The sequence below is a fragment of the Streptomyces sp. NPDC054841 genome (assembly GCF_053611045.1).
Genome location: NZ_JBSGZO010000029.1, coordinates 1 through 41669, shown reverse-complemented (window position 1 = coordinate 41669; position 41669 = coordinate 1). Strand labels below are relative to the sequence as shown.

Here is a 41669-nt window from a genome sequence, read left to right as displayed (position 1 = left end):
GCTACCGCCGCTACGCCTGGACCGGCGCCGACGCCGACTGCCGGCTCTGGTTCCGGATGCAGGCCGAGGCCCGCCGGCTGAACTACGAGGTCGACCGCAACGGCAACCAGTGGGCCTGGCTCGGCGACCCGGAGGCCGGCGACGCGGTCGTCACCGGCTCGCACCTCGACTCAGTGCCCGACGGCGGGGCCTTCGACGGCCCTCTCGGGGTCGTGTCCGCGTTCGCCGCGCTCGACGAACTGCGCTCCCGCGGCGTGCAGTTCACGCGCCCCCTCGCGATCACCAACTTCGGTGACGAGGAGGGCGCCCGCTTCGGCCTCGCCTGCGTCGGCTCCCGGCTCACCGCCGGACAGCTGACCAAGGAGAAGGCGTACGAGCTCCGGGACGCCGAGGGCGTCAGCCTCCCGCAGGCCATGGAGGCCGCCGGGTACGACCCCGAGACCATCGGCCCGGACCCCGAGCGTCTGGCCCGTATCGGCGCGTTCGTCGAGCTGCACGTCGAGCAGGGCCGGGCCCTGGACCTGACAGGGGACGCCGTCGGCATCGCGAGTGCCATCTGGCCGCACGGCCGCTGGCGGTTCGACTTCCGCGGCGAGGCCAACCACGCAGGCACCACCCGCCTCGTCGACCGCCGCGACCCGATGCTGACGTACGCGGAGACCGTCCTCGCCGCCCGCCGCGAGGCGGAACTCGCCGGGGCCGTCGCCACGTTCGGGAAGATCTCCGTCGAGCCGAACGGCGTCAACGCCATCCCGTCCCTCGTCCGCGGCTGGCTCGACTCGCGCGCCGCCGACCAGGCCGCCCTCGACACGGTCGTCGCCGCGATCGAGCAGGCCGCGAAGGACCGCGCCCAGCGCGACGGCGTCGACCTGAAGGTCGTACGGGAGTCGTTCACGCCGGTCGTCGAGTTCGGCCACGCCCTGCGGGACGAGATCGGCGCCCTGCTCGGCGGGCGGGCCCCGCTGCTCGGCACGGGCGCGGGACACGACGCGGGAATCCTGTCCGGGTCCATCCCGACCGCCATGCTGTTCGTACGGAACCCGACAGGCGTCTCGCACTCCCCGGCCGAGTACGCGGGCGAGGACGACTGCGTCGCCGGGGTTCTCGCGCTCGCCGACGTACTGGAGGGTCTCGCGTGCAGGTGACGACGTACTGGCTGGAACACGCCTGGCTCGGCACGCATGTCGAGCCGGGCGTGGCGCTCGACGTGCGCGACGGCCGGATCGCGGCGGTCCGGACCGGGGTGGAGACCCCGGAGCCGGGTGCCGAAGTGCTGCGCGGCCTCACCCTCCCCGGCCTCGCGAACGCCCACTCGCACGCCTTCCACCGGGCCCTGCGCGGGCTCGTCCAGGTCGGCTCGGGGACCTTCTGGACCTGGCGCGAGTTCATGTACCAGGTCGCGTCGCGGCTGACGCCGGAGTCGTACCACGCGCTGGCGCGCGCCGTGTACGCGGAGATGGCGCTGGCCGGGATCACGGCGGTGGGCGAGTTCCACTACGTGCACCACGCGCCGGGCGGTGGCCGCTACGCCGACCCGAACGCGATGGGTGAGGCGCTGATCGCGGCGGCGGAGGATGCGGGGATCCGGATCACGCTGCTCGACACGGCGTACCTGTCGTCAGCCATCAAGAACAAGCACAGCGGGGAGCCCCCGAACCCGCACCAGCTCCGCTTCTCGGACGGCACGGCGGAAGCGTGGGCGGAGCGCGTGTCGCTGCTCAAGGTGCGGGACGGGGTGCGCATCGGCGCGGCGATCCACTCCGTACGGGCCGTCCCGGCGGCGCAGCTGGCGGCGGTGGCCTCGTGGGCGTCCTCCCGGAACGCCCCCCTCCATGTCCATCTCTCCGAGCAGACGGCGGAGAACGACGCCTGCCTCGCGGCGCACGGCTGCACCCCTACGCGGCTGCTGGCGGACCACGGCGTGCTCGGCCCGCGTACCACGGGCGTTCACAACACCCACCTGACGGACGAGGACATCGCCCTGATCGGCGGGAGCGGGACCGGTACGTGCATGTGCCCGACGACCGAGCGGGACCTGGCCGACGGCATCGGGCCCGCGGTCGCGCTCCAGGGCGCGGGCTCCCCGCTCTCCCTGGGCAGCGACAGCCACGCGGTGATCGACCTCCTGGAGGAGGCGCGCGCGATGGAGCTCAACGAACGCCTGCGCTCGCGGACCCGCGGCCACTGGACGGCGGCGGCCCTGCTGCGCGCCGCGTCGGCGGACGGCCACGCGGCGCTGGGCTGGGACGACGCGGGCCGCCTGGAGGCGGGCGCGCTCGCCGACTTCACCACCGTCGCGCTGGACTCGGTCCGGACGGCGGGGCCGGTACCGAGGCTGGGGGCGGAGACGGCGGTGTTCGCGGCGACAGCGGCGGACGTACGGCACACGGTGGTGGGCGGGCGTCATGTGGTGCGGGACGGCGCCCACGCCCTCGTGCCGGACGTGCCGTCGGCGCTGGCGGAGTCAATTGCGGTGCTGCGAGGCTGATGCCGGCGCAGGACCTGGCCCGAAGTCAGGAGCCGCCGGTGCCCTTCAGGGCCGTCCTGACGAAGTCCTTCGTCAGGACGGCCGCCGACTCGACCGGTACGTGCGCCTGGCCCCCGGCGGGGAAGAAGTCGAGCTCGCCGATCGCGCCGTAGTTGGCCCAGAAGCACGTGGTCATGGGGAAGGTGTCGGCGACGTTCTTCCGGCACTTGACCGCCACGGTACGGCTGGTGGAGGTGTAGGGCTCGCCGACGAGGTTGCGCCCGTAGCTCTCGCTGAGACGCAGGGAGTCGGTGAAGACCTTGTCCAGGGCCGCCGCGGGGTCGGAGATCTTCTCGTACAGCTTCGTCCTGGCGGTGAAGTCGGGAGCCGCCGCCGACCTCGTGCCCATACGGAGGACGATGCGCGGGCTGCCGAAGCACGAGATTTTGTCCGCGCTGTCGTCGGCCTCCTCGATCTCCTTCATGTCGTCGTCGGCGGACACGCGCATGTCCAGGTCGCTGCCGAAGCGGAAGCTTCCGTCGCCCTCGTCGCACACGAGACCCTCCATCGTCGGCAGGACGACCTTCGTGTAGCGGATGCCCGGGTCCGCGCCGAGCTTCTCCGCCTTCTCCGCCGACGGCTTGGCGGCCTCGCCGAGGGCACCGGGCCCACCGTCCGCCTTCTTGCCGCCCCCGCCGCTCTCCCCGCTGCCGGACCCGCATCCCGCGATGACCGCGCTCGCGGCCACCACGGCCGCGACGTTCTTCCACCTGAGCACGTCTGCTGATTCCCCCGAACAAATGACGGTGATGGTCAGGAACATGACGATCTTACGGGGGTCGACCGGCGGCGTAGGCGGTCTCGTACCTGGTCCGGCCCTGCGTGCCAAGTCGCCACTCTCAAGGGGCATTACCGTTTCTAAACAGTGTCCAAGCTTGTTCTTTATGGTCTGACCTCGAACAATGCCCCGAACGTGATCGCTCGTACGGGGATTCCGGGGACGTGAACACGGCCTCCGTCTGATCCTGTGCTCCGACAAAGAGGCACTTGACCAGCGCGAAGGCCGTGGGGGAATGAGTCTGCTGCATCACGATGTCCGGCGGGAAGCGTTCGCGGCGGCGTCACACTTCCGGGACGACTTCTTCGACTGCCTGCCCGTGCGCGGGGACACGCTGTTCGAGCTGACCGACGCGTTGCTGTGCGCGGATGGGCCGGTGACCACCCCGGTGGACCTCACGCTGACGGCCGAGCACCGGCGCGGGCACGGTGCGATGTACGACGCGCTGAACAGCGGGGACGTGGATGTGCCGCGGCTACGGCGGGTGCTGGCCGGGCTGCCGCAGCCCGAGGCCGCCGACGGCCGCCTGGTCCTGGCGGTGGACGTCACCCACTGGCTCCGGCCGGCCGCACCGACTAGCCGGGACCACTTGTTCTGCCACGTCTACGGCCGCAGCGGCCGGTCCTCGGACCAGTTCGTGCCCGGCTGGCCCTACTCGTTCGTCGCCGCGCTGGAGCCGGGCCGGACCTCGTGGTGCCAGATCCTGGACGCGCTGCGGCTGGGGCCGGCGGACGACGTCGCCGAGGTCACCGCTGCCCAGGTCCGCCGGGTGGTTGAGGACCTCATCGACATGCGCCGTTGGCAGGCGGGTGACCGCGACATCCTGGTCGTATTCGACGCCGGCTACGACGCTCCGCGCATGGCCTATCTGCTGGAAGAACTGCCAGTGGAGGTGTTGGGGCGGCTGCGCACGGACCGAGTGATGCGCAAGCCCGTCCCAGTCCCCTGGATCTCGCCGCCGAAGGGCGGGCGCCCGCCGAAGCACGGCAAGGAGTTCCGCTTTGCCAAGCCTGACACCTGGGGCGCGCCTGATGCCGAGACCGTGCAGGTCACCGACCGTTACGGCACCGCTCGCGCGATGGCCTGGGACCGCATCCATCCTCGGCTGACCACCCGCTCCGCGTGGATCGACCACACCGGCGAACTCCCCGTTATCGAAGGGACGTTGATCCGCCTGGAGGTCGACCGCCTGCCCGGCGGCCACGATCCCCTCCCCGTCTGGCTGTGGTCGTCGGCAACCGGCCTGGCGGACGAGGCCATCGACCTGCGCTGGCAGGCGTTCCTGCGCAGATTCGACCTGGAGCACACCTTCCGGATGATCAAACAGACGCTGGGCTGGACCCGCCCGAAGCTCCGCACCCCGGAGGCGCCGGACCGGTGGACCTGGCTAGTCATCGCGGCCCACACCCAGCTCCGCCTCGCCCGGCCGCTGGCCGCTGACCTCCGCCGCCCCTGGGAGAAGCCGGCCGAGCCCGGCCGACTCACACCTGCCCGCGTCCGCCGGGGGTTCAGGAACCTCCGCCCGATCCTGCACTGCCCGGCCCGTGCGCCGAAACCATCGCGACCAGGCCCCGGTCGCCCGCTCGGCTCGAAGAACAAGCAGCCCGCCACCCGCTACGACGTGGGCAAGACCGTCAGACGCCCGGGCACCCTGATCGAACGTGATCAAGCCCGGCTGTGAGGCCATGATCTGGGTCTGTCAGTGGCGCCGGGCAGAATGCACTCCCGTGAGCCTCCACTACGAAGTCGTCTTCACGTGCTTCCTCCGGGACGACACGCCCGACACGGTCCTGGCAGGCCTGCGATGGCACCTCGGCCTGGCCCCCGAGCGTCCAGCAGAGCTCGACGCGGAGGAGCACTCGTATCCACTGCTCTCCCCGGATCCGGACAGTCGCCTGCCAGGAGGCGATTTCGTGTCACTACGACGCCAGTCCCGAGGCTTCACGCCCGGTGGTGAGCTCCACGCATGGGGACTGTTCAGCCGCAACCTCTGGCTCGACGACATGATGGGTGACCTCTACACCGTCCTGGACCTGCTCGCACCCCACGTCGAAGAACCTGGCTACAGCGGGTACTTCCGGGAGGAGTTCGACACCGAGCCGACCGTCTTCACGTTCCGAGACGGCACCTTCGGGCCACTGAAACTCTGAATCCAGTTCAGTCCCTGAACGCCGAAAGGGTTAAAGAACAAGCCAAGAGTGAGTTTTGGACCACTTCCTGGAACTGCGCGTATCCCGAACGGTGCTGGATGCGCTGGTTCCCCGCGTTCTCAATTCCCCCGTCCGGCGACGTGCATCGTGTGCACGTTCCGTGACGGGGTGGCGGGGTTCCTCACGCCCTCGGACACCGCGGTCGGCCTGGACGGTCCGATGCCCAGCACCATCACTCTGGTAGTGCTGGGGCGGTGCCGTCCGTCGCCGGATCGGGTGCCCGAGGGCGCGCCTGCCGATCGCCACCGAAGCGGCGTCATGGCGAGTCATGTTGCGGTTTGTGCTGGTAAGGGGCTTTCGCCAGTGCTCAAGGCCAGCATCGTGTCCATGGCCGCCGAAGGCGCAACACCTTCTCGTCCTCGTCGGCGAGGTACTTGAGCCGGTCGCGTATCGCCATACCAGACGGGCCGATAGCAACGAACGGTGTGTCGATGGTGCGGAGCTGCTTCTTCGGCTCAGTCATCGGCAGCCGCCGCCTCAAGGGCCTTGCGTGCACGGTTCTTCGCCGACCTGCGGCCGTACAGGCGGGCGCAGCGTGTGTGCCTCGGTCACCTTGATCACCCCGCGGGACGATCGGCGATGAACCGGCTTCTGGGCGCGCGGGGGCGCGTAAAGCTGCGTGACAGCCATCGGGAAGGTCTCTCTTCCTTGGTGGTGAGGCCCTCGTTCGGGATGCCGGTCCCGGCCGGAGGCCGTTGCATGTGCCGTGGCATATGCGGGAGTTGTCGGTGCCGACCCTGTCCCGAAGATCTCACCGGAATCCAGCGCTCCGGGTCAGGATCACCCACGCGAGTGACGCGGTGGATTGAGGTCACCACGGTGAGGTGGGGTGGGGTCATTTCCCCCTGGTTATTTGGTCTTTGGGGCCTGCGTATCTGGCGTCCGGCTCTCCGGTGCACGGGTTTCCGCGCTTCGGTGCGGCGAAGCCCGATTGCGGGTTCACTCGGGCCCGACGACGTCGATCTCGGCCATACGGTCTTGCAGGGCACAGGCCTGGAGGGAACGCTGCAGCGGTCGCTCAGCGTCTCGGCGAGCAGCAACCGCATCCCGCTCTGTGGCCGACGCCGCCTGACCGAGCCACTTCCCCTCCCAGGAGCCCGACATGACCGCGCAGCCCACTGAGCCGACCGGCGAACCGCTCATCTGCATGCCCGCGAAGACCCCGGCAGCTCTGCGTGTTGCCGTCGCGCGGCTCGACCCTGATGCCCTCCCGCGCTTCGATGCCGACTGGGCCACCGCCATGGATCAGGCCCGTGATGAATACAGCCTTCTCCCCGGACGTCATTTCACAGAGCACTGGTGGGCCTGGGTCGTCGTTACGCGCTGGCCCGCCCGCGCCGGTCGACTTTGCGAGTGTGAGCACATCGTTGCCACCTCTGACGACCGCGTAGCCCGTCGCGCCGCCGTCGCCGAGATCGGCCGCATCCTTGCCGACGCGGAGGCCGCCGCCGCGTGAGCGACTGGACCTTGGCTGTCTCTGACTTGCGTCTATCGGCGCGGGGGCTGGCCCGGGGGTCGACGAGGAACAGCGGCCCGCTGGTGCGGTGTCACAACGACTCCGGCGCACTATTCGGCCTGCCGGTCAACGAAGTTGTCGCCAAGCGCCTGGTAGGCTTCCTGGCTTCGATCCGCAGCCATGGCCCTGCGGCGTGGGGCACGGCAGAAGCCGTCCGGTGCCCGGCCAGGTGCAAGATCTCCGCTCACGCGTTGAAAGGTCTTGCCGTGTACAGGTTCGAGCAGAATGAGAAGACGCCGGTAACCGAAGGCGTCTGCCTGCTGACCGTCGTCAGCCCGCGCAGGGATGAAGGCAACAGCCCGACCGGGATCGTCGGCCGGTGCCTGGCCCGACAACTGCTCGCCATGGGCCGGCATGTGCGGGTGCTGGCCGAGTCGGACCAGTGCGGTGGCTGGCCTGACACGGTCGACGTCGTAGAAGGGTCCATCACCCGGCCGCTGGAGTGTGCCCGAGCCTTCGACGGTGTCGAGGCCGTGTTCCTCGCCGGTGCCCATCCGTCGACGGTCCGGGACGCCCTCACTCTGGCGCGAAAGGCCTTCGTCAGCAAAGTCGTTCTGTTGTCGTCCCACGGGCCGGAGTACGAAGAGGCGAATCCGCCGGAGACCTGGTTCTGGCTGGCGATCGAGAAGGCGGTGGAGCACTCGGGCATCGCCTGGACGCACATCCGGCCGTCGGCTGTGATGGGTGCCGTCATCGAGGGCACCTACCCGGCGACAGGGTCGGACTGGCCTGACACCGTCCGCGCCGACGGGGTGGTCCGGGAGGCTTTCCTCAACCAGGGCCACTACCCCTTCATTCATGAGGAGGACCTCGCCGCCGTCGTGACCGCGGCTCTGATCAGCGATGATTACGCCGGGACGCTCATCGAGGCTGTGGGCCTGCCGCTGAGTACACGTTCACGGATACGGAGCATCGCCGCCGCTCTCGGCCGCGACATCGACACGGTCGACCTGTCGGCGGACGCGAGCCGGGCGATCTGGCGACGTCGTGGTTGGCCGGACGGTGCGATCGACGTGACGCTGTACGCACTTGAAGAGTACGGCGCCCACTTCGCCGAACTTGTTCAGTGGACGCTCGACCAGCGGCCGTCCGTGCAGGACATCATCGGCCGCCCGCTGCGCACTTACGACGACTGGGTGAGCGAGAACATCAACTCGTTTCGCTGACCTGGGTGTGCCGGCGTACGAGGTCGATCTCCGCCCACACCGTCTTGCACGGCACCGGGCCGGAGCGGATGCCCCAGCGGTCGGCGAGCGTCTCGACGAGAAGCAGTCCGCGGCCCGACTCGAGGTCGTGAGCGGGTGGTTGAAGGGCGGGGGCAGGCGGTCACCCCGCGTGTCGGTCACTTCGATACGGAGGGTGTTCGGCGTCGCCGCCAGCCTCAGGCGGAAATCGCGGCCGGAGACCCGGCCGTGCAGCGCGGCGTTGGCGGCCAGCTCGGCGATGACGTGGAGGGCGGCGTCCGAGGTCAGGCCCCAGGAGCGCAGCTGCTCGGCAGCGAGGAGGCGGGCGAGGCGAGCGCCGCGGCGGGTGGAGGAGAGCCGGACGCTGAACTGCGCCGAGGTGGCGAGAGGTTGCCGGATTTGCTGATTCATGTCACTCAGCGTGGCGATGCCTGCTTACGCTGAACAGTGATGCAGCCGATACGTACAGTGACTGTCTCGGCGTTGTCCGGTCTTGTCCCGGCTGTATCGCGTGACGGGTGGGTACGGGCGGGCGTTGGACACGGTCAGCGCGTCGAAGGCGGGTGGGGTGCGGGATGGACGGTGTGGCGACGGACGTGACCGGCGGGGTGGACGAGCCCGGCTGGGACGTCGATCCGGACGACGAGATCGCGCCGGTGGTGGAGATGGCGGGCGGCCAGCTCAGGCTCTGGCGGGAGGGCGCGGGGCTGCGGGTCGCGGAGTTCGGGCAGCGGATCGGGTACAGCGAGGACCTGATCCGCAAGGTGGAGCGCGGGGCGCGGATTCCCCGGCCGGAGTACCTGGAGAAGGTGGACCAGGTGCTGGGGGCGGGCGGGAAGGTCGCCGCGATGAAGAAGATGTTGGCGGAGGCGCGGTACCCGAAGAAGGTTCGGGAACTGGCGAAGCTGGAGGCGCAGGCGGTCGAGCTCTCGGCATACCGCACGCACAATCTCCATGGCCTGTTACAGACGGAGGAATACGCACGGGCGTTGATTGGGACACAGCGGCCCGCCTACTCAGCGGACGAGGTTGAGCGAATGGTCGCAGCGCGGATGGCACGGCACTCGATCTTCGAACGATCCCCCGCTCCGGAGCTGAGCTTTGTCCAGGAAGAGGTGACGCTGCGCCGCCCCATCGGAGGCAGAATGGTGTTGCGCCGACAGCTCGAACATCTGCTGGAGATCGGGCGGTTGCGCAACGTCGAGATCCAGGTGATGCCGACCGATCACGAAGGCCACGCCGGAATGGCTGGCGTCATCGAGGTGCTGAAGTTCAGGGACGGTACGGCGGTGGGCCGCGCGGAGAACGTGTTCGCCGGCCGCCCGGTGTCCGAGCTGAAGCAGCTCCGGATCATCGAACTGCGGTATGGCATCATCCGGGCCCAGGCTCTCTGCCCACGGGAGTCCCTGGCCTTCATCGAGCAACTGCTGGGAGAGACATGACCCTCAAGCCCTCCGCTGGGGACGGCCCTCGGCTGCAGTGGTTCAAGAGCAGCTTCAGCGACAGCAGCGACGGCAACGACTGCGTCGAGGTTGCCTGGTTCAAGAGCAGCTACAGCAGCAGCAGCGACATCAACGACTGCGTCGAGGTCGCCTCCAGCCCCTCCTGCCCCGCCATCCACGTCCGCGACTCCAAGAACCCCCAGGGCCCTCAGCTCACCTTCGGCTCCGCTGCCTGGACCGGCTTCCTGCCGTACGCCTCCGAGTCGCGCCGCCCCCGGTAGCGACTGCGCTTCGGTTGGCGCGAAAGGCCGACCGTAGCGCTCGCACACGCCTGCCCGGGGGCTTGCCGCTGTGTTCAGCCGTGCTCGGGCTCGACCGGGAGCCACAGTTCGGCGTCGGCCTCGGTCTTCTCCGGCGACAGGCGGGTGCGCAGGATCTCAGGGCCGGTGCGGGTGCGATACGGGTTCGACGGGAACCACTCGGTGAACACGTCCCGCCACAGCTCCTGGATGGCCTGCGGTGCCGGCCCGGAGGTGGTGAAGACCGCCCAGGTGCCGGCCGGGACGGCCAACGTGGTCGTGCCCTCAAGAGCGGCCGCGGAGGTGATCACGCCGTGGTGGTAGTCGAGTTCAGTGCCCTCGGCGCGGCTGGGGTCCATGCCGTCGCAGACCGCGACGATGCCGTGAGGCTCCTGGTCCGACAGCTTCTCCAGGCGCTCCAGGGTCCGCGGGTCGATCCCACGGACAAAGTCCATGATCGCCTGGTTCGGCCCCGCATGCACCAGCGGTACCCGGGTCTTGAGCCCGACGACGGTGAAGTCCGCCTTGTCCACGACGCGGTATCGCATACTGCTGCTCCCCTCGATGGTGAGGCGGAAGGCCATCCGGGACTGGGAGTTGAGCGCGGCGCCGGTACGCCGGGCCTCGCCCGGTCCGATGCCGTGCATGGCACGGAACGCCCGCGCGAACGCCTCGCCGGAGCTGTAGCCATAGCGCACCGCGATCTCCAACAGCGTCTCACGCCCCGCAAGTACTTCGGCGCCCGCGAGGGTGAGCCGACGGCGCCGGACGTACTCCGACAGCGGCATGCCCGCGAGCGCGGAGAACATCCGGCGCAGGTGGTGCTCCGAGGTGGCCGCGAGGCGTGCCAGCTCCTCCACGTCGACGGCCTGGTCGAGATGGCACTCGATGTGCTCCATGGCCTGGTTCAGCCGCTCCAGCATGCCCGGCCTCCTTCCTCTTCCCTCTTCACGACCACCTTGCCGGCGATGGTCGTGAAGCACGTCTACCCGGCGCTGCGGTCGCTGCCGTCCCCGTCCGGACCGGGGGTGTCCTGTCCCAGGCCCCGGCGGATCGCAATCTCCACGGGTGAGTACGCGCCGTCGGCCCGCTCCAGTTCGTACGGCGCGGCCGGCATCAGCGGCGGCTGGGCCATGAAGCGCGGCTGCACCCCATGGTGCGGTTGCGCCGCGTGCACCAGGAACGGATGGCACAGGAAGACGTCGCCCGGGGACCCGGTGGCGAGGGCGAGTGGCCGGTGGTCGGACGCCGCCACCAGATCGGGGGCGAGGGTCAGTCCGCTCGCCCCGTCCTCCCCGTACTTCTCCAGCACCTTCGGCACGTCGAGGTGCGAGCCGACCCGGATCCGGGTCGGGGCGTCCTCCTCACCGACCTCGCTGAACAGGAACAGCATCAGCAGCGCCCGGCCCTGGGAGCGCAGATTTGTGAAGTACCAGCTCTCGCCCTCCGGCAGATAGCTCCCCTCGATGTGCCAGCCCGCATCGTCCGGCTCCTCCTCGTGCGGGAAGCGCAGCGGGAACGTGCCCAGCGAGTAGCGCGGCTCCCAGCGTCCCGCGCCGACGAGCAGGTCGTACGCGCGCTGCAGGGACGGGGAGTTGGGTGCGGCGGCAAACGGCCCCTGCGCCATGCCGCCCACCCAGTGCACGGGCTGCGTCCACGTCGACGGGTCGTCCGGGTCGCAGCCCGTCTCTCGCCACAGCAGCCGCGCGCAGTCCGCGGCCACGCGCGGCGCGACGGCGCCCTCCAACTTCACGAAGCCGTCGCGGAGGAAGCGGGATACCAAGGTCGTGTCATCCATGCCCCCATCGTGCGGCGACACCGGCCCCGATCACCCGACATTCTCCGCACCGCCTTTGTCGGGTGATCACCGAGCCCCTTCCCGCCCCTCCGAGACCAGAAGCAACCGCCCCGCGGTCACAGGACCACATGGCCGACGACGGGCGAATACTCCCCACTCGTTCAAGAACTGGATCAAGTGGGGCGCAGGTGAGTACCTCCGACCACGCGCGCAGGGGCTGACGGCACAGGCGACGATCCGGCGCGACCATCGCAGCGCCTGACGCAGACGTACTGCCGATCGCGGTCCTGGCATGCGCACGACCCTATATTCGCGTGCTGCGGGGGCGGGAAGACGGCCGCGGGATACCCCTGCTCCAGCATGGGTCTTCGGCCCAGGCGGTCACCGGGGCTCACCCCGTCGACACCCCCGCGGCGTCCGTCCCCGGCTCGGGGCGGCCGAGCCAGGAGACGAAGAGCCCGTCGGGGTCCCAGGTGGCGCGGAGGCCGTCGAGGCGCCGGAGGTTCTCGTCGGCCATGAAGCGGTAGGGGCGGTTGAGCAGGTTCTCGTCGGCCAGCTGGATGCCGCTGGCGTACGGCTCCCAGGCTCGCATGTGGTCGGTCACCCAGTCCGTGTACTTCCGGTCGTCGGCCGGATCGGTCCACGCCGCATACAGCCCGTAGTACAGCTCGTCCTCCACCGAGTAGGCCATCGGCGGGCGTTCGGGCTGGCCCTCGTAACCTCCCCAGTTGTACAGCACCATGTGCGAGGGCGCCGGGAGCCAGGTCTTCAGCATGGCCTCGAAGTTGGGCCAGAGGTCGTCGAAGGAGGCGTGGGTCCACATGTTGTCGGCCAGATAGCGCTTGGTCTCGTCGTAGTGCGGATCGGTACCGAGCCGGCTCAGAGTGCCGGTGTCCGTCACCTCGTTGAGCCGTGTGGTGAGCACGTGCGCGCGTGCCGGGCAGGACTCGTAGACCGACAGCTGCTCTCTGGCCTCCTCTTCGGTGTCGGTAAAGGCGGTGGCGTTGAGGGAGATGAGTGGCTCGTCGTTCGTCATCGGGTCGCGGTTGCACATGAGGTTGATCTCTGTGGGCGTCTGACGGCCGATCTCGTGCACGAAGCCGTAGACGTCGCGCGCGGCCGAGGCGGGCCAGAAGTACCCGCTGTTCATCGTGACCTGCTTGCGCGGGTAGAGCTTCACGTAGAAGCGGGTGACGACGGCGAAGAAGCCGGGACCGGCGCCGCGGGCGGCCCAGAGCAGGTCGGCGTTACGGGTCTCGTCGGCGTGGATCCGCTCGCCGCTCGTGGTGACCGCGTCGATGCCGGTCACCGACATGCAGGCCGGACCGTAGTCCCGCCCGGCCCAGGCGAATCCGCCCTGCAGCAGATAACCACCGATGGAGACGCCCGTGCAGTGACCCGTGGGGAAGAACAGGTCCTTCTCCGCCAGCATCGAGTTGAGCTCCGACCCTTTGATGCCGGGCTGGGCGGTGCCGGTCATCGCCTCCCTGTCGACGGCCACATGGCGCAGGTTCGACAGGTCGATCAGTACCGTGCCGTCGCGCAGGTGCGACCCGGACCAGCTGTGGCCACCGGAACGCACCGCGATCTGCAGGCCTTCGTCCCTGGCCAGTTTCACCGCTCCGACGACGTCGTCCTCGTCGTTCGCCAGCACGATCACCTCGGGGTAGCGGTCCGGGACCCCCGAGTGCCAGCAGGCCTCACGGCGCAGGCTCTCGTAGTGGTAGTCACCGCGCCGCAGCACCCTGCCCTCGATGTGGTTCGCCATGTCCGCTCCCTTCACCGGGCGTTCGCGTCGCACAGCGCCCGTCGCCCGGGTCCCCGGGCAGGACGTCCGGCCTGTTCACGCCTGTTCGCGTTGCTCACTCTTGTTCACTGCGTTTGAACTCGTCGAAAATGTCCGGGAGAAACGCGGCGAGGTGGTTCATCTCCTGGGAGCAGTGCACGATCATGGCGCGGGCCTGCCCGTCTCCGAGATGTCTGACAGCTTCCGCGACCCTTTCGAGTTCACCGGTCAGGGAGGCTTCTCCGCGGGGGGCGACGTGTTTCCCGCCCATCCAGAAGCGCGAACGCATCTCGGCGCCGCCGTTCACCCGGCGCACGTAATGGATCAGATGACCCCAATCAAGCGGTACTTCGGAGAATCCCACTCTGCCGCAGATGACGGTCGCCTTGTCCGGATCGAGCATGTCGTCGCTGAATCCCAGACTGCTGGGACGGACGAAACGAATAGCGAGCCGGCCGAGCACATTGCCGACGTACTCATCCACGAACGAGGTGCCGCCGACATACCTCTCACGGTAGGGAGCGCTCTGGTCCCCCGCTCCATCGGACCATTCTGCGTACAGGTGGGCACGCGGGTACCACAGCTTGTACCGCTCGGTCTCGGTGGCGTGCCACCAGAACCACCAGTCCACCATGTCCGGTGATACGCCCGGCATATGAGTCAGTGTGGCGATGTGCATGGAGCCGTCGTCGAAGAGGCTGTATCCGTTCTCCAGCTCCTGGTATCCGGCCTCGCTCAGCGTCCCCGCGTCGTCGAAGTCCAGACACAAGGGGGGCGCCTGCGGACCGAGATCGATTGCCTCCTTGACGTACTCCGGCAGCGGTGCCATCACCGGGTTCCAGTACTTCGCGAACCATTTGCCGTCGAGTTCGCCGGGCCGCATTCCCAGATGGGTCCGGCGGTCGGGATCGGGACGTGGTTCCGTCATGGCCCGGCCTTCAGCGGGACAGGGTCACGACGTCGGAGGACCTGAGGACGTGCCCCTCTTCATCCAACGCCTCGACCTGGAAGTACGGTCCTGGATCGTCCGTCGGGACCGCCGTCTCGAACCCGGTCCGTTCGGCGTGCCGCACGACCACCGACAGGGAATCGGGGTCCGGTCCTGCGAGCACCCGCCACGCTCTGGTCTGCGTCGAACCGTTCCAGGAGGCGTAGACGACGTTGTGCCCGTCGTCGGTCCTCGCCGCTGCGCTCGGCGGGTAGTGGGGCTTGCCGACCCACTTGTTCCGGAAGGCCCGGTACGAGATGTTGGAGCCCGGCAGCTGGGCGTCGTAGAGCAGGTTCTGTGAGCCGTTGTTCTCCGTGTTTCCTGCGCCCGCGTATTCCGAGTAGTACGAGCTCTGGCCCCATCCGATGAACTCATTGCCGTTGGGAAGGGCCTGGGTGTTCCCTTGGGACGCTGAGAACAGCGGTGGCTGGTGGTAGTAGGTCCGCGCGGCGGTCGCGCGGCGGGCGTCGAAGTCCAGGTCCAGGATCAGGCCGTGGGACTCCTGTTCCGGTGAGCCGTCCGGCTGGTTGCAGCAGCCGTCGTCGAACATGCTGATCCGGTTTCCCGGCCGGAATCGCGCGTCGTGCTGCCAGTAGAAGTCCGCGTTGGGCCCGAAGGTGAAGTCGCTCTTCTTGCCGCCGAGTTGCCAGCGGATCTTTCCGGACTTCTTGGAGATGTCGTAGATCGCCCAGAAGTTCCGGACCGAGACCAGCAGCTCACCTCTGGGACCCTCGTCGATCGAGTTCAGATGGTAGGCGTCCCATACCCCGCCTGACGTCGCCGCGTCGGAGGCCGGCACCTCGGATTCGGCGGGGTCCAGATGATCCAGCAGGTCCCATGAGAAGACGAGCTTCCCCGTTTCCAGGTCGACTTCCTGGATCTCGCTGTCCAGGATGGCCCCGTCCTTCGGACCTCCGTAGGGGGTGAGATCCATAGGAACGGCCTTGGACGCGATGAACAGTGCGGTCCCCCTACGGGTCAGGAGGAATTCGTGCTCGTCCGCGTTGAAGCCGTGGTGTGCGGAGACCGTGGTGATCAGGCGGTAGTGATCGTCGTAGATGTAGTAGCACCCGCCCGGTTCAGGAGCGCCGCCCGGCAGATTCGTATACGTGGGCGGAATGGCGATGGAACCCTGCCACCAGGTCAGCACCGGCTGCGCCGTTCCCTTTCTGCCCTTCCTGGGATGGTGATAGGTCTGCACCTTGAAGTCCGCGTTCTGGAGGGCAGCGGAAGGCAGCGGACGGAACCAGACCGGATCGCCGGAGTCGTCGGCGATCAGCGCCCCCGTCTGGCCGACCACCCTTTCCAGGCTGTACGGACCGACGAAGATCTTGCCCCGGGCCGTCCCGGGCCGGTTCGCGTTCACGGTGACCCGCTGAGGGTGAAGGCCGGGCTCGGACACGAAGCTCCACACGTCGCTGCCCGAAGTGATCGGCGGCGGCGTGGTGGCGCTGCCGGTCGGGGGAGCGGGTTCCGTCGCGCACAGCCGCGGCGGGTCCGGTCGCGGGCTCGCCGCGGCGGGGGGCGGGCAGATCGTGAAGGCGAACGTCGCGGCGAGCGCGCAGGCCCCGGCGGTGCGGCTCAGCCGTCTTCGCGCACTGCGAGCCCCCAGTTGATGCTCCGCCATGTCCCGTCTCCTTGCGGCCCTTGCGGCCCTTGCGCCTCTGCCCGAATCACATGAGCTGTTGCCCTCTGGCGACGCTAGGCATCACCGCCTGCTTGCGCCTGCTGAAAGCCGGTGCGGTGGGCCATTCGGACGAGGCGGCCGCCTCACCCGGTCGGCCTCGCGGCTCGCTTCGCGGACGCGGAGACCCGCGGGCGACGTGCGCCGGCCCTGCGCGACCCGGTTGCGACGCCCGAGCGCGTCGAGCGGCCGAGCGGACCGGGGGGCGAGGGTAGGGAGGCGGCCGCCCTTGACCCGCTGCCGTTGCCGAGGCTCGTGGAACGGCTGGACGATCCCAAGTGGGCGCGGCCCCGGCTACCAACCCGTCGCTGCCGGTCACGGAGATGACGGCCCTCCTGGACCGGGCGGGTGTTCCCTCGCTGAGCGCGCAGGCAACCTACGGTCAGCGGGCATCGTCCATGAGCTCAGCTGTAGCGCGGCAGGTTGTCGGTGGAGATGGTCCACTCGGCGATGGTGATGTCCTCGCCGTAGATGAAATCCTTGCGCGTGGCGTAGCGCGGCCCGTCCGGGGTCCGATGGATGTCGGACAGGACCGCCCCGGAGCCGGTGCGGGGGTCGAAGATGACGTACACGGGGATCCCGAGCAGCGGATAATCGCGCATCTTGCCCACCCAGTCGTTGTCCGGGTTGGAGCGCGACACGATCTCGACGGCGGCGATGAGGGTCCGGGGGTCGAAAGTCCCCGGGACCTCCATGTCGGCCTCGGCGATCACCATGATGTCGGGGTGGCGCATGATGCCTTCGGGCTCGTCCTCCACATCGGGGGTGCCGGTGTGGGCGGCCAGTTCGTCTGGCATCTCCTTCTCGAGGCGCTTCCGGACGCGCAGCGCGGTCAGCTCATGGGGGCCGATGGGCGCCATCATGTCGTGGACGATGCCTTCCTTGGTGATCTCGAACTTGCCAGGCACCGTGTCGTCCAGGGACTGCAGCACGTCCCGCATCGACCGGTAGCGAAGTGCGTCTCGCTGTGCGCCGTCCGGGGCGATGGCCATGGTGCGCGCTCCTCGTCTGTGCCCTGGGGCCCGAGTCATCACGTTCATGCTAGGCGGCCTCCTCCGAGGCGGGACGGCAGTGGCGGCAGCGGCCGGGGTGCGGCGCGCGGAAGGCGCGGTCGCAAACGTCGCAGTTCTGGAGCGGGTCGGTGCGGGGTGGTGCCGGGCTCGTCGGCAGCGGTGGGGGCAGGAGGGCCGTGAGGCGGTGGGCCAGGAAGCCGGCCGGGTGGTGCAGGGGCTCGGGTGGCAGGACGGTGGTCAGGGCGTGGCGTACGGCGGCGGGGTGAGCGCCCCGCTCCAGCCAGGCCGCGACGGCGGGCGTGAGCCGTTTGACGTCCCGCTCGGCCAGGGTCAGGCGCGGCTGCTGTTCGCGGAGGCCGGCGAGCAGGTCGGCGGCCGTGCGGTGGAGCGCGGGGGCGTACGCGGTGGGCGTGGGAAGCGGGGGCGGCGGCACCGGCACCGGGGGCGCGGGACGGGCGGGAGGAGCCGGAGGGGGCGGCGCGGCAGAGGTCTTCGGGGCCGGTTCCGGGTTGCTGACGTGTGCGGCCTCGGCTGCTGCCGCGCGGGCGCGGCGGGCAGCGGTGGCGGCCGGGTTGTTGTACGCGTACGTCGCCGTGGTCCAGGTGCCGTCGTCCAGCGGTTGCCGTACGCGCTCGATGTAGCCGTGCTTCTCCAGCTCGCGCAGCGCGGCGGCGAAGCGGTCGCGGCCCTCCGGGAACTTCTCCGCCAGCGTGCGGATGTCCACCGGTGAGCCGTCCCGCAGGGACTGGATGTGGACGGCGAGGCCGATCGCCAGGCAGGACAGCTCGCGGTGCTGGGCGAGGTGGTTGCCGACGATCGTGTAGCCGGACGTGTGTGCCTCGGTCACCTTGATCACCCCGCGGGACGATCGGCGAACCGGCTTCTGGGTGCGCGGGGGCGCGTTAAGCTGCGTGACAGCCATCGGGAAGCCTCTAGTTCCTTGGTGGTGAGGCCCTCGTTCGGGATGCCCGTCCCGGCCGGGGGCCGTTGCATGTGCCGTGGCATATGCGGGAGTTGTCGATGCCGACCCTGCCCTGGAGATCTCGCCGGAATCCAGCGCTCCGGGTCAGGATCACTCGCGCGAGTGACCTGGGAGCCTGAGGTCACCACGGTGAGGTGGGGTGGGGTTATTTCCCGCTGGTTATTTGGTCTTTGGCGCCTGTGCCTCCGGCGTCCGGGCCTCCGGGATACGGGTTTCCGGCTTTCGGTGCGGCGAAGCCCGGCGGCGGCCCGGTGGCGGCTTCACCCGGACCGTACGAGGTCGATCTCCGCCCACACTGTTTTGCACGGCACCGGGCCGGAGCGGATGCCCCAGCGGTCGGCGAGCGTCTCGACGAGAAGCATGCCGCGGCCCGACTCGCGGTCGTGAGCGGGTGGTTGAAGGGCGGGCAGGCGGTCACCGCGTGTGTCGGTCACTGCGATACGGAGGGTGTTCGGCGTCGCCGCCAGCCTCAGGCGGAAGTCGCGGCCGGAGCCCCGGCCGTGGAGCGCGGCGTTGGAGGCCAGCTCGGCGATGACGTGGACGGCGGCGTCCGAGGTCAGGCCCCAGGAGCGGGCGTTGATCGGAACACAGCGGCCCGCCTACTCAGCGGACGAGGTGGAGCGGATGGTGGCGGCGCGGATGGCGCGGCACTCGATCTTCGAACGGTCACCCGCTCCCGAGCTGAGCTTTGTCCAGGAAGAGGTGACCCTTCGCCGCCCGATCGGAGGCAGAATGGTGCCCACGAAGGCCACGCCGGAATGGCTGGCGTCATCGAGGTGCTGACGTTCAGGGACGGTAGGGCGGTGGGCCGCGCGGAGAACGTGTTCGCCTGCCGCCCGGTCTCCGAAGCGAAACAGCTCCGGATCATCGAGCTGCGGTATGGCATCATCCGGGCCCAGGCTCTCAGCCCACGGGAGTCCCGGGCCCTCATCGAGCAATTGCGGGGAGAGATATGGCCCTCGAGCCCTCCGCTGGAGACGGCCCCCGGCTGCAGTGGTTCAAGAGCAGTTACAGCAGCAGTAGCGACGGCAACGACTGCGTCGAGGTCGCCTCCAGCCCCTCCTGCCCCACTCTCCACGTCCGCGACTCCAAGAACCCCGAAGGCCCTCAGCTCGCCTTCGGCTCCGCCGCCTGGTCCGGCTTCCTGTCGTACGCCTCCGAGTCGCGCCGCCCCCGGTAGCGACGCACCAGCATCGGCACCCACGGTGCGACGCCGAGAACGACCAGCAGCGTCAGCAGCGGCAGCCGCCACCACCACGAGATGCTCGCCGGTGGCGGGGACGGAGCGTCGCCGGCCACCCAAGGCCGCGCGGTCTTCGACCAGGCCAGAAACGCGTCACCGATCGGCATCAGCCCGAACGCGTACCGCTTCGTCCACGGAGTGTCGACCGGCAGGCCCAGCAGCTCGCTGAAGTTCGTCAGCCCCTCGGCGAGCGCGGCGTCCCCGTGCACCTGGGCCGCGCCCGCGGTGACCACGGATGCCGACAGGCTGATGCCCAGCGGGAGCGGGCCGGAGTCGACGTCGGCCGGGCCGTCGATGCCGTCGGGGTACTCCCGCACCGCCGGCCCGAGGCCGAGCGGGGTGCCGACGTACCGGTCGCGGAAGCGCAGGTACTGCTCACCGGCGAAGGCCGGGTCGATGTCGACGAGGAAGCGCTGGATCATGCTCTGTGAGGTGGCCCTGGCCACCTCGGCCGGGGCGCCGCTGTCCGGGTCGACGCGGTGCGGGAGCAGTCCCGTACGCGGGTCGAGCCGTTCGTGTACGCCCCGGAGCCAGCGGTCGGCCGTGCCGGCGAACCGGGGCGGCAGCAGCTTGTCGTGCAGCCGCAGCGACGCCATCGCCACCGTGGAGTCCACCGGCCAGGCCTGGCCGGGGTACGCCGCCAGGTACGGCGTCTTCGAGGCCGACGCGTCGAACGCCGCACCGAGCGCCGCAGAGTCGTCGGCGAACCGGCGCAGCTCGGCCGGATCGCGGTCCGCGGCCGGTTGCAGGCTCAGCACCCCGCCGCGCAGCCAGTTGCACCAGCCGCGGTAGAAGACGCCGTACGACGGGACGAGGTCCGCGCTGAACGGGGCGCGGCCGGCCGGCGAGTCCAGCCGCTCCAGCGCCCACCGCGCCTCCCGCAGCGCCTCGGACCGTTCCCCGGCCGGTGCACGCATCCCGATCTCGACCCAGGTCAGGCCGTACAGCGCGTGCAGGAAGAAGTACCCCTCGGGGAACAACTGCTGCGCCTCGTCCCCGGCGCCGTCGTCCAGGGCGGCGCGCAGGAACGCCAACTGCCGCTGGACACCGGGCGGTTCAGCGTCGGTGGCCGCGGCCGTGGCAGGGGCGACCAGGCGCACCACACCCATCAGCGCGCAGACGCTGACGACGACCGCGATCAGCCGGCGCGACCATCGCAGCGCCTGACGCAGACGTCCTGCTGATCGCGGTCCCGGCATGCGCCCGACCTTACAGCGGCGTGCTGCGGGGGCGGGAAGAAAGCGGCGGGATGCCCTTGTGACAGCATGAGGGCGTCAAGGTCTGCCCCTGGCCGTAGGGGGACGGAACCCCACGGAGAGGAACCATGACCAGCACCGTCATCACGAACATCGGCTCCCTCGTCACCAACGATCCTGCCGCCGGCGAGGGCCCCCTCGGCCTGATCGAGAACGCCGCCGTCGTCCTCGACGGCGAAACCGTCGCCTGGGTCGGCCCCGCCGCAAGCGCGCCCGCCGCCGACGAGGCGTACGACGCGGGCGGCCGGGCCGTGATCCCCGGGTTCGTCGACTCCCACTCGCACCTGGTCTTCGCCGGTGACCGCACCCAGGAGTTCAACGCCCGCATGTCCGGCCGCGCCTACTCCGCGGGCGGCATCCGGACCACCGTCGCCGCCACCCGCGCCGCCACGGACGCCGAGCTCGAAGCCAACCTCGTCCGCTACCTGGACGAGGCCCTCCGGCAGGGCACCACGACCTTCGAGACCAAGTCCGGATACGGGCTGACCACGCACGACGAGGAACGGGCCCTCCGGATCGCCGCCCGGCACACCGAGGAGGTCACCTACCTCGGCGCGCACGTCGTGTCGCCGGACCACGCCGACGACCCGGCGGCCTACGTCGCGCTCGTCACCGGCGAGATGCTCGACGCCTGCGCGCCCCATGCCCGCTGGGTCGACGTCTTCTGCGAGAAGGGCGCCTTCGACGGGGACCAGGCGCGCGAGATCCTCACCGCCGGCATGGCGAAGGGGCTCATGCCGCGTGTCCACGCCAACCAGCTCACCTACGGCCCCGGCATCCAGCTCGCCGTCGAACTGGACGCGGCATCCGCCGACCACTGCACCCACCTCACGCAGGAGGACGTCGACGCCCTCGCGAGCGGCAACACGGTCGCGACCCTGCTCCCCGGCGCCGAGTTCTCCACCCGCGCCCAGTGGCCCGACGCCCGCCGACTCCTCGACGCGGGTGTGACCGTCGCGCTCTCCACGGACTGCAACCCGGGCTCGTCCTTCACCTCCTCCGTACCGTTCTGCATCGCGCTGGCGGTACGCGACATGGGGATGACCCCGGACGAGGCCCTCTGGTCCGCCACGGCCGGCGGTGCGGCGGCCCTGCGCCGCACCGACATCGGCCGCATCGCGCCCGGCGCCCGTGCCGACCTCGCGCTCCTCGACGCCCCGTCGCACGTCCACCTCGCGTACCGCCCGGGGGTCCCGCTGGTCACGAAGGTGTGGCGGCGGGGTGTCGCAGTGGCCTAGGTTCCCGGCAAGCCCCGCAGAACGCCTCTGACAACGCGACGGCGCCCTTTCTCCGGTGCTGCCGGGGAAGGGCGCCGCGGTGTGTTCGCCTCCGTGTTCTACGAGTGGTCGAGGATCACGCGCTCCGTCTCGGTGTAGTCGATGCGCGTCTCGGTTCCGGTCGTGTGCGGGTAGCGGACGAAGGCCGAGCCCTCGCCGGAGTTCGGGCCGCCAGGGGCGTTGGACAGCTTGTCCTTGGGCGAACCGCCGCGGACGATCAGGGTGTCGCCCTGCGTCGGTGCGGCCGTGGCCGGGGGACCCGAGTTGACGGACAGCAGGGCGCTGATCGTGTCCATGGCGGTGATGTCCACCGTGTCCCGGCCGCCGCGCGCGCTGACGCCGATCCGCTCGGTCTGCCCGGTGGTGATCTTCAGGCCCAGCAGGCCCTGGACCCGGAGCAGGGTCAGCAGGTCCACGGTGCCGAAGACCGAGTCGGCCCTGGTGGTGCCGACGATGGTGACCTCGTCGTCGCCGCCGTTGGGGTTGACCGACACGTCGCCCGTGACTCCGGTGAAGTTGATCACCTGCGCGGAGTTGGACCGGGTGAGCCGCCCGCTGTCGGCGCTGGTCGGGGTGAACGTCAGCGACTCGTCGCCCGCACCGCCCTGGACGGCGACCTCGTGGCCGGCCGCGTCGAGGTTCACCACGGGGATACCGCGGATGCCGACGAAGCCGCCGGGGACGCCCGGGTAGCCGGTCACGGTGTTCTGGCCGACGTTGACGACCAGGTCGGCCGTGGCGCCCGTGAGCGTGAGCGACTGGTTGGCGATGGTTGCCGCGAGGGACGGTGACGCAGCGCTCACGTTGCCCGCGAGGTCCTCGAGCCGCACGGCGAAGTCGTACGTTCCGTCGTCGAGCGGATCGCTGACGACTTCGTACTCACCGGCCGCGGTGACGGTGTCCTTCCCGACCACGGTGGGCCCGGTGGCGGACGGCGGGTCGGCCGTCAGCCGAACCAGCGCGTTCGGCTCGACCGGCGAGCCCTGGAAGGCGGGCTCGGTGATGGTCGTGATGTTGTCGACGCTGTTGCCGCCGGTGTCGCTCGACGACAGCAGGTCGGGGGCGGCGGCCGGGGCGGCAGGGGCGGTCGTGTCGAGTGTGATCGCCAGCCGGTGCGCGCTCTCCGGACCCGAGCCGACGACGTGGGCGGTGCCAGGGGCGGCCGGGTCGTCGGACGGGTCGACAATGATCACCTCGGCGGTGATCAGGTTCTCCCCCTCCGTCAGGACGGGGTCCAGGTCGATTTCGTACAGCCCTGGCTTGGTGACCGGGTCCACGGGCAGTGCGAAGCCGACGCGCAGGCCGTCGCGCTCCACGGCCACCTTGAAGCCGGGGGCGTCGTCCACGAGGCCGGCCGTGCCGTTCTCCGGCGACAGCGGAATGCTCGCGGCCCGCAGGTCCGCGTCGTCGACCCGGAGCAAGAGCTCCGGCCCGGTGATCCTGGTGACGTCGTCGTTGTCGAACCGGCCCGAGTCGGACTCGTGCTTGAGGTCGAGGCCGAAGGGCTCGGGGGCCTCGCGGTTGACGACGGTCAGGTCGTAGGTCGCCTGCGGCGGGTCGGTCGGCGAGGCGTCACCCGGCTCGGTCGGGTCGGTGATGCCGCTGTCGCCGACCACGATGAAGTACGGCTCGTCCTTGACGACCGGGATCGCGAGCCCGCTGGTCGAGCTGCCCGGCCTGATCGTCGCGACCGCGCCGGTGGAGACCTTGTTGCCGAACTTGTCGTATGCGCGGACCTGGAGCCCGGAGATCACCTCGTTGAAGGCGATGCCCGCGGTCAGGTGCCCGGTGTGGCGGGGCACGACCCGGAAGAAGTCGACGTCGGTCGCGCTGTGCAGGCTCAGCCGGCCCTGGTTGAACCGGTCGTCCGAGCCGAGCGCGGCGGCGACGGCCGTGTCGATGGACTCGTTCGGTTCGAACGTGTCGGGAAAGGCTCCGAGCACCGAGAACGTGTCGTAGTACGTGGTCTGGTTCCCGGCGGCCGGGTTGCCGCCGGCCGGCGGGGTGGCGTTGCCGGTCCAGGTCGCGTAGCCGATTCCGTCGACTGTCCACACACCGTTGTACTCGCCGATGCGCAGGGTCCGTTCGGGGTCGGCCGGCCGGTCGGTGCAGGTCGGCCCGAAGCGGCACCGGGCGTTCAGATCGGGGTCGAACGGGGCGTCGCTGATCCTGAAGTCCTGCGACCAGGTCAGTCCGCCGTCCCGGCTCGCCGTGCCGTAGAGCTCCAGCAGGAAGTTGTCGTTCCCGTTCGGCCCGGTGCCGCCGTTCGTGTCGCCGCTGCGGGTGTCGTACCAGTGGACGACGATGTTCCCGTCCTGGTCGATGTGCGCGGTGGGCATCACCGCGAGGGTCTGGCCCGGCCCGTGGTCGACCCTGGTGGGTGTGCCGAAGGTGACGCCGTTGTCCGTGGAGCGGGCGATGCGGACGTCACCGTCGTCGCCGTTGCCGAAGTTGTCGTTGGGGTCGTCGTTGGCGACGACGTAGACGTTGCCGGGCCGGGCCGGGTCCGGCAGCACCCACGGCTGCATGGAGCCCTGGAGCCAGAAGTCGGTCCCCGGGATCTCACCGCCCGAGTTGTCCTGCACGTTGCAGGAGACGCTCGCCTGTCCGAGCCCGAACGGCGGGGGCGTGGTCCTCTGCGGGACAGTGCCGGCCGCGAAATCGGCCCCGCCGGAGCCGTCGCGGAGGAGCTGTACGGTGCCCGCCCCGGGCGCTCCGTCCGTCCCCTCGACGCAGATGTTGGCGTGATAGGCGACGTAGAGATCGCCGTTCGGACCGACGGCCGCGTGGGAGGGCCAGGAGTCCCCGTCCCCGGCCACGGAGAGGGCTTGCGGCGTCGACCAGTTCGTGGCGCCGCTCTCCAGGCGGGAGAACTGGATCTGCCAGGGGGCGCCGAGGTCCGACCAGACGATGTACAGGTTGTCCCGGTAGGGGCTGGTGGGGTTGGCGTCGGCCACCAGCCACTGCTTGTCCTGGTTGTTCGGGCTGTTGGCGCTCACCTGGACGGGGGTGAAGGTCTGGTTCCCCGTCGTCGTCAGGTCGTTGATCCGGCCGACCCCCACTCCGAAGCGGTTGGGGGTGGTGTTGAAGCTGGACGAGAGGTGGGTGACGAACAGGCGTCCCTGCGAGTCGAAGGCGAGGGACGGGTCGCCGGAGCACGGGAGGGTCGACGTCCGCGTGATCGGGAAGCCGTCCTTGCCGAAGTTGTTGTCGATGCGGACCGTGCATCCCCGCATGACGGCGACCTGCGAGGGCCTCCGGGGATTGGCCGTGGCGTTGTGCGGCTCGTAGCCGGTTTCGAGTGCTTGGTCCTGACCTGCCCACGCGGGGGCGGGTCCGGCGAAGACGAGCGCCTGCAGTACGAGGAGAATGCTGCTGACAATGGTGAGGGCGCGCCGTTGCCTGCGGTTGTTCAGCATGCGCCCCCCTCTCTGGCTCTGCTCATCCCTCTCCTTCCGGTCCAGCGACCGGCGGGCGGTGCTGATCGCCCGCAGACAATGGCACCGTGGCGGCGCTCCTCCGGATGTCCTCGGGACCGGGTCACCGGAATTCACCAAGATCACCGACAGAACCACCCGTCCGGAGCAGACGCCGAACAGATCAGCCGCTCCTGGAAAACGGGTTGCGCGGGCATGAGAGCGTGAACGGATGAGGACCATCGGCCTGATCGGCGGCATGAGCTGGGAATCCAGCGCCGAGTACTACCGTCTCCTCAACGTGCTCGTACGTGAGCAGGCCGGGGGTCTGCACTCCGCCAAGTGCGTATTGCACTCCGTCGACTTTGCGGAGATCGAACAGCTACAGGTCGCGGGGGAGTGGGAGAAGGCCGGGGAGATCCTCGCCGAGGCCGCCCGCGGGCTGGCGGCCGCCGGTGCGGACTTCCTGCTCATCTGCACCAACACCATGCACAAGGTCGCCGACCAGGTCGCCGCCGCCGTCCCCGTGCCGCTGCTGCACCTGGGTGATGCCACGGCAGAGGCCGTGAAGGCTGCCGGTGCCGCAAAGGTGGGCCTGCTCGGCACCGCCTTCACCATGGAGCAGGACTTCTACCGCGACCGGCTGGCCGGGCACGGTCTCGATGTGCTCGTCCCGGACGACGCGGGGCGGGCCGAGGTGCACCGGGTCATTTACGAGGAGCTGTGCCTCGGGGTCGTTCGGGAGGAGTCACGGCGGGCGTACCGGAAGGTCATCGACGAGTTGGTGGGCCGGGGCGCCGAAGGCGTCATCCTCGGCTGCACCGAGATCGAGCTGCTGATCGGGCCGGAGGACAGCCCCGTTCCGGTCTTTCCGACGACCCGGCTGCACGCGGAGGCGGCGGTACGGGCCGCGCTGCGGCCCTGACCCGGCTCGGGCGGCTCGGGCGGCGGTCTTGCCCGGAGGAAAGCCCGGGCAGAATCCACCATCTGCCCGACAGGGTCCGGGCGGCGCGCGAACTGGCCCGGATCCTGCGGCCCGGTGGTGTGGCCGTCATCCGGACGACGTTCCGGGAGCAGTTGGACGCGCTGGTCTACGACTACTGGCCACGACTCCGTGAGGTGGACACTCAGCGGTTTCCGTCCCGCTCGTGTTCACGGCCGCTATGCCTGGGTGCTGGCCTCCGGCTCGGTCCCGTCGGCCGCCGGCCTGCCAACCGGGACGCGGTCCGGGACGAGGTCCGGGCAACCGGTCGCGGTGCGGGCGTAGCTGAGGATCAGTTCCAGAGCGCGCCTGGGCGGCAGCGATTCGTTGCGGGAGACGATGTGCAGGAGGTATGAGTCCTCCAGCGAGACGATGTTGGAGGCCACATCGGTGGCCGGCTCGCTGAGGGTGAAGTGGCCCTGCGCGACTCCGATCTCCAGGATCGCCGCATACATGGTCACTTGGCGGTCGTACCGACTCTGCGTAAGTGTCGAGAACAGCGGGTCGTCGCGGATCGCGGTGTTGAACTCGCAGAGCACCACGGCAAGTTCGTCGTCGGGGCTGTCGGGGATGCCGCGGCGGATCGACTCCACCAACTGGTCCCGGGCGTCGTTCATGGCCTCGGCCACCGCGGCGCGGTTGGTGAAGAACCGCTCCAGGGCTCGTTTGTGAACCTGGATCAGCAACTCGGACAGGTCGCTGAAGTAGTAGTGCACGGAGCCGCGGGTGACTCCGGCGCTGTCGGCGATGCCTGCCACCTTCAGCCGGGACAGCCCCTGGGCGCTGATCGCGCGGCTGGCGGCGCGGATGAGTTGTTCCCGGCGTGCGGTCTGGTTCTTCGGACGGGCCATAACGGCATGGTACCGGACCATTCTTTAACGATCACGTATGAGAATTAATTCTCGAACTTCTCCGGTGTTGACAGGGGTGCGGCCCTCATCTTTGACTGTGCCGCCAAAGAACTCGTTCGTTCTGCTGGTCCCCTCAGTCGCCCCTCATCCGCGGAGAAGTCATGTCCGAAGAGTCCGTCGCCGGCGCCGCGGCGCTGATCGCCGCCACCGAAGCGCACAGCGCCCGCAACTACCACCCGCTCCCCGTCGTCGTGGCTTCCGCCGAGGGCTCGACGCTCGTCGATGTGGAGGGACGCCGCTACCTCGACCTGCTGGCCGGCTACTCAGCGCTCAACTTCGGTCACCGCCATCCGCGCCTGATCACTGCGGCCAAGGAGCAGCTGGACCGAGTCACCCTCACCTCCCGGGCCTTCCATCACGACCGCTTCGCGGCGTTCTGCTCCGAGCTCGCGCAGCTGTGCGGGATGGAGATGGTGCTGCCGATGAACACCGGCGCCGAGGCCGTGGAGACCGCGATCAAGACCGCACGGCGATGGGGCTACCAGGTCAAGGGCGTACCGAAGGACCAGGCCAGGATCGTGGTGGCGGGCGGGAACTTCCACGGCCGCACCACGACCGTCGTCAGCTTCTCCGACGACCCCGACGCCCGGGACGGGTTCGGCCCTTACACCCCGGGTTTCGATGTCGTTCCCTTCGGGGACGAGGCCGCGCTGGAGGCCGCCGTCGACGACCGCACCGTGGCGGTGCTGGTTGAGCCCATCCAGGGTGAGGCGGGAGTTCTGGTGCCGCCCGCCGGGTACCTGGCCGCCGTTCGCCGGATCACCGCCGAGCGCGGGGCGCTGTTCATCGCCGACGAGATCCAGTCCGGGCTGGGGCGGACCGGCCGGACGTTCGCCTGCGAGCACGAGGGTGTCGTGCCCGACATGTATGTGCTCGGCAAGGCGCTCGGCGGCGGTGTCGTCCCGGTCTCGGCCGTCGTCTCCTCGCGGGCGGTGCTCGGGGTCCTCAGCCCGGGCAGCCACGGTTCGACCTTCGGCGGGAACCCGCTGGCCTGCGCGGTCGCTCTGGAAGTGATCGCGATGCTGCGAAGCGGCGAGTACCAGCAGCGTGCCACCGAGCTCGGAACGCATCTGCACCACGAGCTGTCCACGCTGGTCGGCGGCGGCTCGGTCACGGCCGTACGCGGACGGGGGCTCTGGGCCGGAGTGGACGTGGCCCCGCGCTTCGGCACCGGCCGCCAGGTGGCCGAGCGCCTGATGCAACGCGGAGTCCTGGTCAAGGACACCCATGGCAGCACCATCCGGATCGCCCCGCCGCTGGTGATCGAAAAGGACGAGCTCGATGAAGCGCTCGAGCAGTTCCGCGCCGTTCTGCCTGCCTGACCGACACCCCCGTCACTGGACCGACAACCCCGTCACCGGACCGACACCCCCGTCACCGGACCGACAACCCCGTCACTGGAAGGACAACGCCATGACCGCGAGAGCCCCCCGAACCCGCCTGATGCCGCCGGCCGCCGTGCGCCTGACGGCGACCGCCGCACTGATCACCGCCGGATCCCTGCTGATCACCGGATGCGGCGGAGCGCAGAGCAGCAGCGCCACCGCCCCCACCACGTCCGCGCTCCCCGTACCCAAGGCGGACGCCAAGCTGGCGGCGATGGTCCCGGCCCATCTGAGGAAGGCCGGGAAGGTCGTCGTCGCCACCGACGCCTCCTACGCGCCCATGGAGTACAAGGAGGCCGACGGCCGGATCGTCGGCGTCGACATCGACCTGGGCAAGGCGATCGCCGCCAAGCTGGGTCTCGAGGCCGACTTCCAGGACGCCAAGTTCGACGCGATCATCGGCGGCATCCAAGCCAAGAAGTACGACATGAGCATCTCCTCCTTCACGGACACCAAGGAGCGCGAGAAGTCCGTCGACATGGTGACCTACTTCTCCGCAGGTCTGGCGATCGCGGTCAAGAAGGGCAACCCGAACAACATCGACCCCGCTCAGCTGTGCGGTGTGAAGGTGGCCGTGCAGACGGGCACCGTCTCGGCCGACGAGATCAAGGATGTGCGCAATCCGAAGTGCAAGGCCGAGGGCAAGCCGCCGATCCCCGGCGACGGCCACAGGTTCGAGCTTCAGACCGATGTCACCACGGCCCTGGTCGCCGGACGTGACGACGCCATGATCTCCGACTCCTCCGTCGTCGCCTACGCGGTCAAGCAGTCGGGCGGCCAGATCGAGCAACTCGGCAAGCCCTACGCCGTCGATCCCTCCGGAATCGTCCTGCCCAAGGGCGATGGCCGGCTCACCGAGGCGGTCCAGGGCGCCGTCCAGGCACTCATCGACGACGGCACCTACACCAAGATCCTCACCAAGTGGGGGGTCCAGTCCGGCGCCGTCACCCGCTCAGCCGTCAACGGCGCGACCGGCTGAGAACCGCGGACCTGAGGAAAGATCATGAAGACTCTCACTGCTTCGGACGCCGCGGCCCGCACTCACTGCCCCGAGGAACTCAAGGCCGTGCCCGTGCGCCACCCGGGCCGCTGGGTCGCGGTCGCCGTGGTCGCGGTGCTCGCAGCGATGTTCGGCCACGGCATGCTGACCAACCCCCGCCTCGACTGGAACATGGTCTGGCACATCCTGTGGGACCCGACGGTGTTGCGCGGTCTTCGGACCACGTTGGAACTGACCGTCCTGGCCATGGCGATCGGCCTGATCGGCGGCGTCGTGCTGGCGGTGCTGCGGCTCTCGCACAATCCGGTGCTGTCCGGGGTGGCCTGGCTGTACATCTGGGTGTTCCGCGGGACGCCCGTGCTCGTCCAGCTCTTCGTCTGGAACTTCCTGAGTGCCCTTTGGCCGAGGATCTCGATCGGCATCCCGTTCGGCCCCGAGTTCTACTCCTGGGAGTACAACGACCTGGTGCCGCTGTTCACCGCGGCGGTGCTGGGTCTGGGCCTGAACGAGGCCGCCTACATGGCCGAGATCGTCAGGGCGGGCATCTCCTCCGTGGACGAAGGCCAGTCCGAGGCGGCCGCCTCCCTGGGGCTGACCCGGGGCCGGACCATGCGCCGGATCGTGCTGCCCCAGGCGATGCGTGTGGTCATCCCGCCGACCGGCAACGAGACGATCTCGATGCTCAAGACCACCTCGCTGGTCAGCGCGATCTCGCTGGTCGATATCACCCGAGCCGGTCAGGACATCGCCTCCCGAACCTTCCAGAACATCCCCTCGTTGATCGCGGTCAGTCTCTGGTACCTGTTCTTCACCTCGCTGCTGACCATCGGTCAGTACTACATCGAGCGGCGCTACGGCAGGGGAACCAGCCGTGCGCTCCCGCCCACCCCCTGGCAGCGCATGCGCGGCATGCTCTCGGCGATCCGCCGGCCGGTCGTCTCCGGAGGCACCTCATGAACAACAGGATCAGTCCGCTCACCGCCGCGACACCGATGGTCAAGGCGGAGGGGGTGCAGAAGTCCTTCGGACCGGTGCAGGTGCTCAAGGGCATCGACCTCGAAGTGGCCCCGCGGGAGGTGTTCTGCCTGGTCGGGCCGTCGGGCTCGGGCAAGTCGACGTTCCTGCGGTGCATCAACCACCTGGAGAAGATCGACGCCGGCCGGCTGTCGGTGGAAGGGGAGCTGGTCGGCTACCGGCAGCGCGGTGACCGGCTCCATGAGCTCAAGGACCGCGAGGTGGCCGCCCAGCGCCGGGACATCGGCATGGTCTTCCAGCGCTTCAACCTCTTCCCGCACATGACGGCGCTGGAGAACGTGATGGAGGCGCCGGTCCAGGTCAAGCGGGAGTCCAAGTCGGTGGCGCGGGAGCAGGCGCTGAAGCTCTTGGACCAGGTGGGTCTGGGCAGCAAGGCCGGGAACTACCCCTCTCAGCTCTCCGGTGGCCAGCAGCAACGGGTGGCCATCGCCCGGGCACTGGCGATGCAGCCCAAGCTGATGCTCTTCGACGAGCCCACCTCCGCACTCGACCCGGAGCTGGTCGGCGAGGTGCTGGACGTGATGCGCTGCCTCGCCGAGCAGGGCATGACGATGATCGTGGTCACTCATGAGATGGGCTTCGCCCGCGAGGTCGGCGACGCCCTGGTCTTCATGGACGACGGCGTCGTCGTCGAGGCCGGCTACCCCCGCGACGTCCTTACCAACCCTCGGCACGACCGCACCAAGGCATTCCTGTCCAAGGTGCTCTGAGCCGCTGCCCGTACGACCGCCGGCTCCGTGCCCGACAACCGGCTCCACGCCCCGGTGGGGACGGAGCCGTGAACTGGAGAATTCCTGTGGACCCCAACCTCATCGACCCCTACGAGCGTATCGGCGCCTCTCTCGCCGGCCTGTCCGAGCGGACCTGGGAGGTCAGCCTCGCACTGCACGCGAATCCCGAGCTCTCGTACCACGAGTACCAGGCCGCCGAACTGCTCTGCGGTGAGCTGGAGGCAGCCGGTTTCGATGTGCAGCGGCAGGTAGCGAGCCTGGAGACCTCATTCGTGGGACGCCTGGGCAGCGGTGACGGCCCAACGGTGGCGCTGGTGGTGGAGTACGACGCGTTGCCGGGCCTGGGTCACGCCTGCGGCCACAACCTGATCGCCGGGGCAGGGCTGGGGGCGGCCCTGGCCCTGCGGGACATGGTCGCAGGCACCGGGGGGACACTCCTGGTGGTGGGAGCGCCCGCCGAGGAGGACGGCGGAGGGAAGATCGCCGAGGTCGAGGCGGGTGTCTTCGACGGGGTCGATGCGGCGCTGATGTTCCACCCCGGCGTCCACAACTGGTCATGGGCCCCGCTCACGGCCATGGTGGAGATGCGGATCTCCTTCCACGGCCGGGCAGCTCACCCCACGGGCAACCCCGATGACGGCATCGACGCGCTCGACGCCCTCATCCGGTTGTTCAACAGCCTTGCCGCGCTGGTCAAGGACCTGCCGAGCGGCTCACATGTGCAGGGCATCGTCACCGAGGGAGGCGAGGCGACGAACATCATCCCCGACCACACACAGGGGCGGTTCGGCCTGCGGGCGCTGACCACAGCCGGCCTCACCGACCTGGTGGCCCAGGTCACCGACCGCGCTCAGGAGGTCGCTCGGGCAACGGGTACGTCGGTGACTTTCACTCAAGAAGGCGCGACGTACTCCCACTTCCGCAGCAACCCGGTGCTCGCCGAGGTCTTCACCCGACACCTGGACCGCCTGGGCATCTCCGCCACCGAGCCCGAGCCCGGCGTCTTCCTGGGGTCTTCCGACATCGGAAACGTCAGCACCAGGGTTCCCACCATCCACCCTTTTCTCCGCATCCTTCCGCCCGACCACTGCGATCACACACCGAAGTTCGCCCAGGCGGCAGGCGATGAGCGGGGCAGGGCAGCGATGCTGGCCGCGGCGGAAGGGCTGGCGTGCACGGCGTACGACGTGCTCACTGACCCCGACCTCGGACGCCGAGGGTGGTCGGTGTTCCGGGCCCAGCAGTCCTCGGGCGGCTGAGATTGTGCTGGGCGTTTCTGCTGGATCAGTCCCGGAGCCCCCGGCGTCCGCCGCGGAAAGTCCGGCGTGCCATCGTCGAGTAATGGCCGAGCCGTACGGACGGCCTGCGGGCCGGGCCTGGCGCGAACGGGGCTTGTGCTGGAACGACCCGGCCGTGAGGATCGGCCGCATGATCGGTGCGCACAACGATGAGCGGCTGGCCGGTGTCTATCAGAGCGGCAACGAGATGCCTGACGCGTCTCTGCGCGGCTGGACCCGGCTGATCGGATCCTTCACCGACCGCCCGGAGCCCGCGGTCGTGGAGATCGGAGCGGGAACCGGCATGTTCTGCGCGGCGATGGCCCGCCATCTGCATGCGCCGACCGTGGTCGGCGTCGACCCCTCCGTACCCATGCTCGCCGAGGCCCGGCGGCTCAACGCCCACCCCCGTGTGCACTACGTCGTCGGCACGGCAGAGGCAGTGCCCACCCGTGCCGGCCTCTTCGACCTGGCCCTGATGTCGCGCGTGATCCACCATCTCCCCGACAGAGCCCGGGCGGCGCACGAACTGGCCCGGATCCTGCGGCCCGGCGGTGTGGCCGTCATCCGGACGACGTTCCGGGAGCGCCTGGACGCGCTCGTCTACACCTACTGGCCACGGCTTCTGGAGGTGGACGCGCAGCGGTTTCCGTCCCGTGCAGATGTCCTCGCCGACTTCGCGGAGGCCGGCCTCGCCGTCAGGGAACTCACGTCCTTCGCCCAACCGGTCACGCGGAGCCTGCGCGAGTACCACGCCCGCATGGTCTCCCGGCCCCAGTCGAAGTTCACCCACCTCACCCCCGCGGAGTTCCACGAAGGCCTGCGCCGACTGGAGTTCGATGCGGAGGCCGAGCCGCTCACCCGTCCCGTCCCCGTGACCGAACGCTACGACGTCGCGGTGCTGTCCCCCTGAGCGCCTGACGTGTGGTCAGCCGTACGGCAGATGACCGGCGTGTCCGATATTAGAGCATTGTCGTAACGAGGCATGCTCGCCTCGTAACGAGGCGGCTACGGCCTCGACGACGACGAAAGGTAGTGGGCCGAATGAAACCCACTCGCATCCGCGCAGCCGTGGTCTCCACCGTGCTGGCGACAGTACTCGCCGCCACGGGCAGCGGCACCGCCCAGGCGGTCCAAGGCTGGTGGGAGGAGCCTGTACAGGTCAGGACGCGGGACGGTGGTTCCGAGGTCAACGCCTGTCTGACCCCCAGCGGGACCAACCTCAACGAACTCCTCTCGATCCAGGAACAGATCATCGGCCCACCTGCCTGCCGTGTGGCCGTGGCGAGGAAGCCGTGGGTCCGCTCTTTCCCGAGCTGGGGCACGGCCGCCGGCGCGGAGGGCACTGTTTACCCGGACGGCTACACCCCCGACCTGCCGAAACCGATGAACGACTTCATCCTGAAGTTCCTCGGCGTCCGCATCGTCCAGGACATCGGCACGCCCCATGAAAAGAGCCTCTCCTTCGGCCCGGGGGTCCTGCGTCTCGTCGTCGAGGAGGACGGGATCCCGTTCGCCACCTTCGCCTCGCCCCCGCTGGAACCCCTCAAGCCTGGTTCGCACACGACCACGGTCTTCGTGCGGCTCAGCGCCCAACACTGTGACGGGCTGGGAACCGATCCCGAGGTGAACTGTCTGCCGGGAGGCGAGACCCAGTACACCGGTATCACTCCGTTCGAGGTCGTCCGCCCGAGGGGCTCAGAGCACCCCCATGGCGCCTGACGTGACTGAGAGCAGGACTTCTACCGCGACCGGCCCGCCGGGCACGGTCTCGATGTGCTCGTCCCGGACGACGCGGAGGCCCTTCACGCCTGACCGTCGAGCCTGACCGGTCGCCCCATTCGCCCCGGCTTTCACAGGGCTTCACACCACTTCACCGTTTGGTCACAGCTTGACCTTCGCTCCCTATCCCGGTGGGATTTCGGCCGGTACCGTCCTGTCCGGGGAAGCTCAAGGGGGAAGACCGGGGGGTCGAGTTGAGCGGTGTGCACATTCGTGTCGTGAAGCCCGGGGAGCTGGACGAGGGGGAGACCGAGTCCTGGCGAGAACTGCGCGCCAAGTCCGGAGCCCCCGCCAATCCGTTCATGGAGCCCGAGTTCACCCTGGCCGTCGCGGGGGTACGGCCCGGGGCCAGGATCGCGGTCATCGACGACGACGGGGTCCCGGCCGGGTTCTTCCCCTACGAGAAGGGGCCGTTCGGGCACGGCCGGGCCATCGGGCTCGGTGTGTCCGACTGCCAGGGCGCGGTGCTGCGGCCCGGACTGCGACTCTCGGCACGCGAACTGCTCCGCGCCTGCGCGCTGTCCGCCTGGGAGTTCGACAACCTGGAGGCGGGGCAGAGCCTCTTCGTGCCCGACAGCGTCGAGGAGTTCGGCTCGCCCGTCATCGACGTCGGCGAGGGGTACGCGGCCTACGAGGAGCAGCTGCGCGCCCAGTCGCCCAAGTTCCACAGGACCACGACCGCCAAGGAGCGCAAGCTCGGGCGGCAGGTGGGGGAGACGCGGTTCGTCTTCGACGAGCGCGATCCCGGCGCGCTGCGGACCCTCATGGAGTGGAAGTCCGCGCAGTACCGCAGGACGGGCCGCCGCGACCGCTTCGCGCAGGAGTGGATCAACACGCTCGTGCGGCACCTGCACGAGACCCGTACGCCCGGCTGCTCCGGAGTCCTCTCCGTGCTGTACGCCGCGGACCGGCCCGTCGCCGCGCACTTCGGGCTGCGTTCGCGCACCGTGCTGTCGTGCTGGTTTCCGTCGTACGACACCGAGTTCGCGAAATACTCGCCGGGGCTGATCCTGCATCTGCGGATGGCCGAGGCCGCCGCGGCCGAAGGCATCGGCATGCTCGACCTCGGCCGCGGCGCCGCCGAGTACAAGGACGCGCTCAAGACCGGTGAACTCCGTGTCCACGAAGGCTCCTCGACCCGGCCGGGGGCACGGGCGGCGCTCTACTGGCTGAGCCGTGAGCCCACCCGCCGCGCCCACAGCTACGTACGGAACCGGCCACGCCTCGCCGGATACGCGCAGAGGGCGCTCAACCGGGTCGGCCGGCTGCGGGGCAACTGACCTGGCAACGACCCGGTATCCGGCCGTTAACCGACCCGGCGATCGGCCGGGCGGTCGGCCGGCCGGGCAATCGGCCCGGTGACCGACCGGAAGTCGGCCGGGTCGCTGAACGGCTCACACCGCTTGGGGGGACGCACATGTTCCAGGTCGCCGAACTCGACCTCGACACGCTCGACGACAGACCGGGCGGCGCCGACGTGCTCGCGCTGCGCCCCGGCCCCGGTGGGCCGCCCGTCACCACCGGCGAGGTGTTCGTCCTCGTACGCCTCCGCGGCCGCCCGGTCGCCACCCTGACCGGCACCGTCCCCGAAGGCGCCGACCCGGCCGAGGCCCTCGCCGCGCTCGCCCGGGAGCGCCTCGCCGGGACACGGGCCCCGGCGCCGGAGATCCTCGGCGATCTGCCCCGTACGAGCGTCGTCGTCGGCACCCGTGAACGCGCCGACCGGCTCGCCCGCGCTCTCGACTCGCTCCTCGCCCAGGACCACCCCGACTTCGAGATCGTCGTCGTCGACAACGCGCCGGTCACCGACGCCACCCGCGACCTGGTCGAGCACAAGTACGGCGACCGGGTCCGCTATGCGTGCGAACCCGTGCCCGGACTGGCCGCCGCGCACAACCGCGGTGTCGCCGCCGCCGACGGCGCGGTGATCGCCTTCACCGACGACGATGTCGTCGCCGACCCGCACTGGCTCACCGCGCTCGCCGCGCCGTTCGCCGACGACCCCAGGATCGGCTGCGCGACCGGGCTGATCCTCCCGGCGCGGCTGACCACGCCCGCGCAGATCCTCCTCGAAAGCCACGGCGGCTTCGCCAAGGGCTTCGCACCCCGCACCTACGACCCGGCCCGCCCGCCCGCCGACGAGCCGCTGTTCCCGTTCACGGCAGGGCGCTTCGGGTCCGGCGCCAACATGGCCTTCCGTGCCCGGGCCCTCAAGGCCGTCGGCGGGTTCGACCCGGCCACCGGCACCGGCACCCCCGCACGCGGCGGCGACGACCTGTACGCGTTCGCACGGATCCTGGCCGACGGCCACCGGCTGAGGTACACCCCGGACGCGCTGATCTGGCACCACCACCGGGAGACCCCGCAGGACCTGCGGAACCAGGCGTACGGATACGGCGCCGGGCTGACCGCGTACCTCACCGCGCTCCTCGCCCGCCGCCCCGCGCTGCTCCCGGCCCTGCTCGCCCGGGTGCCGCGCGGCCTCGCCCACGCCCGGGCGATGACCGCCCACCGGGACGCGGACGACCGCACGGATGTTCCCGGGCAGCACGGCACCCACAGCCACCCCTGGCCGCGCAGCCTCTCCCGGCTGGAACGGCGCGGGATGCTGTACGGCCCGATCGGGTATGCGAGGGCCCGTCGTCGGGTACGCGGACTCCCGTCCCCCTGGGACACCCGGGGGGAGCGATGAGAGGCGGTGGGCCCATGCCCCGGACAGCCCTACGCATTCCCGTGCTGCTCTACCACGCCGTGATGGACGATCCACCCGACTGGATCGCCGAATTCACCGTCAGCCCCGAGGAGTTCGGCCTGCAGCTCGACGCGATCGTCGCCAGCGGCCGCACCCCGATCCGTATCAGCGCCCTCTCCGACCATCTCGCCGGCCGTGGCGGGCCCCTGCCGCCCCGGCCCGTGGTCCTCACCTTCGACGACGGCTTCGCCGATCTGCCGGGTCCCACCGCCGAGGCGCTCGCCTCCCGCGAGCTGCCCGCCACGGCGTACCTGACCACCGGCGCGATCACCCCCGGCCTGCACAGTCTGCTGCCGCCCGCCCCGATGATGACCCTCGCGCAGGCACCGCAGCTGGAGCAGTACGGCATCGAGGTCGGCGGGCACACGGTGACCCACCCGCAGCTGGACACACTCGGCGCGCGGCGGCTGCGTCACGAACTGCGGCACTCCAAGGCCGTCCTGGAGGACACCCTCGGTCACGACGTGCGGCACCTCGCCTATCCGCACGGCTACAACAGCCGCGCCGTGCGCCGCGCCGCACGCGCCGCCGGCTACGAGTCCGCCGTCGCCGTACGCCACGCACTGAGTTCGGAGACGGACGAGGCGTACCGCATCGCCCGTCTCATCCTGCGCCGCAGCCATACGGTCGCCGACGTCGAGGCGTGGATGGAGGGCACGGGCGCGCGGGTCGCACCGTATCCGGACTCGCTGCCGACGATGGGCTGGCGGCTCTACCGGAGGGCGCGGGCGGCCGCGAAGGGCCCGGAATTCGCCGGGTGAAGATGTACGAGAGCCACCCAAAACCGAACCAGGTTCATATACTTCGCTGAAAGGGACAGCGGCGTGACTGCCGCGACCACATCCGTGGGGGGAGCCGCACTGTGCAGCAACGCGTGCCCACACCGGTCACCGGGAGCGGCGCGCTGCCGCCCGCGAAGCAGACCGAAGGCCGTGAACCGCCGGCCGACGCCGCCACCCGGCCCCCGCGCAGGCGCCGCGCCCTGCCCGATCTCACGTGGCTGCCGCTGCTCGTCGGCATCGGCCTGTGGACGTACGCCCTGCCGCGAATCGGGTTCCGCACCATGGGCGACTACGGACTTCTCGACGCCCTGCCGGCCGCCTTCTACGCCTCTCTCCTGGTCCTGACCGGCGGCTTCCTGATCAGTCTGCGGCGCGCCGGGACCGCGCCCTGGTGGCCGGCCGCCTACTGCGTGGGACTGCTGTTCGCCCTCAAGGCACCGCCCGCCGTGCTGTACGACTCGGTGCGCTACCCCTGGGCCTCGAAGCACGACGCCGTGATCACCATGCTCCTCACCAACGGGGAACTGCGGCCGAACGCCGCACTGTCCGGCAACATGTCGGCGTACGACCAGTGGCCCGGCTTCTTCAGCCTCAACGCCGCCCTCGTCCGCACGTTCGGAGTCGAGAGCGCCGCCGCTTACCTCAACTGGGCACCGATCGTGCTCGGTCTGCTGCTCATGCCGGTGCTGATCCTGATCTACCGGACCTTCACCGAGGACTGGCGGCTGGTGTGGACCGCCGTCTGGATCTTCCAGCTCGCCAACTGGGTCGGCCAGGACTATCTGGCACCGCAGGGCTTCGCGTACGTCCTGCACCTGACCGTACTGGCCGTGGTGCTACGCCATTTCGTGCTGCCCGGCTCGGCCGGCAGGCTGCGCGACCGCACCTGTCTCGACCCGGCAGCGACCACCGTGCCGCCGCCCACCGGGCTGCGCCAGCGCGCCGTCTGCGTGCTGATCCTCGCCCCGCTGATCGCCGCGATCAACGCCTCGCACCAGCTCACGCCGGTCATGCTGTGCGTCTCGCTGTTCGCGCTCGCCCTCACACGCCGCTACCGCAACTACGGGCTCCTGGTCGTCGCCGGACTGCTGATGCTGATCTGGGACCTGACCATGGGGCGGCCGCTGTTCGTCGAGACGCTCAGCACCCTGCGCGAGTCGATCGGTGAACTGACCCGGAACTCCCGCGCCGGGTACGCCGGTCAGCTCACCGGACCCGGGCCCGAACTCGCGGGCCGCGCCAATGTGCTGATGGTGCTCGCGGTCGCCGCGCTCGCCGCCGTCGCCGTGGTCGCGCGCCGCCGCCTCACCCACAGCGCACTGCCACTGCTGCTGGTGTCGGTGGCGCCGCTGCCGCTGTTCGTCGTCAACGACTACGGCGGCGAAATGCTCTTCCGTGTCTATCTGTTCGGGCTGCCCGGCGCGGCCTTCTTCGCCGCCGCCGCGCTGGTGCCCGCCGCCGGCGCCGTCCGGGGCGCGTCGGCCCGGGCGAGAACCGTGCGCCGGCGCATCGCCGCCGTCGCGCTGCCCGTGTCCCTGATCGCGCTGGTGGCCGGGTTCCTGCCGTCGTACTACGGCAAGGAGAGGATGAACTACACCCCGCCCGTCGAGACCGCGATGGTCACCCGGGCCATCGACGGGGCCCCGGACGGCACGCTCATCCTCGCCGCCACCGGGTCCTTCCCGCAGTCCCTGCACCGCTACGACGAACTGGAGCACTGGTTCTTCGCCGAACAGGAACTGCCCGAGAACGCGAAGATGCTCGCCGACCCGGCCGGCTATCTGGCCGAGGGCATCCCGCCGGGCTCGACGGCGTACGTCATCCTCACCCGCACCCAGGACCTCTACACGGCGGGTGAGGGCCTGCTGCCGTCCGGCGGCTTCGACACGCTGCGCACCAAGCTGTCCGCATCACCGCTCTTCACCGTCGTCGAGGAGCATCCTTACGGCGTCGTACTCGAGTACCGATCGCGAGGCGTCACCACATGAACATGCCCGTGAACACGACCGTGACCATGAACCGGACACAGCTCAGAGTGGCTGTCGCGGCCTCCGGATGGGTGGCGCTCGCGGCGACCCTGCTGCCCGGCGGCTCACCCCTGCGCTGGATACCGGTCCTCCTCTTCGTCTCCTTCGGCCCGGGCCTCGCTCTGCTGTATCCACAGCCGGGCGGACTGCGGCCCGCCGCGCGCCTGGAGGCGTTCGCACTGGCCGCGCCCATCAGCCTCTCCCTCGGGGTACTCACCGCCACCTCGCTGTTCCTCGTCGAGGCCTTCTCGGCGATCGCGTTCCTGGTGCCGCTCGCCGCGTTCGCCACGGTCGTCTCCGTGCTGCCGGGACTGCCGCTGCCCGCCGCCACCCGCGGCGCCGCAAGGGCACGCGTGCTTCCTTCGGCGCGGATCGTGCCCGGACAGGCCCTGAACCCGGCGGCGGTGGCTGATGAGTGGACGCCACTCAGGGACCTGCCGCCGCGGCTACGCCGCCATCGTCCTCGTCGCGGTCGCCGCCGTTCTCGCCGGACTCGGGATCTGGGCCACCGCCGACGACGGAACGGCGGACGAGGGCTTACCCAGGAACGCCGTCTCGGGGGAGGCGATCACCGGTCCGTGCGCCCCCGACGACAAGCTGGTTCCACGCTGCGGCGCCTGGTGGGGTGCGTACATCCCGTACGACAGGAACGGATCGCTCACCGCACCGGTACGCGCGTTCGAGAAGAAGATCGGGCGCAGGCTCGACCTCGTGTACACGTACCACGACATGTCGGGGAACGAGCTCGACGGACAGCTGCTCACCCCCGACGAGCAGGAGCTGGGCAGGGACCGGATGCTCATGCTCGCCTGGGAGTCGACGGTGTGGAAGGAACCGCACCACGAGAACTACACCGAGACCCAGCTCGGCTGGAGGAACATCGCGTCCGGGGAGTACGACTCCGAGATCATCGACCCGCAGATCCGTCGCATCAAGGCGTACGGGAAGCGGGTCTTCTTCTCCTTCGACCAGGAGGTCGACGCCCGGATCAAGGAGGGCGCGGGAAGCCCCGAGGAGTACGTCGCCGCCTACCGCCATCTGCGGGACCGCTTCGAGAAGCTCGGCGCCCACAACGTCGTATGGGTGTGGACGGTCTCCGGATATCTGGGCAGCGCCGATCTGATGAAGCAGCTGTATCCCGGCGACGACTACGTCGACTGGCTCGCCATGGACCAGTACAACTACTTCACCTGCCACAACACCACGGACTGGAAGGACTTCGACCGCAGCCAGCGGCCCACCTACGACTGGCTCATCGCGAACATCTCCGACAAGAAGCCGCTGATGCTGGCCGAGTTCGCGACCGTTCCCGATCCGGCCGACCCGGACCGCCGGCGCGACTGGTACACCGCCATCCCTCAGGTCGCCAGGACCCTGCCGAAGGTGAAGGCGATGGTGCACTGGAACCGTGCGGTGCCGGGCCCGGGCTGCGATCTGACGGTCAACGACGGTCCGGGCCTGGAGGGTTACCGCCGGGCAGGCCAGGACGCCTACTTCAACCAGCGCGTACCGACCCGCTGAAGCGGCGGTACGCCAGTGAGGCGACCGCCGCCGCGAAGAAGCCGGTGAACACGGGCAGGGCGGCCGCGGCGAACGCGGCCTGGGC

Annotated in this window: 35 protein-coding genes and 3 pseudogenes; 24 read left to right on the top strand and 14 right to left on the bottom strand. The window is 69.9% G+C overall.

Translation table 11 applies throughout. The features are described 5' to 3' along the window. Positions 1-1145 (top strand): allantoate amidohydrolase (locus tag ACWGI8_RS06950; RefSeq protein WP_453659068.1); only part of this gene is annotated, 1145 nt, incomplete at its 5' end. After that, positions 1136-2488, top strand: coding sequence for a formimidoylglutamate deiminase (locus tag ACWGI8_RS06945; protein ID WP_453659067.1), 1353 nt, complete (start codon positions 1136-1138; stop codon positions 2486-2488). The genes ACWGI8_RS06950 and ACWGI8_RS06945, both read left to right, overlap by 10 nt. A 25-nt stretch (positions 2489-2513) precedes the next feature. On the opposite strand, the gene ACWGI8_RS06940 is transcribed toward ACWGI8_RS06945, so the two are convergent. Further along, the gene (locus ACWGI8_RS06940; RefSeq protein WP_453659066.1) at positions 2514-3245 is read right to left on the bottom strand and encodes a hypothetical protein; all 732 of its coding nucleotides are present in this window, start codon (positions 3243-3245) and stop codon (positions 2514-2516) included. Between the two features lie 295 nt (positions 3246-3540). Here ACWGI8_RS06940 and ACWGI8_RS06935 point away from each other — a divergent pair, with 295 nt between their 5' ends. The 4 genes from ACWGI8_RS06935 (at position 3541) to ACWGI8_RS06920 (ending at position 8197) form a co-directional block, all read left to right on the top strand. After that, positions 3541-4986, top strand: a complete 1446-nt coding sequence (locus ACWGI8_RS06935) for an NF041680 family putative transposase (protein WP_453659065.1) — start codon at positions 3541-3543, stop codon at positions 4984-4986. Positions 4987-5032: 46 nt separating this feature from the next. After that, positions 5033-5455, top strand: a complete 423-nt coding sequence (locus tag ACWGI8_RS06930) for a hypothetical protein (protein ID WP_453659064.1) — start codon at positions 5033-5035, stop codon at positions 5453-5455. 1162 nt (positions 5456-6617) lie between these two features. Continuing rightward, positions 6618-6971 (top strand): DUF6247 family protein, encoded by a 354-nt coding sequence (locus tag ACWGI8_RS06925; RefSeq protein ID WP_453659063.1) that lies wholly within the window; start codon positions 6618-6620, stop codon positions 6969-6971. Beyond that, positions 6968-8197 (top strand): SDR family oxidoreductase, encoded by a 1230-nt coding sequence (locus ACWGI8_RS06920; RefSeq protein ID WP_453659062.1) that lies wholly within the window; start codon positions 6968-6970, stop codon positions 8195-8197. Before ACWGI8_RS06925 ends, ACWGI8_RS06920 begins: the two co-directional genes overlap by 4 nt. Here the strand turns inward: ACWGI8_RS06920 and ACWGI8_RS06915 are convergent. Then, positions 8181-8626: pseudogene (locus ACWGI8_RS06915) on the bottom strand (ATP-binding protein). The gene ACWGI8_RS06920 and the pseudogene ACWGI8_RS06915 sit on opposite strands and share 17 nt — an antisense overlap. 164 nt (positions 8627-8790) lie before the next feature. On the opposite strand from ACWGI8_RS06915, the gene ACWGI8_RS06910 reads away from it, so the two are divergent. After that, a complete protein-coding gene (locus ACWGI8_RS06910) occupies positions 8791-9657 on the top strand; it encodes a helix-turn-helix domain-containing protein (protein ID WP_453659061.1) in 867 nt (288 codons plus the stop codon). Next, on the top strand, positions 9654-9938 hold the full coding sequence (locus ACWGI8_RS06905; protein WP_453659060.1) for a DUF397 domain-containing protein: 285 nt from the start codon (positions 9654-9656) through the stop codon (positions 9936-9938). The genes ACWGI8_RS06910 and ACWGI8_RS06905 overlap by 4 nt, the downstream gene beginning before the upstream one ends. Positions 9939-10012: 74 nt before the next feature. Here the strand turns inward: ACWGI8_RS06905 and ACWGI8_RS06900 are convergent, their stop codons facing one another. The 8 genes and pseudogenes from ACWGI8_RS06900 to ACWGI8_RS06865 all read right to left on the bottom strand — a co-directional run. After that, positions 10013-10879 carry an AraC family transcriptional regulator gene (locus ACWGI8_RS06900; RefSeq protein WP_453659059.1) on the bottom strand — a complete coding sequence of 289 codons (867 nt, stop codon included), beginning with the start codon at positions 10877-10879 and terminating at the stop codon, positions 10013-10015. A gap of 62 nt (positions 10880-10941) precedes the next feature. Continuing rightward, on the bottom strand, positions 10942-11754 hold the full coding sequence (locus ACWGI8_RS06895; protein WP_453659058.1) for a phytanoyl-CoA dioxygenase family protein: 813 nt from the start codon (positions 11752-11754) through the stop codon (positions 10942-10944). A gap of 391 nt (positions 11755-12145) precedes the next feature. Beyond that, positions 12146-13522 carry an FAD-binding oxidoreductase gene (locus tag ACWGI8_RS06890; protein WP_453659057.1) on the bottom strand — a complete coding sequence of 459 codons (1377 nt, stop codon included), beginning with the start codon at positions 13520-13522 and terminating at the stop codon, positions 12146-12148. Between the two features lie 94 nt (positions 13523-13616). Continuing rightward, positions 13617-14468 (bottom strand): DAPG hydrolase family protein, encoded by an 852-nt coding sequence (locus tag ACWGI8_RS06885; protein ID WP_453659056.1) that lies wholly within the window; start codon positions 14466-14468, stop codon positions 13617-13619. Between the two features lie 10 nt (positions 14469-14478). Then, positions 14479-16155: an arylsulfotransferase family protein gene (locus ACWGI8_RS06880; protein ID WP_453659055.1), complete on the bottom strand. Its 1677-nt coding sequence runs from the start codon at positions 16153-16155 to the stop codon at positions 14479-14481. A gap of 461 nt (positions 16156-16616) precedes the next feature. Beyond that, positions 16617-17204, bottom strand: a complete 588-nt coding sequence (locus ACWGI8_RS06875; RefSeq protein WP_453659054.1) for a Uma2 family endonuclease — start codon at positions 17202-17204, stop codon at positions 16617-16619. Positions 17205-17253: 49 nt separating this feature from the next. Next, on the bottom strand, positions 17254-18072 hold the full coding sequence (locus ACWGI8_RS06870) for a hypothetical protein (protein WP_453659053.1): 819 nt from the start codon (positions 18070-18072) through the stop codon (positions 17254-17256). Between the two features lie 395 nt (positions 18073-18467). Beyond that, a pseudogene (locus ACWGI8_RS06865) lies at positions 18468-18776 on the bottom strand (ATP-binding protein); the annotation flags it as partial. A 1-nt stretch (position 18777) separates the two neighbouring features. Here ACWGI8_RS06865 and ACWGI8_RS06860 point away from each other — a divergent pair. Both ACWGI8_RS06860 and ACWGI8_RS06855 read left to right on the top strand, forming a co-directional pair. Further along, positions 18778-19157, top strand: a pseudogene (locus tag ACWGI8_RS06860) (Scr1 family TA system antitoxin-like transcriptional regulator); the annotation flags it as partial. Positions 19158-19159: 2 nt separating this feature from the next. Next, the gene (locus tag ACWGI8_RS06855; RefSeq protein ID WP_453659052.1) at positions 19160-19387 is read left to right on the top strand and encodes a DUF397 domain-containing protein; all 228 of its coding nucleotides are present in this window, start codon (positions 19160-19162) and stop codon (positions 19385-19387) included. Here the strand turns inward: ACWGI8_RS06855 and ACWGI8_RS06850 are convergent. After that, positions 19315-20649, bottom strand: coding sequence for a hypothetical protein (locus tag ACWGI8_RS06850; protein WP_453659051.1), 1335 nt, complete (start codon positions 20647-20649; stop codon positions 19315-19317). The two genes, ACWGI8_RS06855 and ACWGI8_RS06850, sit on opposite strands and share 73 nt — an antisense overlap. Positions 20650-20774: 125 nt before the next feature. Between ACWGI8_RS06850 and hutI the strand changes: the two genes are divergently transcribed. Beyond that, positions 20775-21944: an imidazolonepropionase gene (gene hutI / locus ACWGI8_RS06845; RefSeq protein ID WP_453659050.1), complete on the top strand. Its 1170-nt coding sequence runs from the start codon at positions 20775-20777 to the stop codon at positions 21942-21944. A gap of 98 nt (positions 21945-22042) precedes the next feature. On the opposite strand, the gene ACWGI8_RS06840 is transcribed toward hutI, so the two are convergent. Next, positions 22043-25402, bottom strand: coding sequence for an Ig-like domain-containing protein (locus ACWGI8_RS06840; protein ID WP_453659049.1), 3360 nt, complete (start codon positions 25400-25402; stop codon positions 22043-22045). Between the two features lie 229 nt (positions 25403-25631). Between ACWGI8_RS06840 and ACWGI8_RS06835 the strand changes: the two genes are divergently transcribed. Further along, positions 25632-26324 carry an aspartate/glutamate racemase family protein gene (locus tag ACWGI8_RS06835; RefSeq protein WP_453659048.1) on the top strand — a complete coding sequence of 231 codons (693 nt, stop codon included), beginning with the start codon at positions 25632-25634 and terminating at the stop codon, positions 26322-26324. Positions 26325-26560: 236 nt separating this feature from the next. On the opposite strand, the gene ACWGI8_RS06830 is transcribed toward ACWGI8_RS06835, so the two are convergent. Next, positions 26561-27232, bottom strand: coding sequence for a TetR/AcrR family transcriptional regulator (locus ACWGI8_RS06830; RefSeq protein ID WP_453659047.1), 672 nt, complete (start codon positions 27230-27232; stop codon positions 26561-26563). 161 nt (positions 27233-27393) lie between these two features. Between ACWGI8_RS06830 and rocD the strand changes: the two genes are divergently transcribed. The 11 genes from rocD to ACWGI8_RS06775 all read left to right on the top strand — a co-directional run bounded on the left by rocD (position 27394) and on the right by ACWGI8_RS06775 (position 40024). Then, complete coding sequence (gene rocD / locus ACWGI8_RS06825) at positions 27394-28614, top strand: ornithine--oxo-acid transaminase (RefSeq protein ID WP_453659046.1); 1221 nt, start codon at positions 27394-27396, stop codon at positions 28612-28614. Between the two features lie 91 nt (positions 28615-28705). Next, positions 28706-29656: an ABC transporter substrate-binding protein gene (locus ACWGI8_RS06820; protein WP_453659045.1), complete on the top strand. Its 951-nt coding sequence runs from the start codon at positions 28706-28708 to the stop codon at positions 29654-29656. A 24-nt stretch (positions 29657-29680) separates the two neighbouring features. Beyond that, positions 29681-30634: an amino acid ABC transporter permease gene (locus ACWGI8_RS06815; RefSeq protein WP_453659044.1), complete on the top strand. Its 954-nt coding sequence runs from the start codon at positions 29681-29683 to the stop codon at positions 30632-30634. Continuing rightward, positions 30631-31422 carry an amino acid ABC transporter ATP-binding protein gene (locus ACWGI8_RS06810; RefSeq protein WP_453659043.1) on the top strand — a complete coding sequence of 264 codons (792 nt, stop codon included), beginning with the start codon at positions 30631-30633 and terminating at the stop codon, positions 31420-31422. Before ACWGI8_RS06815 ends, ACWGI8_RS06810 begins: the two co-directional genes overlap by 4 nt. An 86-nt stretch (positions 31423-31508) precedes the next feature. Next, positions 31509-32702: an amidohydrolase gene (locus tag ACWGI8_RS06805; protein ID WP_453659042.1), complete on the top strand. Its 1194-nt coding sequence runs from the start codon at positions 31509-31511 to the stop codon at positions 32700-32702. A 169-nt stretch (positions 32703-32871) separates the two neighbouring features. Next, positions 32872-33633, top strand: a complete 762-nt coding sequence (locus tag ACWGI8_RS06800; RefSeq protein WP_453659041.1) for a methyltransferase domain-containing protein — start codon at positions 32872-32874, stop codon at positions 33631-33633. A gap of 131 nt (positions 33634-33764) precedes the next feature. Then, a complete protein-coding gene (locus ACWGI8_RS06795; protein WP_453659040.1) occupies positions 33765-34442 on the top strand; it encodes a hypothetical protein in 678 nt (225 codons plus the stop codon). 263 nt (positions 34443-34705) lie between these two features. Further along, entirely contained in the window at positions 34706-35782 is a 1077-nt protein-coding gene (locus tag ACWGI8_RS06790; protein ID WP_453659039.1) for a GNAT family N-acetyltransferase, read from the top strand. A 137-nt stretch (positions 35783-35919) separates the two neighbouring features. Further along, positions 35920-37194 (top strand): glycosyltransferase, encoded by a 1275-nt coding sequence (locus tag ACWGI8_RS06785; RefSeq protein WP_453659038.1) that lies wholly within the window; start codon positions 35920-35922, stop codon positions 37192-37194. A gap of 14 nt (positions 37195-37208) precedes the next feature. Then, positions 37209-38015, top strand: a complete 807-nt coding sequence (locus ACWGI8_RS06780; RefSeq protein WP_453659037.1) for a polysaccharide deacetylase family protein — start codon at positions 37209-37211, stop codon at positions 38013-38015. Positions 38016-38116: 101 nt separating this feature from the next. Continuing rightward, positions 38117-40024 carry a hypothetical protein gene (locus tag ACWGI8_RS06775; protein ID WP_453659036.1) on the top strand — a complete coding sequence of 636 codons (1908 nt, stop codon included), beginning with the start codon at positions 38117-38119 and terminating at the stop codon, positions 40022-40024. Here ACWGI8_RS06775 and ACWGI8_RS06770 read toward each other — a convergent pair. Then, entirely contained in the window at positions 40014-40352 is a 339-nt protein-coding gene (locus ACWGI8_RS06770; RefSeq protein ID WP_453659035.1) for a hypothetical protein, read from the bottom strand. The genes ACWGI8_RS06775 and ACWGI8_RS06770 overlap by 11 nt on opposite strands. A 122-nt stretch (positions 40353-40474) precedes the next feature. On the opposite strand from ACWGI8_RS06770, the gene ACWGI8_RS06765 reads away from it, so the two are divergent. Next, positions 40475-41584, top strand: a complete 1110-nt coding sequence (locus ACWGI8_RS06765) for a glycoside hydrolase family 26 protein (protein WP_453659034.1) — start codon at positions 40475-40477, stop codon at positions 41582-41584. Positions 41585-41669 lie beyond the last annotated feature (85 nt).

Bases quoted from the DNA above. Each gene is read 5' to 3' on its own strand.
- ACWGI8_RS06850 (WP_453659051.1), bottom strand. From the start codon at position 20,649: ATGCCGGGACCGCGATCAGCAGGACGTCTGCGTCAGGCGCTGCGATGG.
- ACWGI8_RS06765 (WP_453659034.1), top strand. From the start codon at position 40,475: ATGAGTGGACGCCACTCAGGGACCTGCCGCCGCGGCTACGCCGCCATC.
- ACWGI8_RS06810 (WP_453659043.1), top strand. From the start codon at position 30,631: ATGAACAACAGGATCAGTCCGCTCACCGCCGCGACACCGATGGTCAAG.
- ACWGI8_RS06835 (WP_453659048.1), top strand. From the start codon at position 25,632: ATGAGGACCATCGGCCTGATCGGCGGCATGAGCTGGGAATCCAGCGCC.
- ACWGI8_RS06910 (WP_453659061.1), top strand. From the start codon at position 8,791: ATGGACGGTGTGGCGACGGACGTGACCGGCGGGGTGGACGAGCCCGGC.
- ACWGI8_RS06895 (WP_453659058.1), bottom strand. From the start codon at position 11,754: ATGGATGACACGACCTTGGTATCCCGCTTCCTCCGCGACGGCTTCGTG.
- ACWGI8_RS06855 (WP_453659052.1), top strand. From the start codon at position 19,160: ATGGCCCTCGAGCCCTCCGCTGGAGACGGCCCCCGGCTGCAGTGGTTC.
- ACWGI8_RS06925 (WP_453659063.1), top strand. From the start codon at position 6,618: ATGACCGCGCAGCCCACTGAGCCGACCGGCGAACCGCTCATCTGCATG.
- hutI (WP_453659050.1), top strand. From the start codon at position 20,775: ATGACCAGCACCGTCATCACGAACATCGGCTCCCTCGTCACCAACGAT.
- ACWGI8_RS06795 (WP_453659040.1), top strand. From the start codon at position 33,765: ATGAAACCCACTCGCATCCGCGCAGCCGTGGTCTCCACCGTGCTGGCG.
- ACWGI8_RS06905 (WP_453659060.1), top strand. From the start codon at position 9,654: ATGACCCTCAAGCCCTCCGCTGGGGACGGCCCTCGGCTGCAGTGGTTC.
- rocD (WP_453659046.1), top strand. From the start codon at position 27,394: ATGTCCGAAGAGTCCGTCGCCGGCGCCGCGGCGCTGATCGCCGCCACC.
- ACWGI8_RS06820 (WP_453659045.1), top strand. From the start codon at position 28,706: ATGACCGCGAGAGCCCCCCGAACCCGCCTGATGCCGCCGGCCGCCGTG.
- ACWGI8_RS06830 (WP_453659047.1), bottom strand. From the start codon at position 27,232: ATGGCCCGTCCGAAGAACCAGACCGCACGCCGGGAACAACTCATCCGC.
- ACWGI8_RS06900 (WP_453659059.1), bottom strand. From the start codon at position 10,879: ATGCTGGAGCGGCTGAACCAGGCCATGGAGCACATCGAGTGCCATCTC.
- ACWGI8_RS06880 (WP_453659055.1), bottom strand. From the start codon at position 16,155: ATGGCGGAGCATCAACTGGGGGCTCGCAGTGCGCGAAGACGGCTGAGC.
- ACWGI8_RS06780 (WP_453659037.1), top strand. From the start codon at position 37,209: ATGCCCCGGACAGCCCTACGCATTCCCGTGCTGCTCTACCACGCCGTG.
- ACWGI8_RS06890 (WP_453659057.1), bottom strand. From the start codon at position 13,522: ATGGCGAACCACATCGAGGGCAGGGTGCTGCGGCGCGGTGACTACCAC.
- ACWGI8_RS06800 (WP_453659041.1), top strand. From the start codon at position 32,872: ATGATCGGTGCGCACAACGATGAGCGGCTGGCCGGTGTCTATCAGAGC.
- ACWGI8_RS06840 (WP_453659049.1), bottom strand. From the start codon at position 25,402: ATGCTGAACAACCGCAGGCAACGGCGCGCCCTCACCATTGTCAGCAGC.
- ACWGI8_RS06815 (WP_453659044.1), top strand. From the start codon at position 29,681: ATGAAGACTCTCACTGCTTCGGACGCCGCGGCCCGCACTCACTGCCCC.
- ACWGI8_RS06885 (WP_453659056.1), bottom strand. From the start codon at position 14,468: ATGACGGAACCACGTCCCGATCCCGACCGCCGGACCCATCTGGGAATG.
- ACWGI8_RS06785 (WP_453659038.1), top strand. From the start codon at position 35,920: ATGTTCCAGGTCGCCGAACTCGACCTCGACACGCTCGACGACAGACCG.
- ACWGI8_RS06875 (WP_453659054.1), bottom strand. From the start codon at position 17,204: ATGGCCATCGCCCCGGACGGCGCACAGCGAGACGCACTTCGCTACCGG.
- ACWGI8_RS06935 (WP_453659065.1), top strand. From the start codon at position 3,541: ATGAGTCTGCTGCATCACGATGTCCGGCGGGAAGCGTTCGCGGCGGCG.